We start from the raw sequence: 56731 nt of genomic DNA, 5'->3' as shown, positions 1-56731 counted from the left end.
ATCAAAGATTACGGTGTCTATATTGCTCTAGTTAAGGAATTGCAAGAAGAAAATGCAAAACTTAAGGCTAAAACTTCTTCAGCTCCTGCAAGTCGCCCAGCATACGCAAGCGCGACAAGTGAGCCATCACGTGCGAATGCCAATGTTGCTTCGGCTTCAAACTATGATATCTTAAAACGTATCAGTCGTTTGGAAAAAGAGGTCTTTGGAAAACAAATCGTCGAATAAAACTGGTTTGTGCAATTTTTGGATAATCGCATGGTTGCTAGTCTTCCATGAGGAAAGTCCATGCTAGCACTGGCTGTGATGCCAGTAGTGTTTGTGCTAGGTGAATTAATAAGCCTAGGGACTTGATTTTCAAGTTACGGCGAGTGAACTGGCTAAGTCTTCGGATAGGTTTTAGTAGCTCTGAAAGTGCCACAGTGACGGAGTTTTTAGGGAAACCTAAAAAGTGGAACGCGGTAAACCCCTCAAGCTAGCAACCCAAACTTTGGTAGGGGCATGGGATGGCTGGAAACGAACGGACCATCCTGACTGCTTTGCAGTAGACAGATGATTATCGAAGGAAGTGGTACCTAGTCACTTCTGGAACAAAACATGGCTTATAGAAAATTGCATATAGGTGAGGCTGGGACACATGTCTCAGCCTTCTTTTAGCAAGAATTCTCTCTTTTTTAACTATATAAAGGGACGTTGAGTAATAGGCCATAGGTTAAGAACGTTTGTACTCGTAACAATGAGATAAAAGGATGAAAATGAAAGAAACATTTACATTAGTAGCAACTGCTGCAGCAGGTCTTGAGGCTGTGGTTGGACGTGAATTGCGTGAGTTAGGTTATGACACTCAGGTTGAAAATGGTAAGGTGCGTTTCCAAGGCGATGTTCGTGCAATAGCTGAAACTAACCTTTGGTTGAGAGCAGCAGACCGTATCAAGATTGTAGTGGGAGAATTTCCAGCACGTACCTTTGAGGAACTCTTTCAGGGAGTTTTTGCCTTAGACTGGGAAAATTATCTTCCGCTAGGTGCAAAGTTCCCAATTTCTAAAGCTAAATGTGTGAAATCAAAGCTTCATAATGAGCCATCTGTTCAGGCGATTTCCAAAAAAGCTGTCGTTAAGAAATTGCAGAAGTATTTCCACCGTCCAGAAGGAGTGCCTCTTCAAGAAACAGGTGCAGAATTTAAGATTGAAGTCTCTATTTTAAAGGATAAGGCTACGGTTTTGATTGATACCACTGGTGCTAGTCTCTTTAAGCGTGGCTACCGTACGGATAAAGGTGGGGCACCTATTAAGGAAAATATGGCGGCTGCTATCCTTGAACTTAGTAATTGGTATCCGGATAAACCGTTGATTGACCCGACTTGTGGTTCAGGGACCTTCTGTATTGAGGCTGCAATGATTGGTATGAACATTGCGCCAGGATTTAATCGTGATTTTGCCTTTGAAGCATGGAATTGGGTGGATAAAGATTTAGTACAGTTGGTACGTGATGAAGCAGATAGCAAGGCAAACTATGATGTTGAGTTAGACATTATGGGTTGTGATATTGATGGCCGTATGGTTGAGATTGCAAAAGCCAATGCTCGTGAGGCAGGTCTTGAAGATGTTATTAAATTGAAACAAATGCGTTTACAGGACCTGAAAACAGATAAAATCAATGGTGTCATTATTTCAAACCCTCCTTATGGTGAGCGTTTGTTGGATGACAAGGCTGTGGATATCTTGTATAATGAAATGGGTCAAACTTTTGCGCCACTTAAAACTTGGAGCAAGTTTATCTTGACCAGCGATGAACAATTTGAAAGCAAATACGGTATGAAAGCCGATAAAAAACGTAAGCTTTATAACGGGACCCTCCGTGTTGATTTGTATCAATATTTTGGTGAGCGTGTTCGCCGTTCTGAGGCTAGAAAGGTAAATTAAACGTGTCAGAAGATAAAACACAAAATGGCTATGAAGGTAGCCAAGAGCTAGATTTCCAAGATGCCAAGGAAATGACAGTCGGTGAGGCTGTCCGCAAAGAAGCTGAGATTAATGCTGGTGTAACAGAAACAGATAGCATTTTGGATAAGTATATCAAGCAACACCGCGAAGAAGTTGCCTCACAAAAATTTTCAAAGAAAATTGAAGCTGATGGCGACACATCACCTTTGGATGCTTTTATTCAAAAGCAACGTCAGGAGTTTGCAGATTCAGGTTTGATTGGTCAATCAATGGCTAATGAGTCAATCAACTCAACAGCAGCTACTGAAGAAGTAACACCAGTCACATTTGGTTTTGGTGCTACAGATAACAAGGCTGATGAAACTCAATCTCATATTGACAAGCAGTTGCCAAATGCTCCTGTTGAACCTGAGGTTATTGCAGAACCAGAAAGTCAAAGTTCTGAAGTTATCATTACATCAACGAATGCTGATCGTTTCATCACGTCAGAAACAGAAAAATTTGACCTTGGTGATGCACTTGCAGATTCAGCTACTTCAACTAATCAGCCAACGCCAGCCTATAACGATGCATTGGTAGATAATATTGATGATAACAATCCTTTGATTGCTAACATCGATGATCCAGAACCACAAAATCCTGTTGTTGCCAATGTTGACGATACTGAGCCGCAAGCTTCAAAACCATTGTTGGATGATGTTGCTATCTCAGACACTATCGATTTGGCGGCTATTGCATCAACAGTGGCAGGCGTAACTGGAGCAAAAGCTGACGAAGAAGAGACAACACCAACAGTGTCTATGACAGTTAATCGCCCATCTGCAGAAGACAGAATCTCTTCAGAGTCTATTTCACCATCGCATAAGAGTGCCTTTGATGGTGACATTCCAGTTTACCGTCGTAAAGGTGTTGTTATCGGTGCTCTAGCAGTTCTTGCTTTAGCTATTATTGGTGGTAGCTATGCTCTTTATAAAGGAACACATAGCCAATCGGCAAAAACAACAAGCACAGCTTCTTCAGCAGTGACGTCATCATCAAGCAAGGACACGGCAGCTGCTGATAATAAGGCCTTCGAAGAAATGTATAAGAATTTCTTCACAGATGACGAGCAAACAAAACTCGCTAATGATCAATTTGGTAAGCTATCAGATTTGGAAAAACTGCTCAAGAAATTGGAGAAAACCAAGTATTATGATGCAGCTAAGAAAAAATATGATAACTTGAAGAAACAAATTGAAGCTGTACAAAAGATTAACAGTCAGTTTGAGTCAGATGCTCTTGTAGATGGTAGCTATAATGCCTCTATCGCTGTTAAATCAGATGCTAACTTTAATAATCTTCCAGAAAGCGTAACAACAACTGGGAATGCGAGTCTTGATAGCACTATCCAAGAAGCGATTAAGGGTGGTAAGACTCAGCTTGAAGAAAAAGCTAAGGCTGCGAGCGCAACATCTGCAGCGACAGCTGCTGATAGCGCCAATACTGCTAGTCCTGCTGCACCTTCAGGTGATAACACGTCTGGAGCAGCTTCTACTGGTGGTGGTGCGGCTACGTCAAATACATCTGGAGCGCAAAATGGAGCAGCTAACTCAGCAGGTTCAACAGGTTCAGCTGGTGCGACTGGAGGAACTACTGGTGGCTCAGCTGCAGCTTCAACAGTTGTAACACGCGGAATCACAAATTATAACCCATCAATCCTTCAACGTGACCGCTCACGTGTGCCTTATAATGCAAATGTAGTAGCAGATACAAGTAACCCAGCTTGGACTTGGGCTGATGGTGTTCTTGATAAGATCATAAATGAATCACACTCACGTGGTTACTTCTCAGGAGATAACTTCATCCTTGAGCCAGTTAACATCATCAATGGTAATGGTTACTACAACTTGTACCTTCCAGATGGAACTTACCTCTTCAGTATCAACTGTAAGACAGGTTACTATGTTGGTAATGGTTCAGGTCACTCAGATAAACTTGATTATTAATAATAATCTGCGACACTCCCTAGGGAGTGTTTTTTGTTTTATCTTGGTGAAGGCCTAGTTTATAAGGATTTTGTGCTATAATAGAGGGATAAGATAGGGGTGAATACTATGGCAAAATTGATGCCGGGTAGAGTCCGTAATGAGGGTATTGAACTTTTTGAAAAGGATCTCATTACCATTCATCAGGTCTCAGAAACTCAGTTGGATACAACAGTTGACCAACATCATTTAATTTATGCACTCAATGATTCTGAAATCACGTGTGACTGTGATTATTTCGCTCAAAAAGGCTATTGTCCCCATTTGGCAGCGGTTGAGTATTATCTAAAAAATGATAAAGAAGGCCAGCGCCTCTTGGCAGAACTGGAAGAGGAACAAGAGTCCTCTCAAGGCCAAGAGCGAGGTCACTCTTTTGGTGGTTTATTTTTAGAAGGTCTTTCCCTGAATGAAGATGATACCGTTAGATATAGCTTGACGGTAGAGGGAGAGGAATCTACTTTTGGTTCAGAGATTTGGTGGAGTATACGTTTACGTCGCTTACCAGATGAACGTTCTTATGTTATTCGAGATATTCCTGCCTTTCTCAAACTTGTAGAGGCTGAGGGTTATTATCAGATAGGTAAGAACTACTATGAACCCCTATCGCTTATTCAATTTGACCAGGCTTCACAGGCATTTTTAAACTTCCTAGGACGGATGATTCCAGATGAAGCCAAGACTAATTTAGACTTTATTTTACCGAATAATGCACGACACCTTTGTCTCCCTTACGGTTTTTTTGAGGAAGGTTTGAGACGGATGCAAGATTTGGATGGCTTTAGGTTTGAATGGGAAGGAACCGAATATCGCCAACTTTTGGTCGAGGATTTGACTGCTGATGCTCAGCTCTTCTCGTTTGATATTTGTGTCGAGCCCAAGATGATTGAATTGACTGTCGCTGAGAAGAATAGTCAGGCCTTTTTTAATAATCGTATTCTCTTTTATCAAGGTGTTTTTTATCGTCTGAATCGAAAACAACAAAAACTTTTGGTTGGCTTACGCTCTCTTCCAATCGGAAGTGATTTGAATAAGCACGTCAGCTTTAATCTCGATGAACAAGCCATCTTGGCTGCTAGTCTTTTTGATTTTAGGACTATGGGGCCGGTTAAGGCACCAAAAGCTTTTAATATCAAGGATTTCACACCGAGATTTCGCTTTGATCTGAAAGGTGACAGTGAGATTATTCTTACATTAGCCTTTGATTTTGATGGTTTCTTGGTACATGATCGCCAAGAGTTGAGTCATTTAGGATTTACTAGTAACTATCGTCATGAGCAGGCTGTTTTTCGTTTGATGTCTAAGCATGGATTCACCCCTGATTTTCAGTCATCTAAACGATTAAGTAGCAGTCAAGAGCTCTATGATTTCTTTACAAATACTCTATCAGATTTTGAAAATGCAGGAACGGTTCTGATTGGCCAGGAGTTACGTGACTTACGGGTTGAGCAGAGTCCACAGGTTCAGGTAGAGCGTCAGGGAAATTTATTAGATATTTCCTTTGATTTTTCGAGTCTTGACGACGAAGATGTGGATCATGCTTTAGCAGCCTTGATGGAAAGCTCGCCCTATTTTATCAATCGTAGTGGTCAGTTGATTGTTTTTGACGAAGCGACGCATCGTATTAGTGAGAGTCTCAAAACTCTGAGAGCTCGTTACTCAGGAAAAGGTCACCTAGAACTCAATCAATTAACTGCCTATCAATTGATGGATGCTCTTTCAGAAAGTGATTCTGTTCGTTTTTCAAAAGATTTCCAACTCTTAACGCAACATTTGAGTAAGCCGGAGACCTTTGATTTGCCAATCTATAAGGTAGAAGCTGGCCTTCGTCCCTACCAGGAAAAAGGTGTTCAGTGGTTATCTATGTTGCATCACTATGGTTTTGGCGGTATCTTGGCCGATGATATGGGGTTGGGGAAAACCTTGCAAACTATTGCCTACCTCTCTGCACATTTAGAAGAAGGACAACGAGTTTTGGTTTTGTCACCCTCAAGCCTGATTTACAATTGGCAGGATGAGTTTAAAAAGTTTGCCCCTCAGTTAGATGTAGCGGTTTCTTATGGACTCAAGCCAAAACGTGATGACATCATTGCCGAAGACCACCAGATTATTATTACAAGCTACGCTTCCTTCCGTCAGGATTTTGATGCCTACAAGGCTGGCAAATATGACTATCTCATTCTCGATGAGGCTCAGGTCATGAAGAATACACAGACAAAGATTGCCCAATATCTACGTGATTTTTCTGTTCCACATTGCTTAGCACTATCTGGAACGCCTATTGAAAATCATTTGTTGGAGATTTGGTCTATTTTCCAGATTATTCTACCAGGACTTTTACCAGCTAAGAAAACGTTTCTTAAGTTAACACCTAAGGAAGTGGCTAGGTATATTTCTCCCTTTATTCTAAGACGTAAAAAAGAAGAGGTCCTTCCTGATCTCCCAGATTTGATTGAAATCACTCACCAAAGTGAATTGTCAGATGCTCAAAAGGCTATCTATTTAGCACAATTGCAACAGATGCAACAAGGATTAATTTCAGCAAGTGATCAGGAAATCAACCGTCGTAAGGTGGAAATCTTGTCAGGGATTACCCGCTTACGACAAATCTGTGATACCCCAGCTCTCTTTATGGACTATGCGGGAGATAGTGGCAAATTAGATAGCCTTAGAGAGTTGCTTAGCCAAATTAAGGAATCAGACCATCGTGTCCTTATCTTTTCACAATTTCGTGGGATGTTAGATATTACAGAGGGGCTCTTACAAGAATTAGGGATTTCCTCATATAAGCTAACAGGGTCAACGCCATCTGATAGTCGTCAAGAGATGACCAGAGCCTTCAATCAAGGAAGTCGAGATGCCTTTTTGATTTCTCTGAAAGCAGGAGGAGTGGGACTGAATCTAACTGGTGCTGATACGGTAATTCTGATTGACCTTTGGTGGAATCCAGCGGTAGAAATGCAGGCTATTAGTCGTGCTCACCGTATAGGTCAGGAACAAAATGTCGAAGTTTACCGTTTGATTACAAGAGGGACTATCGAAGAGAAAATTCTTGAGCTTCAAGAAGGCAAGAAAAACCTGGTAACAACCGTCTTGGATGGCAATGAAAGCCGTGCCAGCATGACCGTTGAGGATATTAAAGAAATTCTTGGTATTGCAATATCTTAATTTGTTATATTTGATATTGAAATACTAAGAGGTAAAAATGCTACTAGGCAAATCTTTTGAATTAGGCTATAATAGAATATTGCAAGACGTATCTTCCCATTCCCGATTATTTATATTAAGATACGCATCATCTCGAAAATGAAAGGAAGTCTTTTATGCATCGCCAAAGACGACAATTTCCGCTGATTCCAGACGGGGAACCTTGCTTGCAAGAACCGGTCTCTATGCGCCTATACGAAAATGAAGATTTAATCACAAATATCCGTAGCCCTTACCAAGATAAGGACTACAATGATTTGTTGCCGAACTATGATTTCTTGTCAGCTAAGCCTAGCAATCGTAAGAAGGCTCCAAAACGAGTGGAGACACAAGAAGCTGGCATGACTTATGCTGAGGAAGCCCGTGAAAAGGCTAAGCGTGATGTACGTGAGAAACGCCAAAAATTCCTCCGCCAAGAAGTTCAACAAACCAAACATACTAATAGCCGTCAATTGACTGCTAAGCCTAAGGTGGAAGCCAAACCAAGCTTTGAGGCCACTGTTGAGCCAGCTGCTGTAACAACGGATAAAGGACCAGTGACAGCCTCTATCTTGGGAGCTCCTGTAAGTGCTATCAAGCGAACTTTAGCACCTAATGGGAAGCACTCAAAGATCCATCACTTGGCAAATCGTCTGCAACAAGATTCTTACATCTTGGCAGAAGTGGCTCCAACCTATCAACAGCCTAGTAACCCATCTCGTAAGAACGTCAAGAAAAATAGCTATGACTTCTTGAAACGTAGCCAGGTTTATAATTACCCAGAACGTCAAACTTACCGTGAACACCGAGTTGCTCAAGAATTAAATTTGACGCATTTAGAAGACGCAAACTAATCGCAGTGCGATTGTAAGGAGAAACTATGTCAAAAACTTATCATTTTATTGGAATTAAAGGATCTGGTATGTCAGCTTTGGCTTTGATGCTCCACCAAATGGGACACAAGGTTCAAGGTTCAGATGTGGAAAAATATTACTTCACTCAACGTGGTCTTGAGCAAGCAGGTATCCCTATTCTTCCTTTCGATGAAAAAAACATCACAGAAGATGTTGAATTGATTGCTGGAAATGCCTTTCGTGAAGATAACAACGTTGAAGTTGCTTATGCAATTAAAAATGGCTACAGCTTTAAGCGTTATCACGAGTTCTTGGGTCACTTCATGGATCAATTCACTAGCTTTGGTGTGGCAGGTGCACATGGTAAGACTTCTACAACAGGTCTCTTGTCACATGTTATGAAAAATATCACCGACACGTCATACCTAATCGGTGATGGAACTGGACGAGGTTCTGCTAATGCACAATACTTTGTCTTTGAGTCTGATGAATATGAACGTCATTTCATGCCATACCACCCAGCATACTCAATCATCACTAACATTGACTTTGACCATCCCGATTATTTTACAAGTATCGATGATGTGTTCTCTGCCTTTGATGACTATGCTAAGCAAGTGCAAAAAGGACTCTTTGTTTACGGTGAGGATCCACACCTTCGTAAGATTACAGCCAATGCGCCAATCTATTACTATGGTTTCGAAGAAAATGATGACTTTATAGCAACAGACATTGTGCGTACAACGACAGGATCTAATTTCAAGGTGAAACATGATGGACAAATCCTTGGAGAATTCCATGTGCCAGCCTATGGTCGTCACAATATCTTGAATGCAACTGCGGTTATTGGGAACCTCTATGTAGCTGGTTTCGACATGGATTTGGTTGCGGAACACCTTAAAACTTTCTCAGGTGTTAAACGCCGTTTCACAGAGAAAATTATCAGTGGTACTGTTGTCATCGATGACTTTGCCCACCATCCAACTGAAATTATTGCAACGCTTGATGCAGCACGTCAAAAGTACCCATCTAAAGAGATTGTTGCTATTTTCCAACCACATACCTTCACACGTACCATCGCCCTTCTTGATGAATTTGCTGAAGCTTTGAACGAAGCAGATGCTGTTTATTTGGCACAAATTTACGGTTCAGCGCGTGAGGTTGACCATGGTGATGTTAAGGTTGAAGATCTTGCTGCTAAGATCAATAAACCTGCCAAAGTGGTTACAGTTGAAAATGTCTCACCTCTCCTTGACCATGACAATGCTGTTTATGTCTTTATGGGAGCTGGGGACATCCAACTTTACGAACGCTCGTTTGAAGAGCTCCTAGCAAGCTTGCAAACACATATGTAATAGATTAAGGGCTGTAGCGATTTCGCTCAGCTCTTTCTCTTAATAGAAAGGAATTTGATATGCTTATTCGACATGCTCGAGAGGATGATTGGGCTGATGTTGTTCGTATCGAACAAGAAAATTTTTCGCCTGAAGAGGCTGCAACTCCCGAGGCTATTGCAGAGCGTTTAGAGACGATTTGTGATACCTTTCTAATTGCTGAAATTGATGGCGTTGTAGCAGGTTACATCGAAGGACCTGTGATTGCGGAACGTTATCTCACAGATGACCTGTTCCATAAAGTGGCTCCTAATGCTAGTCAGGGAGGCTTTATTGCAGTGACTAGTTTGTCTATCTCCAAAGACTTTAAAGGGCAAGGTATTGGGACAGCTTTGATTGCTGCGCTTAAAGATCTGGCTATTGCTCAAAAACGCCAAGGTATTAGCTTGACTTGCCATGATTACCTGATTGCCTACTATGAGATGAATGGTTTCACTGATGAGGGAGAATCAGAATCAAATCATGGTGGAAGCTCTTGGTATAATATGGTCTGGGAGAACCCAGAAACCCATTGATTTCAGTGTTACGTTACTGTGACAAAGGACCAATTGATTTGCATTAACTGACTTTTTAAGATATAATGGCGTTTGTTACTATAGAGGAGGTATGCCTTGACGGACAAGTTTAATGAACACTCAGAATCTGCTGAAGATAGCCTAAGCTTCAAAAATCAGATTCTCCGAGACTTACAAGAAGCGACACGGCTCCGTTCTCTTCGTGAGGAGGAGCATAATAAAAGTGCAACTATGCCCGAGACACCACTTTCAACGTCAGCTGAGAGCGCTACAACTCGTAGTGATTCAGCGTCTAATAAAGTAAGTAACCAAGATTTTAGTTCACATTCTGTTTCTCACAGTGTCTTTGCTAAATCTATGACTTCTGAGACAGCCCGAGATTCTCAACAAGATAGTCTTGGCTTGTTTTCAGATTCTCAAGCGGAGTCTTTAGCATCTGATGCTCATTCAAACCTAGCGTCTATTCCTAAAGAGCCAATTGAGGAGGCGAAAAAGGTAAATATTCCTCAGGAGACTGAAACGTCGAAACGCCGTTTTAAACGTCCAGTTTGGGAGACTAGTCTTAACGAAGCATCTGAAGAGGAGTATATTCCTGCAGATGTGGCTAAGGAGCTCATTGAAGCTAAGTCTAACGAAGCTATTTATACAGACCCTAAAGAATTGGAGGCCAAATTGACCTCAGAACGTCAAAAAGAAGCATTCTTGCAGGAACATCATGCAACAAGTGACCAAGCTTCGCAAGAAAAGGTTCAATCAGAGCTAGTAGCTGATGGTAATGAGGATGATGAGAGTATTTCTCTAGAACCCTCTGGAAAACCTAAGAAAAAGAAAGGCAAGAAAGTGAAGAAGAAAAAGTCTTCGCCAAAAGATGTTAAACAGGCTGATATTGTCGACGAAGAGCCGATTTCACGTTCTAACCGAAATCACAAACGCAATAAAAATAACCGTCGTGCTGGTAAAATTGCAAGAAACATTATTATCTTCTTGCTACTTATCTTGTCAGTAGCTACATTCTTTGGTTATCGCTATGTTAGTGATGCTGTTGGCGCAAAAGATGTTAATTCAACTAAGTTTGTTAGTGTTGAAATTCCCGAAAATTCAGGTAGCAGTTATATCGGACAACTCTTGGAATCAGCTGGTGTTATTAAGTCTGGTAAGGTCTTTAATTACTATACCAAGTTTAAGAACATCTCAAATCTGAAAAGTGGTTATTACAACCTTCAGGCTAGCATGACCATGGATGAAATTATTGAGGCACTTCAGAAAAAAGGAAGTGATAAACCTCAGGAGCCATCTCTTGGTACGGTCTTGGTCAAAGAAGGATATACCATCGATCAAATTGCCAAGGCAGTTGAAGTTAATTCTTCAGCTAAAAAAGGCAAAAAATCATCAACTGGACTTAAGGCGAAAGATTTCTTGAAATTAATGAAGGATGATGCTTTCATTACTAAGATGAAAGCGAAGTACCCAACCTTGTTGGCAAACCTTCCGAATTCTACGGATGCTAAGTATGTCCTAGAGGGTTATCTGTTCCCAGCGACTTATAACATTCATGATGATACAACGGTGGAATCTTTGGCAGAGGAAATGTTGTCAACGATGGACACCTACCTATCACCTTACTATGCGACGATTTCATCTAGTGGACATAATGTTAATGAGATTTTGACCCTAGCTTCTCTCGTTGAAAAAGAAGGAGCTACAGATGACGACCGTAAAAATATTGCTAGCGTCTTCTATAATCGTCTAAACTCAGACATGGCTCTACAAAGTAATATCGCAGTTCTTTATGCTCTTGGAAAACTTGGTCAGGAAACGACCTTGAAAGAAGATGCAACTATTGACACAAACATTGACTCCCCTTATAATGATTATGTTCATAAGGGGTTGATGCCAGGTCCTGTGGATAGTCCTAGTCTGTCTGCGATTGAAGCGGTTATCAATCCATCATCTACCAAGTACATGTACTTTGTGGCAGATGTAACCACTGGTAATGTCTATTTTGCTGAAAGCTATGAAGAGCATCAGCATAACGTTGAAACTTACATTAACAGCAAACTAAAAGATAAATAGTCTGATTGGCTCATTAAAATCAAGCAAACGAATAGTGATTTTGATGATACAGCCAACGGCTCAAAAAATAGAAAAGAGAAAAAAATGGCAGAAAAAACATATGTAATGACACAAGCAGAGAAAGAACAACTTGAAGCGGAATTGGAGGAGTACAAACTCGTCCGTCGTCCAGAAGTTGTAGAACGTATTAAGATTGCACGTTCTTATGGTGACCTTTCAGAAAACTCTGAGTATGAAGCAGCCAAAGACGAGCAAGCCTTTGTTGAAGGACAAATTCAGATTCTTGAAACAAAAATTCGTTATGCAGAAATCGTTGATAGTGATGCTGTTGCTAATGACGAGGTTGCAATTGGTAAAACTGTTGTTGTTCAAGAAGTTGGTACAAACGACAAAGATACTTATCATATCGTTGGTGCAGCCGGTGCTGATATCTTCTCAGGTAAGATTTCAAATGAAAGCCCAATTGCTCAAGCTTTGATTGGTAAGAAAGTTGGCGACAAAGTCGCTATCGAATCACCAGCAGGTAGCTACTCTGTAGAAATCCTTAGTGTAGAAAAAACAGCCTAAGTGACTGTTGGCATTAAGGTGTCCAATATTTGAAACTAGTGGGAGTGAGACAAAACAGTTGTTCTGTCGCACTCCCTTTTTGGTTGCCGGCGTTATTAGGAGTTAGGCTAGTCTGAATTAATCTATAAGAAAAGCACTCTTGGTATTTGCCAAGAGTGCTTTGTAGCTTATTTACGATTTTGCTTACCGGCGTTACGGTTTTTCTTTGGTTTACTTGCAATTGCTTGAGTATTTTTTGGTGTTACATCTTTACGCTTGATTGGTGTTGTACGAGGTGCTTTTGGAGGGTTCTTTTTGAACTCTTCAGCCACTTTTTCTTTCAAGCGAGGTTTGATGATGTAGTTGGTAATCAACTGTTGGATAATAGAGAAGATACCACCAACGAACCAGTAGAGGATTACGGCTGCAGGTGAGCTAATACCAAAGAAAATCATCATGATTGGCATACTGTACATCGTCGCTGCCATTTGTTTACGTTGCTCTTCAGGAACTTGTTGAATAGACAACCAAGATTGGAAGTAGTAAAGAGCTGCGATGATGATAATCAATGGGAAGTCACGGTGACCAAGGTTAAACCAGAGGAAGTTATCTTGGAGTACACCAGGAGTGTAACGTGCTGCGTAGTAGAGTGCTGAGAAGAATGGGAACTGAATCAATAGAGGAAGACAGCCGACACCACCCATCAAGCTTAGACCGTTTTCACGCTGAGCTTGCATGAGTTCAGACTGGGCAGCCATTTTTTCTTCTTGAGTTTCAGCGTTACGCAAGCGTTCGTTGATTGGTTCCAAGATAGGCGCAAGGTACTCACGTTTTGCTGATTGGTAGGCTGCGCTACGAGATTGGTGAAGACCAAGTGGCAAGATAATCAAACGAACAATGATGGTAACAAAGATAATACCAAGACCAAAGCCGAGACCAAGATTATCAGCGAAGTAGGTGATGACGTGGCTCATAGGGCGACCAAGGAGGTTCCAGACCCAACCAGTAGGATTACCAGACTTATCAAGACTCACACATCCTGATAGGAAGAAAAGCATGCTGGCAGCAAGCCCCATCAGGGCTAGACGTTTTTGATTTTTATTCACAATATCATTCCTTTTGTTTTTTAGTTATACTTGTCTATTTTACCTTTTTTTAAGGAAGAGAACAAGCTAAAAACGGGGCTTCCTCTTAATTAGCCATCCGAAAATCGCTGTAATTTGAGAAGTTTGCCATGGTCACATCGACATAGGTTACTTTAGACCATTTTGAAGGTCCTTTTCGAACTTCTTGAATAAATTTAGCTAACTTAGCAGGATTTTCTGACTGAGCTAGGATTTCAACAGTTCCGTCGTCATTATTCCAAACCCGACCGTATATTTCTCCAATATCTAGTGCCAGAGCATAGGTTGAATAACGAAAACCAACACCTTGGACTCTTCCTGAGACTAATAATCGTACTTTTTGCATGGTCCATGACCTCCTTTTGAAAGCTCTTTCCTTTAGTATAATCCTTGCTATAAAGTCGGTCAAGTCCAAGATTTATCAAGGAATTTCTGCTATAATGAGTGTATGGAAATCATTCAATCAAAGCAAAATGCTAGCATTAAGTCTGCTAGAAAATTATTGCAGCGCAAGCACCGTAAAACTAGTTATCTTTTAGAAGGATGGCATCTTTTTGAGGAAGCAAAGGCAAGTGGTGCCGATATTCTTCAAGTTTTCGTGCTTGAGGAAATGGCTGATCGTGTGGCTAATATAGCTAAGGTGAAGTTGGTTAGTCCGGAGGTGCTCAAGGAGCTCTGTGAAACTCAGACCCCCCAAGGGATTGTGGCAGAAGTTGCTAAACAATCTAAAGCCTTGCCAGAATCTCTCTCAGGGAAGTACCTTCTCTTGGAGGATGTTCAGGATCCTGGCAATGTTGGAACAATGATTCGCACAGCAGATGCCGCAGGTTATGACGGAGTCTTTTTGTCAGATAAATCAGCTGATATTTATAATCAGAAGACCTTGCGTTCCATGCAGGGAAGTCATTTCCATCTTCCAATCTATCGTGGACCTATTCTTGACATGGTTGAGGCTTGCAAAAAGCAAGGGGTACCCGTTTTGGCAACGACTCTCTCAGATGTTTCCGTTGACTATAAAGCAGTTAAGACAGATGGTAATTTTGCCTTAGTGATGGGAAATGAAGGTCAAGGAATTAGTCAAGATATGGCTGAGTCTGCTGATCAACTCGTACATATTAGCATGCCAGGTCAGGCGGAGAGTCTAAATGTTGCTGTTGCAGCAGGAATTCTCATGTTTAGTCTCTAGGTCTCAAGGATGATTTTAGGAGAAAACAACTGACTTTTAAAGTAATTTTAAGCACTAGTGGTATAATGAAGAAGCATTAGAAACATTAATGAGGTATTATTATGAAACGACCAGAAGATGATAAAGAATTCATGGAAGTTGTGGGACATTTGATTTCACACCCACGTTTTCAAAAATTGGATGGGATTGTACAGCACCATCATTCGACACGTTTAGAACACTCGGTTAATGTTAGTTACACCAGCTATAAGATTGCTAAAAAATTTGGCTGGGATGCCAAGAGTACTGCTCGAGGCGGTCTCTTACATGATTTTTTCTATTATGATTGGCGAGTGACTAAATTTAATAAGAGTCATGCTTGGGTACACCCACGTATTGCTGTTCGTAATGCCAAGAAGCTTGTTAATCTAAACAAAAAAGAAGAGGATATTATCCTCAAGCATATGTGGGGAGCAACGATTGCACCGCCGAAGTATAAGGAATCTTATATTGTTACCATGGTGGATAAGTATTGGGCGGTTAAAGAAGCGGCGACACCCTTACGAAACCGAATTAAAAATCGTAAGTTTTTCCGTCGTAAGACCCTACAAAGCCACCACCAATAATTCATTATTTTTAGGAGATAACTATGGAATCAAATGCAATTTATACGACTAGTGATGCGGGCTTAAGCCGCTTTTTCGGAAAGATTTATGGCCTTGTCGGTATGGGAGTGGGACTTTCAGCAGTCATTTCTTATCTGATGCTCTTTCCTCTCTCTCATGTTTTTGTCAATATTCTCATGAATTATTCTTGGGTTTACATGGCAGCCCTCTTTTTAGAGTTTGGTTTGGTCTTTTTGGCTAGCGGTGCTGCACGAAGAAATACACCTGCGGCCCTACCTTTATTTTTGGTTTATTCTGCTCTGAATGGATTTACACTTAGTTTTATCATCGTTCAATACACGCAAGCCATTGTTTTCCAAGCTTTCCTTAGCACTGCCATCGTTTTCTTTATCATGGCCCTTATCGGAGTTAGTATTAAGCGAGATCTATCAGGCCTGGCTAAGTTCCTTATGGCAGCCTTGATTGGGATTATTGTGGCTAGCTTAATTAATATTTTCTTTGCAAGTAGCATGATGAGTTTTGTGATTAGTATTGTATCAATTCTTATTTTCTCTGGTTTAATTGCCTACGATAACCAGTTGATTAAAAAGGTTTACTACGGTGCCAATGGTCAGGTCACAGATGGATGGGCAGTTTCTATGGCACTTAGTCTTTACTTGGATTTCATTAACTTATTCTTGAATATCTTGCGACTCTTTGCTAGACGTAATTAGTAAAAAAAAATCAGCCACCTGGCTGATTTTTTTATGTCTAATAGTTTCTTGTAAGTGTCCCTTGCTGACCTGTGTAAGCGTAGAAGAGAGGATAGTACTCCCATTTTCCGACATAGCTATCTTTATCTGGGAAGGCCCACTTGTCGTCTTTTTTAGTAAGCTCGACTGAGTAATTATCAAAGATATTGGTTCCTTCTGTCTTTGGTGCTGATGGGCTTACTTCTTTGATTGAATTTGGTAGGTAAGTTTCCATGTAGTATTGTCTTGTTAGTTGGTCGACATTTCCAGCGTTGGCACCATTGCTTTGTAGGTAGTTTTTAAGGTCATCTGTGAGATTTGGGTGATTAGCACCATAGGCATCGTCTGCAGCTTTCATACTGATAGTTGACATGCTGACGTTAAACTCTGCCTTATCTTTAGCGACGATAATGTTATCAACAGTGTAGCTACCGCGTTCACGGTTAGCAGTTTGGACCCAACCAAAAACTTTTGGAATTTCATCACCGGTTGGTTTGATATGATCAGTATCATCATAGCTGTATTGAAGGCTATCTGAGAAATATTGATTAAGTTCACCCTTGGCTTTATCCAAGTCGTTAGAAACAAATTTACTGTAGTCTTTGCTTTCACCACCTAGAAGAACTGCGTTGAAATAAGCGTCAATAGCCTTTTTAACATTGGTAGTTGTTTTACCATCGAAATCTTTTAGGTTAGTAGAAACTGTTTGTCCCTCTGTTTTCTCATCTTTTGATTCAAAATAGAGTTTATAGCTTTCGTCGTTGTTAACTTCGAAAAAGAGTGAGACAGTCTTGTAGTCGTCAGCTTCAAGCTTTCCAAAGTCATCTGTAGCGTCCTCTACGTTCTTATTTTTATTGAAGAGAGTAGGTAGGTCGCCCTTATCGAGCTTGCTTGCTGTGACTTTTTTACCATCTTTATCTTTGAGGTAGAATTGTTTAGCAGATGTTTTGAGCTCATTTTCCATATCTTCCGAAGTATTCTCGAGTTTGAATGAAACTTCGACTAGGGTTTGGTCGTCCTTGAGCTTGAGGTCGCTTCCTGACATATAGACAATATCGTTAACAGAAAGCTTGGCATCAAGTTTTGGCTTGGCACATGCTGAGAGCGTTAAGATGGCTGCTAGAGCAAGAGCCCCAGAGTAAAGATATTTTTTCATAAATAATCCCCCATTATTTTATTTAGGTTATAGGTCTATTGTATCATGAAATATGCCTTGAGATTATTAGAAAATTGGGTTTCAAGCCTTTTCTTATGCTATAATAGGATTACTATTGTAAAAAAATGGAGAATCAAATGACAAAAACACCTTTTATTACGGCTGATAAACTTGAACAAATCACTGCAGAATTTCCAACACCTTTCCATCTTTACGATGAAAAAGGTATTCGTGAAACAGCGCGTGCAGTTAATGCAGCCTTTTCGTGGAATCCAGGTTTTAAAGAATTCTTTGCTGTAAAAGCTACACCTAATCCAGCAATCCTCAAAATCTTGAAGGAAGAAGGGTGTGGTGTCGATTGTGCGACCGATACAGAGCTTGTCATGAGTAAGAAAATTGGTTTTGATAGTAGCGCCATTAGCTTTACGTCTAATGATACACGTGCTGAAGAGTTTGTTTACGCGCGTGATATTAATGCGACAATTAACCTTGATGCTTACGAAGATATCTTTTTCTTGGAAGAGGCTGCAGGACTTCCTGAAACCCTTTCTTTGCGCTTTAACCCAGGGGGCGTCTTCTCTCTTGGTACTGATATCATGGATCATCCTGAAGAATCAAAATTTGGGATGACTAAGGAACAGCTCTTCAAAGGTTATGCCTACCTTAAAGAAAAAGGAGTGAAATCATTCGGTTTGCATGCTTTCTTAGCGTCAAATACAGTAACGAATGAGTATTACCCAACCTTGGCTGCTCAACTGTTTGAATTGGCGGTAGAAATCAAGAATGAACTTGGTGTTAGTCTTGACTTTATCAACTTATCAGGTGGTGTTGGAGTGGACTACACACCAGCCAATAAACAAAATGATATTGCCGTTATCGGTGAAGGGGTTCATGCTAAATTTGATGAAATCCTTGTTCCGAATGGTCTTGGACATATCAGTATTTACACTGAGCTTGGGCGTTTCATGACAGCACCTCATGGCCTTGTCGTTACTAAGGTTCTTCATATTAAGGACACTTATCGTCGCTATGTTGGTGTAGATGCTTCTGCGGTTAACTTGCTCCGTCCAGCTATGTACGATGCCTACCATCACATCACGAATATGACTAATCCAGATGGTAATATTCAAGTAGTTGATGTGACAGGTTCGCTTTGTGAAAATAATGATAAGTTTGCTAAGAACCGTGAATTGCCAGAAGCTCGTATTGGAGATACCCTGGTTATCCACGACACAGGTGCTCATGGTTTCTCAATGGGTTACAACTATAACGGACGTCTTCGTTCTGCAGAAATTCTCTACCAAGAAGATGGCACAGCTCGTATGATTCGTCGTGCAGAGACGATGAATGATTACTTTGCCACTCTTGATGGTTTTGATTTTGATATTTAACAAAAAAATAAGCTAGGCCTTAAAGGCTCTAGCTTATTTTACTTTAATGATGACAGCTTCAAGAATGATATCGGCTAACTCCTCAGGGGATTCGATACAGCCTTCTTTGAGCCATAGTGTTAAAATGGTAACAATAGTGCTAACATAAACTTCCAATGAATATTTGGCAGGGATATGATAGCTTTGTTCCATGAGCTCTGTAACATTTTCAATATCAGAGTTAAGGATAGTCTCGATAATGAATTCACGAATCATCTCATTGATGTTTGGAATGTGTGTCATCAAGGTGAGACAGAGTTTTTGATTTTCCTTAAGATATCGTAGCATTTCAGTGACAACACCTTCTTGGTAGGTCATGTCTTCCTGAAGAATACTTGAGATTTTATCTAAAATCTTTGAGAAGGTTGTTTCAACCAAATCTTCCTTATTTGAATAGTAGTAGTAGAAGGTCGGTCTGCTGAGATTTGCCTTCTTGATGATATCTGTGATGCTGATTTGTTCGAGTGAACTCTCCTCTAAGAGTTCAATAAATGCGTTGACAATTTTTCGTTCGGAAATAGTTGCTTCCTTGAGCATAAATAAACCCCTTTATATAAACATAATAATAATTCCACAACCTATATAATAACCTATTTTTGTTCTAGAAATCTTACAAGTCCTTTACAGTTGTAAGTGAAAAATACTGAAAGTCTCATTTTATCGGTATTTTAAACGAAAAAACTATTTTTCTAGACGTTTTTAAGAATCAACGTCTTATTTGTCAGTAGGGGCCATTTTTGCTATAATATAAGGTAAATCAACGTTATAGGAGAAATGAATTTATGAACACCGTCCTTTGGATTATTCTTGTTTTTGTAGCCCTTTTGGGTGGTTTTTATGGAGGCGCTTACTTTGCCCGCAAACAAATGGAGAAAGAATTGGCTGAAAATCCTCGTTTGAATGTGGACGCTGTTCGTACCATGATGTCAGCTGCGGGTCAAAAACCAAATGAAGCAAAAGTGCGTCAAACATATAACCAAATTATCAAACAACAAAAACAAGCACTTGCAGATAGCAAGAAAAAGAAAAAATAATGGTGGGGAGCTGGGACGTGAATCTCAGCTTTTTACATGTAACCTAGGGGATAAGGAGGCAAGATGGATAATCGACCTATAGGATTTTTAGATTCTGGTGTCGGAGGACTGACGGTGGTACGTGAACTTAAACGTCAGTTGCCTCACGAGTCTATTGTTTATATTGGTGACTCTGCTAGGGCACCGTATGGTCCTAGACCAGCAGAACAAATCAGAGAGTATACCTGGCAGTTGGTTAAATTCCTTCTGACCAAAGATGTAAAGATGATTGTTATTGCCTGTAATACGGCAACAGCAGTAGTTTGGGAGGAAATCAAAGGAGCCTTGGATATCCCAGTGCTAGGTGTGGTTTTGCCTGGTTCTAGTGCGGCTATTAAGTCTAGCCAATCGGGTCATATTGGTGTCATTGGGACTCCAATGACGATTGCCTCTAACATCTATGAACAAAAAATTAAGCATTTGGCACCACAAATGAATGTCTTGAGTTTATCTTGTCCTCGTTTTGCCCCTATTGTTGAATCCAATGAAATTAACTCAAGTGTGGCTAAAAAGATTGTTTATGCAAGCATGGCACCTTTAGTCGGTAAGGTAGATACCTTGGTTTTGGGTTGCACCCATTACCCACTTTTACGTCCTATCATCCAAAATGTTATGGGGCCAAGTGTCAAGCTAATTGATAGCGGAGCTGAAACAGTTCGTGATGTTTCTGTTTTGCTCAATTATTTTGAGATTAATCGTAGCCGTGAAGTCGAAGACAAGACGGAAGAATATTACACCACAGCTAGTGTGCTTGGTTTTAAAGAAATCGCAGAACAATGGCTGGGTGAAGAAGTTGCTGTCCAACATGTCGATTTGGACAAGGAGTTAGAAAATGACTAAATCAATTTTTGAATATAAAGACGAACAAGACTGGTATTTGGCTAGTTTTGGAAGCTACAATCACTTGACTTGTTTTGGTGGTGATGAGGCCTATGAGCAATTTGTTGACTTTTTCCAAGCCTTGACTAACGTTTTGGCTGTTAGTGGCTTTCAGTTACATATTGCGAAACATTCTTCAGACCTTCGCTTGGTATCCTTTATTTTGGATTGCTTGAAAGAGGAAACTGGTCGTGACTTAGCTGTTACGCAACATAAAGGGGCTTTGGTAGTTAGTGAAGGAGATAAGCTTGTCTATGTGCATGTGCCTAGAGAGGGTGTCGCCTTGAGTGATTTCTTTGGTTCTGATAACAAATCAGACTTTGGTGATGTCCTATTGATTGCGACACGCAATGAAGGAAAAACCAAGGAATTTCGTAAACTATTTGGAAAACTAGGCATTAAGGTGGAGAATCTTAATGATTATCCAGACCTTCCTGAAGTTGCTGAAACGGGTATGACCTTTGAAGAAAATGCACGCTTGAAGGCGGAAACCATTTCTGAATTAACTGGTAAAATGGTCCTTTCAGATGACTCTGGTTTGCAGGTAGATGTTCTTGGAGGCTTACCAGGAGTTTGGTCTGCACGCTTTGCAGGTCCTGATGCTACGGATGCTGAAAATAATGCTAAATTATTGCACGAGCTGGCTATGGTGCTTGATGATAGCAAACGTACTGCGAACTTCCATACAACCCTAGTTGTTGCGGCCCCTGGACGTGATAGTTTGGTTGTTGATGCCGACTGGAAGGGTTATATTGGCCGAGAACCTAAAGGTGACAATGGTTTTGGTTATGATCCACTCTTTTTAGTTGGTAATACGGGTAAAACGGCAGCAGAGCTTTCTGCAGAAGAGAAAAATGAACAATCTCACCGTGGACAAGCTGTTAAGAAACTTATGGAGGTCTTCCCAGCATGGCAGAACAAACAATAATCGTAATGAGCGACTCCCATGGAGAACGTGATATTGTAGTAGATATAAAAAATCGTTATCAAGGGAAGGTAGATGCTATTTTCCACAACGGAGATTCTGAGTTAGAATCAAGTGATCCTGTTTGGGACGGTATCCATGTGGTTCGTGGTAACTGTGATTATGATTCAGGTTATCCAGAACGTTTGGTCGTTAAACTTGGTGATGTGATTATTGCACAAACACATGGTCATCTTTATGGCATTAATTTTACCTGGGACAAGTTAGATCTTTGGGCGCAACAAGAGGATGCAGATATTTGTCTCTATGGACACTTGCATGCGGCAGCAGCTTGGCGAAATGGTAAGACAGTGTTTATCAACCCAGGTTCTGTTTCGCAGCCACGTGGTCCTATTCATGAGAAACTTTACGCTAAGGTGATTATAAACAGTGCAAAAATTCGTGTGGAATATTACACACGTGACCATGAACTTTATTCAGAACTTACACAGGAATTTGAACGATGATTGCTAAAGAATTTGAAGATTTTTTGTTGGCTCATTTAGATAATTATTTAATTCCATCAGATCAGGTTGCTATTTTTATTGATAGTCACAACGCTGATCATGTGGTCTTGCTTTTGACAAGCAATGGTTATTCGCGCGTTCCCGTTTTGACTAAGGATAAGCATTATCTTGGGACCATATCTTTGACAGATATTAAGCGTTATCAAGATGAACATAACTTGCAAGAGTGGGAGATGGTTAACCGTGATATCGGACCGATGACATCGGATGTCGTGGAAACAGTGGAAGATAATGCCAATCTAAATGAGGTAATGCATAAGCTAGTTAATAATCCTTTCCTTCCTGTGGTTGACAGCCAAGGTGTTTTCAAAGGAATTATCACACGAAAATCGATTCTAAAGGCGGTTAATAGCCTCTTACATGACTTTACACATGACTATATCATCATTCCAAAAACAACTGACAACTCAGATCACTGATTTTCTGGCTACTAAGGTCATTTCGGAGAATTCAAAGCAAGCTTATGCTTATGATCTTAAGCAGTTTGCAACGTCGATTTCAGGACAAATTGATCAAACCAGTCTTAAGCTCTATGAAAACCAACTGAAGGAATGGAAGCCATCTGTACAAAAGCGTAAGCGCTCTGCGGTCAATCAATTTTTGCTATACCTCTATCAAAAGGGTGAATTAGAGAAATTTTTCAAACTATCAGAGACGGTTACAATACCTTCTCAGGAGGATAAGTTGCAAATACTGGATCTTTCATCGCTTTATGAGGGGCGTGAAGGGGTTGGTAAGCTGGCTTGTCTGCTGATTCTAGAGTTGGGGCTCTTACCTTCAGAGATTTTGGAGTTGGACTGGGCCGATATTGACTTGGATTTTGGTGTTGTAACTGTGGCCAAGGGAAGCACTAAGCGTGTTCTCAGACTTGAAGCAGATGTGAAACAGTATTTGTTGGCTATTAAAGATGTGAACAGTCAGGGCTTGCTTTTGGGTAAGGTCTATACTCGACAATGGCTGTATAAGCAAATCCAGACTTATGTTAGTGACTGTGGCTTATCAAATGTAACCGCTCAAGTCTTGCGTCAGCAATTCATTCTTAGACAGATTGAAAAGGGAACGGGCGCCTTTGAACTTGCTCGTTTACTGGGACTAAAAAGTCCAGTGACCTTGGAGAAATACTATAAAACCTAATGGATATTAAGTTAAAAGATTTTGAGGGGCCACTGGATTTGTTGCTCCATCTAGTTTCTAAGTATGAGGTAGACATTTACGATGTTCCCATTGTTGAGGTTATCGAGCAATACTTGGCTTATTTGGCAACCTTGCAAGCCATGAAGCTTGAAGTTGCCGGGGAATATATGCTTATGGCTAGTCAGCTCATGCTGATTAAGAGTCGTAAGCTTCTGCCCACAGTGGTGGAAGCTGAGCCTGAAGCAGATGATCCAGAACTAGAGCTCTTGAGTCAATTGGAAGAATATGCACGCTTCAAAGCAGCTAGTCAAGAGTTGGCTAAGCAGCATGAGGTACGAGCTCAGTATTTTTCAAAACCAAAAGTTGAATTGGTTTATGAAGATGTGACGTTGAATCAGGATAAGACCATTCAAGACATTTTCTTGGCTTTTTCAAAAATCATGGCTGAAAAGCAGGAAGAAATTCGCCGAAATCACACGACCATTGCGCGTGACGATTATAAAATTGAAGACATGATGTTGATTATTGAGGAAGCATTTGGCCCCAAAAATGAGCTACATTTAGATGAACTTTTCACAGATGCTAAAGATATGAATCAAGTAATCACCCTCTTTTTGGCAACTCTTGAATTGATTAAGGTACATCGCATATCAGTACAGCAGGAAACAATTTTTGGTACAATCACACTAAGAAAGGAATGGACGAATGAGTAGTCACTTAGCACGATTAGAAGCTTTACTTTTTGTGGCTGGTGAAGATGGTCTTAGTCTACGTACTATGGCACAGCTTTTGGAAATGCCAGTGACGGGTCTGACTCAGTCCTTGGAGAAATTGCAAGCCAAGTACGCGGCAGATGAGGATTCAGCTCTTTGTTTATTGGAATCGTCAAATACCTATAAGCTGGTGACTAAGCCAGATTTTGCAAGTCTCCTTCGTGATTATTCCAAAACGCCTATTAACCAAAGTCTGTCTCGGGCGAGTCTCGAGGTACTTTCCATAATTGCTTATAAACAGCCTATTACTCGTGCTGAGGTAGATGACATTCGAGGCGTTAATTCTAGTGGCGCTATTGCTAAACTTCAGGCCTTCAATCTGATTCAAGAGGCTGGAAAGAAAGATGCTGTCGGTCGTCCCAACCTATATGCGACTACTGATTATTTCCTGGACTATATGGGCATTAACAGTTTAGATGAGCTTGTGGCTATTGATCAACTAGAACTTGAAGAGCAAGAAACGAGTCTCTTTAGGGAAGATACTTCAGAGAAGCTTGAGGATATGGACAATCAAGATTGAATCTTGTTGAAACTAATGATAAAAATAAAGAAACATAGCAGAGATGCTAGGTAGAAAGGATACAGTTCAAACTGTAGAAAAAGAATGCGAATTAATAAATATATTGCCCACGCTGGTGTGGCTAGCCGTCGTAAGGCTGAGGAACTTATTAAAGAAGGTCGTGTGACCCTAAATGGTAAGACTGTTACGGAATTGGCAACTATTGTCAAAAACGGTGATGTCGTTGAGGTAAATGGTAGCCCAATTTATAATGAAGAGAAGGTATATTATCTTCTTAATAAACCACGTGGAGTTATCTCTTCGGTATCCGATGAGAAAAATCGTAAAACTGTAATTGATCTTATGCCCCACGTTAAAGAACGTATCTATCCAGTTGGTCGTCTTGACTGGGATACGACGGGACTTCTTATTTTAACAAATGACGGTGATTTTACTGATAGGATGATTCACCCACGTAATGAGATTGACAAGGTTTATTTGGCGCGTGTTAAAGGTATTGCGACCAAGGAGAATCTTCGTCCTTTGACTCGTGGTGTAGTCATTGATGGCAAGAAAACCAAGCCAGCACGTTACAATATTATCAAAGTTGACCATGAAAAGAATCGTTCAGTCGTTGAATTGACAATTCATGAAGGGCGTAACCACCAGGTTAAGAAAATGTTTGAATCAGTGGGCTTGCTCGTTGATAAGTTGTCTCGTACACGTTTTGGGACCCTTGATTTGACAGGGCTTCGTCCAGGTGAATCACGCCGTCTAAATAAGAAAGAAATCAGCCAGCTTCATAACGCTGCTGTCAATAAGGTCAAATAATGAAAAGATTTCTGATTGCCTTGGTCAGGGCTTATCAGAGATGGATTTCTCCCCTATTTCCACCGTCTTGTCGTTTTCGTCCAACTTGTTCGGTTTATATGATCCAAGCAATAGAAAAGCACGGTTTAAAGGGGGTTCTTATGGGAATTGCCCGTATCTTAAGATGTCACCCTTTATCAGAGACTGGAGATGATCCAGTGCCAGATTATTTTAGTCTAAAACGTAATAAAACTCCTTTGGATAAATGAATCCAAAGGAGTTTTTCTATACTTAAGTTTTTGACCAAGTTTTTGGCAGGAAGAGGAGTAATAAAGGATAGATTTCCAAGCGTCCTGCAATCATAGCAAATCCCATGATAAGCTTAGATAAAGGACTGAAAATAGCAAAGCTATCAGTCGTTCCAAGTAATGGTCCAATGTTGTTAAAGGTTGAAGCAGCAGCACTTGTCACAATCAAGAGGTCTTGATTATCCAGTGACAAAACAGTGACTAAACTTAGTATAATGAGTACATATACAGCTAGGTATTTGAGAACACTGTGCTGCGTTTCTTTATCGAGAACACTTCCATTAATATGAAGTGACAGGATACGATTAGGATAGAGGCTAGCCAGGGTCTGATTTCGTGCAATCTTAGCAATAATCATAGCACGGATAACCTTGAAACCACCAGCTGTAGAACCTGCTGACCCTCCGATAAACATCAGGAGGAGTAGGATATACTGAGAAAAGAGTGGCCATTTGGTAATATCTGTCAGACCAAAACCGGTTGTTGTGATGATAGTTGACACTTCGAAAAATGAGTATTTGAAAGAGTCAGCCAAATTGTGGTAGATTCCAAAAATATTGAGGATAATTAAACCAGTTGAAATAGCCACAATCGCAAAGTAGGTACGTAGTTCTTCATCTTGGAAGAAAAACTTGATTTTGCGAAGGAGGATATAGAAATAAAGGTTGAAGTTAACCCCAAAGAGTAGGGTACCAACAGTAACCACATAGGTAATCAGATCGCTGTGGTAGTGGGCGATAGAGTCATTATAGACAGCAAATCCCCCAGTACCTGCGCCCCCCATAGCAGTGATGATACTATCAAAGATTGGCATACCGCAAAGCCAGAGAATAACAGCAAAAATAACGAACATGGTTAAATAGATGATGTAAAGAATTTGAGCTGTATTTTTGAGCTTGGCCACGACCTTACCAAAAACTGGACCAGGCACCTCTGCACGCATAACCTCATGGTGACCATTTTTACTGTTGTTCATGATGGCTAGGGCAAAGACCAATACCCCCATCCCTCCAATCAAGTGGGCGAAGCTTCGCCAGAAGAGGAGGGAGTGGGTAAGTACACCAGTATCTGTGAGAATAGTAGCCCCCGTGGTTGTAAAACCAGAGCTCATCTCGAAGAAGGCATCAATGACACTTGGAATCTGACCAGCAAAGACGAAGGGCAATCCTCCAAAGAAGGACCAGAGCACCCAACAGAGGGCTACAATAAGCATCCCTTCTTTGGTGTAAATATGGTAGTTCTTCGGTTTAAAGAGAGTACCAAGTACTCCGAGAAAGAGGAGAATCCCCATCGTACCCAAGATGCTGGCAAATACTTTGGCATTTTCTTGATAAATGAGGGCAACGATAAGTGGTACAACCAAGAGTGCCGCCTCAATAAGCAGGAGCTTGGCAATAAGAAAACGGACAATAGATCGATTCATGGCAGCTTACCTCTTCAACAAGTCGTAAATATGAGTTACATTTTGTAAGAGTGTAACGATCACGATTTTATCCCCAATAGCGAGTCTGTCTTCTCCCGTTGGGAAAATAGATTTTCCATTGCGAATAATAGCAGCGATAAGGACACCATTAGCAAATTCAAGATCAGAAAGCTTCTTCCCAGCAATTTTGTTATTCTCTTTGATTTGGAACTGCAGTGTTTCAATACGACCATTAGCCACGTGGTGAAGGGCATCAAGACTAGAATCCTTGGCATTATAACGCCCACGGACAAAGTGCATAACTGTATCAACAGCAATACTCTTTGGTGTGACAATTGTTGTTGTCTCACGTGTATCGATAATCTCTAAAAGACTGGTACGGTTGACTTTAGTAATATTCTTGTGAATACCAAGGCTTTCGAGGAACATAGAGGTGATGATATTTTCTTCATCTACTCCAGTTAGGGTAGCTACGGCATCATAACTGGCTGCACTTTCCTCGAGAAGAAGGTCTTTAGCAGTACCGTCACCTAAGATAACAGAAACTTCAGGGAAGACTTGACTAAAGGTTTGTGCACGGTCCATTTTTTGCTCAATCAATTTGACCTTAATACGATTGTTTTTCAAGATATTGAGCAAGTAGTAGGAGATACGTCCAGCACCAATCAACAAAAGTTTTTTGATACTTTTTGGCTTGATGTAACTGTGGAAAAGTGCCATATCAACACGTTTACCAGTGACATAAATTTTATCCCCAATTTGCATGGTAGCATTCCCATCTGGAATGATGAGTTCACCTTGACGGTCAATCGTACAAACGAGAATATTGCCGAATTTCTTACGGAATTGCTCCATTGTCATACCAGACAATTGGCTATTTTCAGTGACTTTAAATGCCATAAGAATAACGCGTCCGTTAGCAAAAGTTTCTACTGATAGGGCGTTTGGAAATTCAACTGTATTGGCAATATAGCGAGCTGTTAAAAGTTCAGGATTAACTACTAATGAGAATCCAAGAAAGTTCTTGTCTTTGAAATAAGCATTTGAGTATTCTGGGTTACGCACACGAACAATGGTTTCTTTGGCACCCATTTGTTTAGCCAGAACGGCTGAAATCATGTTTACTTCATCTTTATCAGTCATCGCGATAAAGACATCGCAGTTGTTAACCTCAGCTTGTTCCAGAATTTTAAAATTAGCCCCATTTCCAGCAAAGCCCATAACATCATAACGTTTGCTGAGGCGTTTGAGGACCTCTTCCTTTTCTTCAATTAAAATAACATCGTGCTTCTCTTCAACAAGAGAACGGCAGAGTGCGGTACCGACTTTACCGGCACCTACGACAATAATACGCATGAGTTACCTCCAAATAATCATTACTATGATACTCTATTTTAGCGGAAAAATCATCCTTTTCAGCTAGCTTTATCAACTATTCCTATTTAAGTGAATAAAGGTAAAATTTTTCTTTAAATAGTCTTGACTTTTAGACTAGAAGTGCTAAAATATATTCAAAGATTCGTTATTTTAAATCTAACCTGTCATGATTTAAGCTAATGAACGTCCACAACCATGTCGTCTGCTGAGCTTGACTCCGGGCGACATGGTATTTTTTATGTCTAGGAGAATTGAGATGTCACGTAATCATATTGTCTTGTTTGAACCTCGTATTCCACAAAACACCGGAAATATTGCACGTACCTGTGCAGCGACTAATAGCCCTCTTCATATCATCCGTCCTATGGGCTTTCCAATTGATGACAAGAAAATGAAGCGTGCAGGCCTTGACTACTGGGATAAACTTGACATCACCTACTATGACAATTTGGCTGATTTTATGTCTAAAAATCAAGATGGCCGTTTGCATTTAGTCACAAAGTTTGCAGATAAGACCTATTCAGACGAGAATTATGCTGATGGCGGGGACCACTATTTTATGTTTGGTCGTGAAGATACGGGTCTGCCTGAAGATTTTATGCGTGAGCATCCTGAAAAAGCTATTCGTATTCCGATGAATGACGAACATGTGCGTAGTCTAAATGTGTCTAATACTGTTTGTATGATTGTTTACGAAGCACTTCGTCAGCAACAGTTCGAGGGCTTGGAGCTGAGTCATCGTTATCAGCATGACAAGTTAAAATAGAGCGCTATTTTCTCTTTTAAGAATATCTATAGTCATTGACTATCAAGAGATTAGAAATCCATAATTTGAGAACCTTGTCACCAAGGTTTTTTTATGTTATTCTTAAAAGGTCTTCAGGGCAGGGTGAAACTCCCGACCGGCGGTGATTCTATAGATAAGTCCGCGAGCGCAAGCTGATGAGGTGTGATTCCTCAACCGACAGTATAGTCTGGATGGAAGAAGACCAGTCTTTTTGCGTAGGCTTTTTTGGCATAGGCAAATCCATTGGGAACTTCTTTCAAATTGTTAAAATTTGGAGGAATTTTTTTATGACAAACACACGTAAATTGGCTTACATTGCCATTTTATCCGCAGTTTCATTCTTGTTGCTTTATTTTTCATTTCCATTGATTCCAGCAGCAGACTTTTTGAAGGTTGATTTTTCAATCCTTCCTGTTCTTATTGCCTTGGTTATCTTTGATTTTAAGAGTGCCATTGGTGTTCTCTTGCTTCGTTCATTGTTGAAGCTTTTGCTAAACAATGGTGGTCCAGGATCAATGATTGGACTTCCTATGAATTTCGTTGCTCTAGGAGTCTTTGTTTGGAGCCTAAGCTATTTTTGGAAGAAAAATCAAACAAGCAAGAATTATATTCTTGGTTCTGTTGTAGGAACTGTCTTGCTTACAGTTGTTATGGTTATTCTTAACTATATTTATGCAGTACCACTCTATGCTAAATTTGCCAACTTCGATATTGCGCAATTCATAGGTCTCTATAAATACCTTTTCGCTATGGTAGTACCTTTCAATTTACTTGAAGGATTGATTTTTGCGGTAGCCTTTGCTCTGATTTATGCTCCACTTAAGTCTATTCTAGTAAAATTATAAATATGAAACACAAACACACACATTATATTTATGCTTCTTTTGCCTTATTGTTATTTGTTGCTCTCGGTTACATGGTTAAGTTCTACCCTGAAGCCTTGACAGGATTTGATAGCAACATTCAAACTTGGGTTCGAGGAGACTTACCAGCAGGATTAACACGCTTTTTTAAAACGATTACCATACTTGGGAATACGCCCGTACAGGCTATTATTGCAATCGTAGCAGTAATCTGGCTTTATCTACGTCAGTATAAAGCAGAAGCTATCTTTGTAGGTGCCAGTGGGCTTCTCGCTAGTATCTTGATTGTAAGTTTGAAGTATATTTACCAGCGTCAACGCCCATCAATTACGCATTTAGTGCATGCTAGTGGTTATTCTTTCCCTAGTGGTCACTCTTTGGGAACTTTTATGATTCTTGGAGCAATTGCCATTGTTCTTGCTCAGCGTTTGGTGAAAAAAGAATCTAAAATAGCAGTTTATGGTATTACTGGGCTTCTGATTTTCCTTGTTGGACTTTCGCGTATTTATGTGGGTGTTCATTATCCAACAGATGTTTTAGCTGGTTTTACCCTAGCCTTTGGTTTGCTCAATGCTATCTACCCAACTTATGACCGCATTCGCTTTGAATGGCGATTCCAAAGTAAACAGAAATAAAACAAACATGTAGTTTTTGAACTGCATGTTTTTTTGATGCAAAGGAAGGCCCTTCTTATATAAAATGTATAAAAATAGCTTTTTTTGACTATTATTCTGTTAAAATCATATTAACTGTATATTAATTATATTACAGTTATGATATAATATTTTTAAATTTTTGAAATAAAGGAGAGTCTCTTGAACATAAAAGACAGCATTGGACTAAGAATCAAAACTGAGCGTGAACGTCAGCAGATGTCACGTGAAGTGCTATGTTTAGATGGTGCGGAATTAACTGTGCGTCAGTTAATTCGTATTGAAAAAGGGGAGTCACTCCCGTCTTTGGATAAATTATCTTATATTGCAAAACGTCTAGGAAAAAATATGGCTGATTTATTGGATCATGACAATATTACCATTCCTGACGAATATTATGAGATGAAGAATCGTTTGATTAAGTTTCCAACGTACAGAAATCCAGAAAGAATAAAGGCTAAACTTGCCTTAATTGAGGAAGTCTATGAGAAATTTTTTGAACTTCTTCCAGAAGAAGAGTTGTTAACTCTAGATATTTTGGAAAATATTTTGAGTTTTACTAGTTGGGAGGAGAGCCCAAAGGTTGAAGAAATATATGAAGACTTGTTTGAACAAGTCAAAAGGAAGAAGAAATTCTCAACTAACGATTTATTAGTTATTGACTATTATTTCTTCCATCTCTATGGAAGAAAACAGTTTGACAAAAAACTTTTTGAAAGGATTGTAAAGAGAGTATTAAATCAGGAAATTTGGACAGACGATGTCTATAATATTGTTTTATTTAATGATTTGATGGCTATCGCTGCTTTGAAGATTTTTCACAATTCCTTTTCAGACTTCTTAACAGTTGTGGATAAAGCATTAGCCGTTATAGAAAAATCACAATTCTATAGCTATAAACCTAGTGTTTTTGTTCTCAAAGCTAAATATGAACTTCTGCATAAGGGAAATAAGAAAAAGGCTGCAGAAAATTACGATAAGGCCATAATGTTTGCTTCCGTTTTAGAAGACTCGGTTTTAGAAGAAAGTATAAGAGCAGGGAAAGCGGCAGATGGTTTATAGAAATGGTGGTGACATAAATGTCACTACTTTTTTAATGGTTAAATGTTTACTATAGAAACATAAATAACAGTTAAAAGGAGTTTTATTTTGAAAAAACTAAAATTATTTACACTATTCTCACTACTTATCACTATCTTGCCTTATTTCACAGGTTGTCTTTAATAAGGAGTCACCATGTCAAAATATCCATATATTTCACAGGTTGATCAGCGTGATTGTGGTGTCGCTGCCTTGGCCATGATTCTTAAACACTATGGTTCATCTTATAGTTTAGCTTATTTGCGGGAGTTGGCTCAGACTTCTCGTGAAGGCACTTCTGCGCTTGGTTTGGTTGAAGCGGCCAAGCAGTTGGGCCTTGAAACTCAGGCCATTCGTGCGGATTTAGACCTGTTTAAACAAGAAAACCTATCTTATCCTTTTATTGCACATGTGGTTAAAGAAGGTGGATTGCAACATTATTATACGGTGTTTGGTCAAATCAAGGGGAAGCTTGTTATTGGTGATCCAGATCCTAGCAAGAAGGTCATTAAAATCCCCTTAGAGGAGTTTGCCAAAGAGTGGACGGGAGTTGCTCTCTTTTTTGTTCCAGGAGAAACCTACACTAAATACAAAGAAGATGTGCCTGGGCTTCTTTCATTTTTACCGATTTTGTTTCGTCGTAAGGGTTTGATTGCAGTTATTGTCTTGTTAAGTTTTCTAGTGACCCTTGTTAATATTATTGGTTCTTATTATTTGCAATCTATTATTGACCGCTTGATTCCTCAGGAGGCCTATACTCTTCTGATCATGATTTCGCTAGGCCTATGTATCTCTTATCTAGCTCAACAAGTATTTACTTTTTTCAAAGATTATCTTCTACATCGATTGGGGAATTACTTGTCCATTGCTGTCATTCTTCCTTATATTAAGCATGTCCTTTCCTTGCCTATTAGTTTCTTTAGTTCACGTCGCACTGGTGAAATCACGTCACGTTTTGGAGATGCCAACACTATTATCGATGCTCTAGCTTCAACGATTTTATCGATTTTCCTAGATGTGACCATTGTGATGACTTTAGCTGTGGCCCTTATTTTACAAAATCAGTCACTTTTTGTGATGACTCTCACGGTAGTTCCTCTTTATGTGTTAATCATTTTGGCATTCTATAAGCTTTTTGAAAAGGAAAATTATCAATTGATGGAGGCAAATAGTCAGGTTAATACCGCTGTTATTGATGATTTGCGAGGCATTGAAACCTTAAAATCCTTGAGAGTTGAAGAAAGACGCTATCAGGAAATTGAGGTGAAATTCCATGACTATTTGAAGAAGTCTTTGTCTAAGGCCAAGTGGCAATTAACACAGGATGGTTTAAAGACAGGGGTTCAGTTAGTTTCCAATGTCTTTATCCTCTGGTATGGGGCACAATTGGTCATGGAAGGACAGCTATCTGCAGGTCAGTTGATTACCTATAATATGTTGCTGAATTATTTTACAACTCCTTTAATTAATATTATCAATCTCCAATCCAAAATCCAGCAAGCCAAAGTAGCCAATAATCGTCTTCAAGAAGTTTATGTTGTGGATAAGGAAGAAAAAGGAAAACTTAAAGAGTTATCCTTTAAACAACTTGCTCTTAAGGGTGTCAGTCACCGTTTTAGTTATCAGCAAGAGACGCTTAGTAAGATTGATTTAACGATTCATAAGGGTGAGAAAATCGCCCTCATGGGTAAAAGTGGATCTGGGAAAACGACCTTAGCGAAAATGTTGTCAGGTTATTACACAAAATCTAGTGGTCATGTAACCCTAGATAAAGATGCTATTAGCCATGCGGAGCTGCGTCAAATGGTGACTTACGTTCCCCAGCAGACCTATGTGTTTACAGGAACCATTTTAGAAAATCTGCTATTAGGATATGAAGGAGAAGTTGACGAGAAAAAGCTTCTTAAAGTTTGCCAACAAGCTGATATCTTAGAGGATATTCAAAAAATGCCACTAGGTTTTCAGACCCAAGTATCTGAGGATGGTGGTCTATCTGGTGGTCAAAAACAACGCTTAGCGATAGCGAGGGCCCTCTTATCCAAGCAGCCTATCTTGATTTTTGACGAAGCTACCAGTGGTCTCGATAGTGATACTGAAAGCAGGGTTATGGCTAATCTTGCTAAGATTAAACGAACAATGATTTTTATTGCTCACCGCAATAGTGTCCGTCAACATGTCAGTCGTGTGGTGACTATGGTGAGTGGCCAGATTGAGTCGGACAGTCCTAATTTCAATCCATTCCAGTTTATTTAAAATAATCTTCCTATTATATATGTAGAATTATATATGTAGAAAACTTAAGTAGTCTAAATATTCACATCTTGCACCTATCTCCTTAATATAGTATACTGGTAGCATACTATTAAGAGGTGTAAACATGTTAGAGGCATATAAAAATTTTTGGTTAGGCTATCTCGATTTTTATGGTCGTACAAAACGACCAGACTATTGGTGGGTTGTCTTGATTAATGGAATTATCGGTAGTTTGATTTTCCTACTGATGGACTTACTTGGGGAAACAAGAGCTGCTGGCTTTACATTGACAGCTTTCATTCTATTTATAGCAGCAACGGCGCTTCCTACAATTTCTATTCAGATTCGTCGTCTGCGTGATGCCAATTTCAATGTTGCTTGGATTGTATTAAAAGCAACTCCATTAACAGTAGCTCTTTGGGTGATGTATGCCTTTCCCACAAGAGATTCAAAATAACTCCAATATAAAAAGGGTGAAACTAGTTAATCTAGTTCCACTCTTTTTTCTTATAAAATAAAGCTACCTAAGAGGCTAACCAAGGTGAAGCTGATAGTTGCATAAAATACAGCGAGACGGGTTGCCTGGATAGGCTTATAAAGTCTAATAAGTGTTAGGACACACCAAATAAAGAGTACTGTGACAAACCAACCTGATAGTAAGCGGCGTGGCGTCACACCATAGAGTGCCATATAAACGCCAAGGAGTTTCCAGCCAGCGATAAGGGCAAAGAGACTAGCAAAAGTAAAGAGTAGGGTACTTAACAAACGAAGCCCTTTGTGAGTGAAGAAGTTTTCTTTAGAAAAAATGTAAAGTCCAGCTAGGATTCCTAAGTTGAGGGTAGAAACTCGAACCAATTGCCAGAAGCCTTGAACCGCAATATGTGAGGCCTGATGAGCTGGAATGCTGGCTTGGTTGAGAGAAAGGAGTTCTCCCATTTGACTAGTGGCAGTTAATATGAATAGGGCGTAAGTGAAACAGAGGCTTCCGAGTACGATATAAGCTGCTACTTTTGGAAATTGACGGGTTGTTTTAAGATGGCCTTCAAATTGTTTTTGACTAAGTGGCTTTTCTTTTGCCAAATAGGTTGCAATGAGTTGAGCAAAAAGTCCTAGAGCCAGAGGGATACTGCTTATTAAACGAGAGAACAATAATCCGTTGTCCTTGAAGGTGAGGGTGAAATCAAGTAGAGAAGTTAGTGTCTGGAAGAACTGTCGCCAAAGTTGTCCGAAAGCAGGTAAGACCTGACTAAGCTGACTAGCAGCGAATACAGTTAGTACCAAGGCAATCATGATACTAATGAGAATCATCCATTTGTGGTTCTTGATTACGTGTTTTTCTTCTTCGGAGAGTTCTTGTTTAGGTGCTGTTTTATATAGGAGTGTCCAGGCTCCGATAAAGAAATATTTTAGCGGGAAGATGCAGCTGGTGTATATGAGGTCTAGCCAAACCATAATTCCCAAACGGTCTTGACTACTTTGTCCAGTGCGTGCCATTAAGTAAAGGAGGATACTCGCATGAAGGCAAAGAATCTGAGCGCTCCCCCAGTTGTCGTGCAGGCCCCAGAGACTAATTTGCAAGCCTTGGAGGAGACTAGTGACCATAAATATTCCCGATTCAAGTCTCATTCCCTTCGCTTTTCCACCTAATAGGCGACAGCCCAGTTCAATCGTACTGATCAAGACAAGGGTTGCTGGAAAGGCAAAGGAAAAATGGGTCAAGTAAGTGACATACAGGAAGCAGGCCACGAGACAGGCGACAAACATTCCCTTAATTTTCCAAATGTCTTTTGGTGAAAAATGTTCCAAGAGTTTCTTGGTTTTGGTTTGAAGACTAGTCTTTTCGTCGGAATATTCCTGGGAGACTAGCTGTAAATCAGTAGTGTAGTTATTTGTTTCCATCATAATTCTCCTTTTGGATTTTAGTCCAAAAAAGACTTTATCATAAAAAACGTTTGACTTTGTTACCAAACTGTAAAATTACTAAAAATAGGTCTATGGACTTAGGTCTGGAGAATGAGTTGGAAAAATAGGCGAGAAAAAAATATTATGCTCACATTGAATGATAGATTGTACGGGCTATATTGTCAGAAACTGTCAAATACTAAAGATAGCTTTTTATAGATTAACTGTTTATTTATCTGGGATTAAACAGAGGACTCCTATTGAGAATTACCAAATGTAATGTCATTTTTTGACACCACATGTTAGCTTGACTAACATGTAAATGTTGCAAAATTTCTGAAAATTCGTTGACATGTGTTGTCAAAGTAGTATGATATTAACATAAAAGAAACTTAGGAGGTTCTTATGTTAGGTGTCATCCTACTCTATGTTGGTATGGTTTTGATGAGTAATGGACTCCATCGTTTAGAGGGTATTCCTGATAAATCAAATGTTGTCATGAATATCTTTACGGGTGGTTTGGGGTTGATTCTCAACATTATTGTCATTGCTTATGGAGCTTGTACAGGGCAAGGCGCTGAATGGTTTTATGGTAGCGCCACTGGTCTTTTATTTGCCTTCACCTACCTTTACTCAGCTATCAATACGATTTTCGATTTTGATCAACGTTTGTATGGGTGGTTTAGTTTATTTGTGGCGATTAATACGCTACCAGCAGGGATTCTTTGCTTAACATCTGGATACGGTGGTAATGCTTGGTATGGTATTATTTGGTTCTTGTGGGGTATCCTATGGCTAACTGCCTTTATTGAAATTAACCTTAAGAAGAACCTAGGAAAATTTGTCCCTTACCTAGCTATTTTTGAAGGAATTGTAACAGCTTGGATTCCAGGGCTTTTGATGCTTTGGGGCAAGTGGTAAGCATTGATTTAAGGAGGAAAAACGATGCAATTGACAATGCGTGAGCAGGAAAAAATGATGATTAGCCTTGCGGCTATGATTGCTCAACGACGTAAAGATAAAGGAATCAAATTGAATCATCCAGAAGCGGTTGCTTTGATTACAGACTATGTGCTTGAAGGTGCAAGAGAAGGTAAAACGGTTGCCCAATTGATGGATGAAGCTCGCAATCTTTTAACACGTGAAGATGTTATGGAAGGTATTGCGGAAATGATTCCAATGATTCAAGTTGAAGCTACTTTTACGGACAGTACAAAACTGGTTACTGTTCATGATCCTATTCAGTAAGGAGAAATGTAATGATTCCAGGTGAATACCATGTGGCGAGTGAGCCAATTGATTATAACGGTGGTTACGAAGCCATTAGTCTTGAAGTGAAAAATGTGGGTGACCGGGCTGCTCAAGTGGGCTCTCACTACCATTTTTATGAAGCAAACGAAGCTGGTCTTCAATTTGATCGTGAAAAGGCGCGAGGCAAACGTCTAGATATTCCAGCAGGTACAGCCATTCGTTTTGAGCCAGGTGAAACGAAAACAGTACAACTTATTGACTTTGGAGGGAAACGTCGTATTTTTGGTTTCAATAACAAGGTCAATGGTTTCTTAGACTAGAAAGAGGACAAATCGATGAGTTTTAAAATGGATCGTGAAGAGTATGCTCAACACTACGGACCAACTGTAGGTGATAGCGTACGTCTTGGAGATACCAATCTTTTTGCAGCCATTGAAAAAGACTTTACTGTTTATGGACAGGAATCTAAGTTCGGTGGCGGTAAAGTTTTGCGTGATGGTATGGGTGTTAGTGCTACGGAAACACGTGACAATCCATCAGTTGTTGATACCATTATTACAGGTGCAACCATCATTGACTATACAGGTATTATTAAAGCAGATATCGGTATTCGTGATGGTAAGATTGTTGCTATCGGTCGCGGTGGTAACCCAGATACAATGGACAATGTGGACTTTGTTGTGGGTGCTAGTACAGAAGCCATTGCTGCTGAAGGTTTGATTGTGACTGCTGGTGGTATTGACCTTCACGTGCACTATATTTCTGCCGACCTTCCTGAATTTGGTTTGGATAACGGGATTACTACCCTCTTTGGTGGTGGTACTGGTCCTGCTGACGGAAGTAATGCAACAACATGTACACCAGGTAAATTCCATATTACTCGTATGTTGCAAGCTGTTGATGATATGCCTGCTAACTTTGGTTTCCTTGCCAAAGGTGTTGGTTCTGAGACTGAAGTGGTTGAAGAGCAAATTAAGGCCGGTGCAGCAGGAATTAAGACACACGAGGACTGGGGTGCGACTTACGCAGGAATTGATAATTCCCTTAAAGTTGCGGATAAATACGATGTTTCCTTTGCGGTCCACACTGACTCTTTGAATGAGGGTGGATTTATGGAAAATACTTTGGAATCCTTCCAAGGTCGTACCGTTCATACCTTCCACACCGAAGGTTCAGGTGGTGGACATGCTCCAGATATTATGGTCTTTGCTGGTAAGGAAAATATTTTGCCATCATCAACTAACCCAACTAACCCATACACTACAAATGCTATTGGTGAGTTGTTAGATATGGTTATGGTTTGCCACCACTTGGATCCAAAAATTCCAGAAGACGTCTCTTTTGCTGAATCACGTGTACGTAAACAAACTGTAGCTGCAGAAGACGTTCTTCACGATATGGGTGCCCTTAGTATCATGACTTCAGATGCCATGGCAATGGGACGTGTCGGTGAAGTAGCCATGCGTTGTTGGCAACTAGCTGATAAGATGAAGGCTCAGCGTGGTCCACTTGAAGGGGATTCAGAATTTAACGATAATAACCGTATCAAACGTTACGTGGCTAAATATACAATTAACCCTGCTATCACTAACGGTATTGCAGACTATATCGGATCTGTAGAAGTTGGTAAATTTGCAGATTTGGTTATCTGGGAACCAGCACAATTTGGTGCAAAACCTAAGTTGGTGCTCAAGGGTGGTATGTTAACTTATGGTGTCATGGGTGACGCTGGTTCAAGTCTTCCAACGCCTCAACCACGTATCATGCGTAAATTATATGGTGCTTACGGTCAAGCGGTTCATGAAACAAATCTTACATTTGTCTCTCAATACGCTTATGATCACGGTATCAAAGAAGAAATTGGTTTGAATAAGATTGTTCTTCCTGTTAAGAATACGCGTAACTTGACTAAGCGTGATATGAAACTTAATGACTACGCTCCAAAAACAATCCGTATCGATCCACAGACCTTTGATGTCTTTATTGATGATGAGTTGGTTACTTGTGAGCCAATCCATACGACATCATTGTCTCAACGTTATTTCTTGTTCTAAGGAAGACGCTATATAAATGAGGCTGGAATTTTTCCTCCAACCTCTTTTGTATTTTATAGCCATAACGTTTTTAGCGCTTTATTAAGTTGCTATATGAGTTTGATGCTAGATTTTTAAAATGTAATAGAAAAGGAAAAAGTATGATTTTTACAAAAGTAGATGCTCTTGTTAAAGATATCGATGTGGACAAATACCATATTGAAACAGTCATTCTTTCGAGCGATGACCTTAACAAAAAAATTATTCGTGTGAAGAGTGATCACGGGAATGAATTTGGTATTCGTCTTGATAAGGGACAAAAATTGCAAAATGGCTCTGCCTTTTTTATCGATGATCACCATGTCCTAGCTATTGGTGTTGAGTCACAGGATTTGATTGTCATTTCACCTAAAGATATGGATGAAATGGGAATCACAGCTCATATTCTTGGGAATACTCATAAACCGATTGAGGTGAAAGATGCCAAGATTTATTTAGAGGTTGACCCAGTTGTAGAGCAAGTCTTGACTCAAAAAGAGATTGCCTACACGATTGAAGAAGTGGTCCTTGATAAGCCCCTACGCCATGTGAATTTAACTGCCCATGAACATTAATCCTTTTGCTAATGTGTCTTTGCAAGATTATCTTGAAATTGTGCAAATTGTCGATTCAACCTTTCCAATTGGATCGTTTAACCACTCTTTTGGGATGGAAAATTATCTGCGCGAAGACACTGTAACAGATGATAAAGGTTACGAAGAGTGGCAAGAAGCCTATTTAGCTAGTCAGTTTAAATATGGTGAAGGTCTTGTAATCAAACTGGTTTATGATGCTATGGCTACAGACAACTTAGAGCAGGTTTGGCATTATGATAAGGTCTTGACAGTTTCGACGCAAGCGCGTGAAACAAGACAGGGGACTAAAATGATTGCTAAGCAAATGCTTCGACTCATTCAAAGGCTTCATGCTATTCCGGTATTGGATGACTATCAGTCCAAAATACGTAAGGGTGAGGTCTTCGGCAATCCAGCTATTGTCTTTGCGCTCTATGTGTTTAACAAGGGCTTGGGATGTAGTGAAGCCATTGCACTTTATGGCTATAGCGTGATTTCGACGATGGTTCAAAATGCTGTTCGTGCCATTCCACTTGGACAGTTTGCTGGACAAGAGATTGTTTTACGTAGCTTTTCGCAATTAGAAAAAATGACACAGGAAATTCAAGAACTGGACGCGTCCTACCTTGGGGCCAATACGCCTGGTCTTGAATTAGCTCAGATGAAACATGAAACACAGGTATTCCGCCTATTCATGTCCTAAAATATCAACAAGGTTGAGAGGAAAAAACAATGACAAAACGTACTGTAATTATTGGAGTTGGTGGACCTGTTGGTTCAGGTAAAACTCTTTTACTTGAGCGTCTTACACGACGTATGTCCGACTTAAATTTAGCAGTTATTACTAACGATATCTATACAAAAGAAGATGCTCTTTTCTTGGCTAAAAATTCAAGCTTAGATGAAGACCGTATCATTGGTGTAGAAACTGGTGGATGTCCTCATACTGCGATTCGTGAGGATGCTTCTATGAACTTTGAAGCGATTGAAACTCTTCAAGAGCGCTTTGACCATGATTTGGATGTTATTTTCCTTGAAAGTGGTGGGGATAACTTAGCTGCGACCTTCAGTCCTGATTTGGTTGATTTTACGATTTATATTATTGACGTTGCTCAGGGTGAAAAAATCCCACGTAAGGCTGGTCAAGGGATGATTAAGAGTGATTTGTTCTTGATCAATAAGACTGACCTTGCACCTTATGTTGGAGCTAACCTAGATCGTATGCGTGAAGATACCCTTCATTTCCGTAACGAAGATTCTTTCATTTTCACAAATTTGAATAATGATGACAATGTTAAGGAAGTGGAAGAATGGATTCGTAAGAATTTCCTACTAGAGGACTTGTAAGATGACACAAGTATACGATGGCTTTGTCCATCTTGGATTTTCAAACCGAAATGGTCGTACAATTTCCCACAAGAAATACCAAGAAGGTAACTCTCGAGTGTCAGCGGATAATTCAGATGCCAATGGTGTTCCTTACTATTTCCTAATTAATATGGGTGGGGGTTTTGTCGAGGGTGAGCAGTATCAAGTGACTATTGATGTTAATAAAGATGCTCATGCCTTGGTAACAACCCAAACACCTACCTATGTTTACAAGTGTGAAAGAGGGCAGTTGACGCAACAACATACGTCCATCACACTTGAAGAAAATAGCTATTTGGAGTACATGGCTGATGAAGTTATTCCCTATTTGAAATCACGCTATTTCCAAACAAGTCGTATTGATATGGACAAGTCTGCCCACTTGATTTATTCAGATGGTGTGACGGCAGGTTGGTCTCATGAGGATTTGCCGTTTCAATACCATTATTTTCGTAATTTGACACAAATCTACCAAGATAATGAGCTTGTTTATAGCGATCAGACCCTCTTAGAGCCTCAGAAACAAGATATGTTTAAACTTGGTTATTTTGAAGGCTGGCGTAATTATAATAGTTTGGTAATGGTGTCACCAAATATTGACGAGGCTTTTGTTAAGGCTTTGCAGAAGCACTTAGAAGATCTGAATTTAGAGTCTGATTTTGCTATTTCATCCTTAGATATCCCAGGTCTGGTGTTACGTATCTTAGGAAAAACTGCTGAGGATAATCGTCGCGTCATTTATGCCTGTGCAGACTATTTTAGACAAGAAATACATGGATTAACCCCTTTGAATTTGAGAAAAAATGATATGAGGAGATAAAAAATGCATATTCCTGAAAATTACCTAAGCCCTACGACTTGTGCGGCAATGGGGGCAGTTATGTTGCCTATTTGGTATAAGGCTGTCAAGGAAGTAAAGGTTAAAGTTGATACGGATAAAAAAACGATTCCTATGTTGGGAATCGGGACTTCCTTGTCCTTCCTTATCATGATGTTTAATCTTCCAGCCCCAGGTGGAACTAGTGCCCATGCTGTTGGAGCAGTGCTAATTGCTATATTGTTAGGGCCTTGGGCCTCCTGTTTAGCAGTTAGTGTGGCCCTGGCTATGCAGGCCTTGCTCTTTGGTGATGGTGGAATCTTGGCCTTTGGTGCTAACGCCTTTTGTATGGCCGTTGTTATGCCATTTGTAGGTTATGCTGTTTATAAACTCTTGAATAAGTGGACAAAGAACAGGATAATTGCCAGCTTTTTTGGAGGTTATATTGGGATTGTAGCTGCGGCTCTGACTGTTGCAGTTTTATTAGGAATTCAGCCTATTCTCTTTAAAGATAGCAGTGGTAATCCGCTTTACAATCCATACCCTTTGAGAGTGACACTTCCAGTAATGGGCTTGACTCACCTCCTCATCGGTTTGGTAGAAGGATTCTTCACAGCTGGTGTTCAAGAATTCATTGAACGTTTGAATATTGATAATACTCAGGAACTAACGACTAAAAAACTACGTCCGTTATTGCTCTTTATCCTAGCCTTGATTATCCTAACACCACTTGGTTTATTGGCGACGGGAACAGCTTTTGCGGAATGGGATGTCAAAGAGTTGGTGGAAAAATTGGCTCATTATCATGTGGAAGCCCAAGCGCCAAAAGGAATGTTGAATGGTTTCTCATTCAATGCTCTCTTCCCAGATTATAGTATTGCAGGTATTCCAGAAGTCTTGGGTTATGTCTTGAGCGCTGCTTCTGCTGTTTTGATTTTCTTCATCCTCTATCGCTTGATTTTCGGTAGAAAGGTTGAAAAATGATTCTGCCAGATTGGATGTCGGAAGAGCGCCCGGTAGTCACTAAAGTCGGTAGAAATAACTTTCTTATCCGGAATCGTCACCATCTGGAAGCTCTTCTTCAAAAGTTTGAAACGCCTCCTTTAAAAGTAGCATCAGTCTTTCATCCAACTGCTAAGGTTTTACTTCTCTTTTTCTTACTTATTTCAGTAGGAATTAGCCGAAATCTCACAGTTTTGTGGATTCTAGCCTTGTTTTTAGGAGCTGGAGTGGCTTTTCTGCCACATTCTATTTTAGTAAGAACCTTGAAAAAGACCGTAGTGTTGTTGATTTTTCCTTTAGTTCTTTATCTACCACATCTCTTACTTAGCGGAGGTCAATCGCTCTTTCTCTTTAGACTTCCTTTGATTGCTGTAGCCATTGCTTATTATTCAGAGACGAGTACAATAAGTGAGATGTTAGCGGCATTAAAAGGATTGCATTTTCCTGATCTTGTTCTGCTCCAGTTAGATATCACCATAAAATATATCGATGTCTTTGGAAAACAATTAATGGATTTGCTCAAAGGGATTGAAGCACGAAGCTTTGGTGGCAATCATCGTTTCCGGATTGGAAGTAATATCTGGGGGATTTTATACCTTAAAGCTATTCGCTATGGTGAGGAACTGACTCAAGCCATGGAAGCACGTTGCTTTGTTGGTGAGTATGTCAAGTCATCACAGTCATTCACATGGAAGGATTGGCTGGCCTTGATAAGTCTAGTAGCAGTGATTTTAGGACAGATTCTGTTAGGAGGATGAGATGTTTCAATTGAATCAAGTGGCCTGTGCCTATGAACAAAAAAAGGTCTTTACTGGTCTTGATTTGGAGATTAGACAAGGACAATATGTGATGTTGATGGGAGAAAACGGGACTGGGAAATCAAGTCTTATCAGTTTATTAACCGGCTTCAAGCAGGAAGAATCTGGACGCATTCTTTTCTTAGGTAAGGACCTCAAAGAATGGCTGAAGGACAAACGTCAAAAACGAGATTTTTATAGCCGCCTCGGAATCCTCTTTCAGGATGTGGATAGTCAGTTATTTAATAGTACTGTCTATGATGAGATTGCTTTTGGTCCTCGTCAGCTAGGTCTGACCGAAGAAGAAGTCTCACAGCGGGTCCAAGACACACTATCCCTGCTGAAAATTGAAGATTTAAGGGATCGCGTTCCCTATCAACTGTCTGGTGGAGAAAAGAAGAAAGTGGCCTTTGCCAGTATCATGGTAACGAATCCAGATGTCTATATTCTTGATGAACCCTTCAATAATCTTTCTAAAGAATATGAAGAATTTTTTAGGGAACTTCTACATGAGCTTCATTCATCTGGGAAAACCATTATCATGTCTGCTCATCACTTTAAGCACCTTCATCATGAAAAGGCTGATGTTCTTCTTTTTGAAGATGGCAAAGCTGATTTCTTTCCTGCCCAGGAAGTGCTCAATAACCAGCAAGTGATTGAGCGTTTGTCACATTATTAATTAGGAATAAGGTAGAAAATCGTTATTGGTTTTCTACTTTTTTCTTGTCAAACAATTGATATTTTTAGGTGATAGTATTTTCTTATCACCTTGATTATGTTTAAGTATTAGTTAAGCTTAGTGAATTCTGTTACAATAAAAACAATCAATCTCAAAGGAGAATATTATGAAACTTAAAAAAATTCTTGGAATTACAGGTGTAGCCATTGCTTCAGTAGCATTGCTTGCTGCATGTTCATCTAAATCATCAAAAGAAGCATCTAAATCTTCAGGTGCTAAAGAAACAATTAACTTTGCCACAGTTGGGACAACAGCACCGTTCTCATATGAAGAAAACGGTGAATTGACTGGTTACGATGTGGAAGTGGCTAAAGCAGTCTTCAAGGACTCTGACAAATATGAAGTGAAATTCCAAAAAACAGAATGGTCTTCAGTCTTCACAGGTCTTGACTCAGCTAAATACCAAATGGCTGGGAACAATATCTCTTATTCAGAAGAACGTGACCAAAAATACCTCTTCTCATATCCAATTGGTACCACACCAGCTGTTTTGACTGTTCCAAAAGATAGTAATATTAAGAAATATGATGATATTGCTGGACACTCAACGCAGGTTGTTCAAGGGACATCGACAGCGACACAATTAACTGAATTTAACGATAAACATTCAGACAAGCCAGTTGAACTTAACTACACAAATGAAAATATTACACAAATGTTGACAAGTTTGAATGAAGGCAAGTACGACTTCAAGATCTTTGATGCACCAACTGTTAATGCAATCATCAAAAACAATAAATTGAGCAACTTGAAGACGATTGAACTTAAATCTGATCAACAACCATACATCTACTTCTTGTTCGCAGATAACCAAAAAGATCTTCAAACATTTGTAAACAAACGTTTGGAAGAACTCCAAAAAGATGGTACTTTGGCTAAGTTGGCTGAAAAATTCCTTGGAAATAAAGATTATATTCCAACTAAAGATGCTTTGAAAGTTCCTAGTAAAAAATAATAAGGAAGGCTGGGAGTGATTCTCAGCTTTTTCATATAATTAAAATCTAGGGCGAGTTATAGTTAAAAACTATAGATATATACAATTATAAACAATTTGATACAATTCTCATCCTATGGGATAATAATTTTATACTTAAAACAATTAAAGGGAGTTCGTTATGAAACTTAAAAAAATTCTCGGAATTACAGGATTGGCAGTCGCTTCAACAGTAGCTTTGGCTGCTTGTGGTGCTGGTGGTAATAAATCAGCTAAAGATGATAAAACTTTGACAGTTGGTATCATGACTTTGGATGATACAACTGAGCCATTGTGGGATAAAGTCAAAGAATTGGCTAAAGACAAGGGTGTTACTATCGAGTTGAAAGAGTTCACAGACTACAACCAACCAAATGAAGCCCTTAAAAACGGTGAAATCGATGTTAATGCTTTCCAACACATTTATTTCTTGAACAACTGGAACAAAGAAAATAAAGGTGATGTTGTTGCGGCAGCTGACACACTTCTTAGCCCAATCCACCTTTTCTCAGGTACTGAAAACGGAAAAGCTAAGTATAAAGATGTTAAAGAGCTTCCAGAAGGAGCTACAATCTCAGTACCTAACGATGGTACAAACGAAAGCCGTGCTTTGACACTTCTTCAAACAGCTGGTTTGATTAAGTTGGATGTTAAAGATGGTGAATTGGCAACTATCAAGAACATTTCTGAGAATCCAAAGAAATTGGACATCAAAGAAATCTCAGCTGAACAAGCTGCCCAAACGCTTTCATCAGTAGATGCAGCGGTTGTTAATAACTCATACGCACAACAACAAAACGTTAACTATGATACAACTCTCTTCCAAGAAGAACCAAGTCAAGATTTGAAAGATTGGGTTAACGTCATTGCAGCTAATAAAGATTGGGAAAAATCAAATAAAGCTGATGCTATCAAGACTTTGATTAAAGCATACCAAAACGATGAAGTAGCACAAATCATCTATGATGCATCTAACAAGGTTGACCTTCCAGCATGGAAAGGTGCCCCAACACAAGATCAATTGAAAGCTAATTCAAAGAAATAAGCTAAGGACAGAGGGCGTGTGAGAGCACGCCATTTTGTCGTGTATGAAGGAGACGATTTGATGGCATTTTCAAGTGAAGAAGAGCAGTTACGAAAATTTCGTAACGATGAAATTGCTCAGCACTATTTTGAAGTTTTGCGGACTTTGATTTCTAAAAAATCTATTTTTGCTCAAAATATTGGTCTCTATGATGTGGCTGCTTACCTTGGTGAGATTTTCTCTGGTGTTGGCGCAGAGGTGACAATTGACGAGACCTATACGGCACCTTTTGTCTTGGCAAAATTTAAGAGTCCAAATCCAGATGCGAAAACAATTATTTTCTACCAACACTATGATACGGTTCCTGCGGATAATGATCAGCCATGGACAGATGAGCCTTTCCGTCTGACAGTTCGTAAGGGCTACATGTATGGTCGTGGTGTTGATGATGATAAGGGGCATATTACAGCTCGTCTGACAGCCCTTCGGAAATATATTCGAGAAGTTGGCGACCTTCCTGTAAATATTACGTTTATGATGGAAGGGGCTGAAGAATCTGCATCAACCGATCTTGAAAAGTATTTGGAAAAATACAGAGATGACCTTCTTCCTGCAGACCTATTGGTTTGGGAGCAAGGAAATCGAAATAGCAAAGGTCAGTTGGAAATCACAGGGGGCAACAAGGGGATTATTACCTTTGATTTGTCTGTCGAGAGTGCTGATGTTGATATTCATTCTAAATTTGGTGCCGTGATTGAATCGGCTTCATGGTACTTGCTCAATGCTATTTCAAGCATGAGAGATGATCAGGGACGTATCCTTATCGACGGTATCTATGAAAAGATTGTCCAACCAAACGAACGAGAGATGGATCTTATCGAAACTTATGCCATTGAAAATGCAGATAGTCTTCGTAAGATTTACGGCTTAAAACTACCCATTTTAGAAAGTGACCGCCGAGCTTTCTTAAAAACTTACTATTTTGAACCTGCCCTTTCCATTGAAGGTATTTCAACAGGTTATCAGGGGCAAGGGGTTAAGACTATCTTACCAGCTCAAGCCAGAGCTAAGATGGAGATGCGTTTGGTCCCTGGCTTGACGCCTGAGTACGTTTTGGAGTGTATCAAGGCTCACCTCAAAAAAGAAGGATTTGACCGTATCAAGGTGACCTTCACTCTTGGTGAAGAAAGTTATCGTAGTGATATGTCTGATCCAGCTATTGTCAATGTTATTGAGTTAGCAAAAGGCTTTTATGAAGAGGGCGTTGCTGTGCTTCCAACGGCAGCAGGTACAGGGCCTATGCATATGATTCATCAAGCTTTGGGTGTACCAATGGCAGCCTTTGGTATAGGGAATGCTAACAGTCGTGACCATGGTGGGGATGAAAATGTTAGCTTAGCAGATTACTACACCCACATTGAACTAATTAAGGAGTTAATTGCAAGTTATGAGTAATGTCATTATTGATTTGAAAAATATTGATATCACCTTTACGCAGAAACGCCGCACTATTCAAGCGGTTAAGGATGTGTCTATCCAGATTGAAAAAGGTGATATTTACGGAATTGTTGGTTATTCAGGGGCTGGTAAATCTACCCTTGTGCGCGCAATCAATCTTTTGCAAGTGCCTACAGCTGGTAAAATCACTATCGGCAAAGATGTGACTTTTGCAGATGGTAAGGTCCAATTGTCGACAAAAGAATTGCGTCAGAAACGTCAAACGATTGGGATGATTTTCCAACACTTTAACCTTATGGCTCAAAAGACGGCTTATGAAAATGTAGCCTTTGCCCTTCGTCATTCTAAACTAAGCAATGAAGAGAAAGACAAAAAAATTCGTGGTCTTTTGGAATTGGTTGATTTGGCTGATCGTGCGGAAAACTATCCTGCACAATTGTCAGGTGGTCAAAAACAACGTGTAGCGATTGCGCGTGCCTTGGCTAATGATCCTGAAATCTTGATTTCAGATGAGTCTACATCAGCCCTTGACCCTAAAACAACTAAGCAAATTCTTTCGCTTTTGCAGGATTTGAATAAAAAGCTTGGTTTGACAGTTGTTATGATCACCCACGAAATGCAAATTGTTAAAGATATTTGTAACCGTGTTGCCGTTATGCAAAATGGTCAACTTTTGGAAGAGGGTAGTGTCCTTGATATCTTCTCAAATCCTCAAGAAGATTTGACACAAGAATTTATTGAAACTGCAGCAGGGATTGAAGATGCCTTGGCTAAGATTAATGCACAACCTTTGGTGAAAAACTTACCAAGCTCAGCCCTTCTCGTTCAACTTAAATATGCTGGTTCTTCAACAGATGAGCCACTCTTGACCGAACTTTTCAAAGAGTACGGAGTTTCAAGTAACATCCTTTATGGTAACGTTGAGATTCTAGGTGATACTCCTGTTGGTGAATTGGTCGTTGTCTTGGATGGTGAGGCAGATAAGGTTCTTGCTGCTCAAAAAGCGATTGAAAATGCAGGTGTCAGCTTGCAAGTACTTAAGAAAGGAGCCCAATAATGGCAGATTGGATTCAACAAAACTTTCCAGATATTTATCGTATCGGTATGCAGGGGGTTAATTCTTGGCCAGACGCCATCTATGCGACTCTCTACATGACGGTTATTTCCTTCATCATTGGGGGACTTCTTGGTCTTGTTATGGGGCTCTTCTTGGTATTGACAGGTCCTCGTGGCGTTATTGAAAATAAATTTGTTTTCCAAATCTTGGATAAAATCACTTCAATCTTCCGTGCCATTCCTTTCATCATCCTCTTGGCGATTTTGAAAGGCTTCACTTACTTTATCGTGGGGACTAACCTTGGTATGACAGCTGCCTTGGTTCCATTGTCAGCTGCAACCTTCCCATTCTTTGCACGTCAAGTACAGGTGGTACTTGCAGATCTTGACCGAGGCGTTATTGAAGCAGCACAAGCTAGTGGTGCAACACTTTGGGATACGATTAAGGTTTACCTTAGTGAAGGGCTACCTGAGTTGGTTCGTGTATCAACCGTAACTCTGATTTCCCTAGTCGGTGAAACTGCCATGGCCGGTGCTATCGGTGCAGGTGGTCTAGGTTACATCGCCATCTACTATGGATATAACCGTTCAAGTACATCAGTTACCATTTTGGCAACTTTCTTGATTTTGATTTTGATTTTCCTTATCCAATTCTTGGGTGATTTCTTGACCCGTAAATTGAGTCATAAATAGGATTTGAGAGCCTGTTTGCCACAGGCTTTTCTCATGTCTTGACGATTTCAGATATTTATCATAGTATGGAAGCTATCGAATGCTTTATGGTTGGCTAACCATAAAAAAGGAGTTAATGAGTTATGAAACGTTTTATTTCAACTTGGAATAGAACCAGTCTAATTAAGCGCATTGCCATTGGTGTGGTAGTGGGTGCTGTGCTTGGTTTGCTTGTTCCTAAGTTTACGGTTATTGGTCTCTTAGGAGACATGTTTGTTGGTGGTTTGAAGGCAATTGCTCCACTTTTGGTCTTTGCCTTGGTTGCCAATGCCCTTTCCCAAACGCGAGAAGGTCAACAAAGCAACATGAAGACAGTTATTGTTCTTTATCTCTTTGGAACCTTTGCGGCTGCTTTGACGGCTGTTATCTCTCACTATATTTTTCCAATTTCTCTGAAGTTGGGAGCAGCGGCGGCGACTAAAGCGACAGCACCTCAAGGTGTGGGAGAAGTCTTTAAAGATTTATTGCTTAAGATGGTGGATAACCCTGTCAATGCCTTGGCTCAAGCCAATTATATTGGTGTTTTGGTATGGGCAGTTGTCTTTGGTTTTGCCATGCGAACAGCTAGCAATCACACGAAGGATTTGCTTAATACCTTGGCAGAAGTGACTTCGCAAATCGTTCGTTGGATTATCAACTTGGCCCCATTTGGTATCCTTGGTCTTGTCTTTAATACTATTTCTGAGAATGGTGTCGGTGTTTTGGCAGATTATGGTGTCCTAATCCTTGTTTTAGTGGGAACAATGGCCTTTGTTGCCTTGGTTGTTAATCCAATCATTGCTTTTGTGATGATGGGCAAAAATCCTTTCCCACTGGTTTTCCGTTGTTTGAAAGACTCTGGGATTACAGCCTTCTTTACTCGCTCGTCAGCAGCCAATATTCCAGTTAACCTTCAACTTTGTAAGGATCTTGGTTTGAATCCTGATACCTATTCGGTTTCTATCCCTTTGGGGTCAACTATTAATATGGCTGGAGCAGCCGTGACAATCAATGTCCTAACTCTTGCTGCAGTAACGACTTTGGGAATTCAGGTCGATTTTGCGACAGCACTCATTCTTAGTGTGGTTTCAGCTATTTCTGCTTGTGGTGCCTCAGGTATTGCTGGAGGATCCCTCCTATTAGTGCCAGTAGCATGTAGCCTCTTTGGTATCTCAAATGATTTTGCCATGCAGGTTGTAGGTGTCGGCTTTATCGTAGGTGTCATCCAAGACTCTTGTGAAACAGCCCTTAACTCTTCAACAGATGTTCTCTTTACAGCAGTAGCAGAAAAGAGCCGTTGGAAGAAAGCATAGCTAATTGTATAAGGTCGGCCTATTTGGCTGGCTTTTTGATTTTAGAGAAAACATAGTCAAAGACTATAGCTAGCTCAAGAATCTATCATCTTTAAAAAGCCCTTAAAATATGGTAAAATAAACCGTTCAAAGAGAAAAGGTAAAACATTTATGACTAATAATTTATTGGTGCTTCAATCAGACTTTGGTTTGGTTGACGGTGCTGTTTCGGCCATGATTGGTGTGGCCCTTCAGGAAGAACCAAGTTTGGGAGTTCATCACCTGACACATGATATTACTCCCTACAACACTTTTGAGGCTTCCTATCGTCTGTTTCAGACCATTGAATACTGGCCAGAGGGCACAACCTTTGTTTCGGTAGTTGATCCGGGTGTAGGCTCCTCACGTAAAAGTGTGGTTGCCTTAACAAAGACGGGGCAATATATCGTCACACCAGATAACGGGACACTTTCTTATATCAAGAAGGTTGTTGGTATCGAGGCTGTTCGTGAGATTTCCGAGGTCGAGAATCGTCGTAGTAATACAGAGCTTTCTTATACCTTCCATGGTCGTGATGTTTATGCCTATACAGGTGCCAAATTAGCTTCTGGTCATATCAGTTTTGAAGAAGTTGGTCCTGAGTTACCTGTGGACAAAATTCTAGAACTTCCAGTGGTTGAAACCATCATAGAGGATAATTTGGTTCGTGGGGCGATTGACATTTTGGACGTCCGTTTCGGCTCTCTGTGGACCTCTATCACACGTGATGACTTTTACGCGTTGGAACCAAACTTTGGTGATCGATTCGAAGTAACCATCTTTAACAATGATATGTTGGTCTACCAAAACCAAGTTACCTATGGGAAATCTTTTGCGGATGTTCGTATCGGTCAGCCAATTATTTATATCAATTCCCTCTATCGTGTTGGCTTAGCCATTAACCAAGGGTCTTTTGCCAAGGCCTATAATGTTGGCGTAGGGTCTAACTGGCACATTGAAATTAAACGTTTAGGAGATTAAAGTAAGATTATGAAAAATAATTCAATTCGTACAGTAGTTGCGACAGGTATTGGTGCAGCACTCTTTATTATCATTGGTATGTTTGTTAATATCCCTATTTTTGGGAATACTAGCATCCAACTTCAGTATGCTGTTCAAGCCCTATTCTCAGTGATTTTTGGGCCTATTACAGGTTTCTTTATGGGCTTCATTGGCCATGCGCTTAAAGATGGCATCCAATACGGAAATATCTCATGGGCTTGGGTACTTGCAAGTGCTATTACAGGTCTTGTAATTGGTCTATTCAACAAAAAATATGATGTGACAACTGGCAAGTTCTCTTTGATGAGCATGATTTGGTTTAACCTAGCGCAAGCATTGGCTCTTCTTATTGCCTATGGTATCGTTACCCCTATTGGTGACAGACTCCAATTTGCACAAGCTTGGTCATACCTTTATGCACAAAGTTTTGTAGCTGGCGTAGCTAACTTTATTACGATTGCGATTGGGGGTACCCTCCTTCTTGCTATCTATGCTAGCTCACGTACACAATCTGGTAGTCTTACAAAAGACTAGCATGAATCATAGGAGAGTGGGACTGTCAGTTTGTTTTGATACCTCCTCTCTTTTTTAGTAGAAACATGGATAAATACATTAGTTTTAATCAGTTTACATTTCAATATGATGCGCAAGCAGAAGCGACGCTTAAAGATATCAGCTTTGATATTGCCAAGGGCGAGAAAGTCCTCATCTTAGGTCCTTCTGGTAGTGGAAAGTCGACTCTAGCTCAGTGTCTTAATGGTATCATACCTAATATTCATAAAGGACAGGCACAAGGCCAGGTAAGGATAGATGGTCAGGATATTTTCAAGCAATCTATCTATGATAAGTCACAGTTGGTATCGACGGTATTGCAGGATCCAGATGGTCAGTTTATTGGCCTAACAGTAGCCGAGGATTTGGCTTTTGCCTTGGAGAATGATTGTGCTGATCAAAGTGAGATGAAAGATAAGGTAGCTCTTTGGGCTGAGCGTCTAGACTTGACCTCTCTTTTGAATCACCGCCCTCAAGATTTATCAGGTGGCCAAAAGCAACGAGTCAGTTTGGCTGGTGTCTTGATTGATGAAAGTCCTATTCTTTTATTTGATGAGCCTCTGGCAAATTTAGATCCTAAATCAGGACAGGAAACCATTGACCTCATTGATAAGATCCACAAGGAGGTGGGAGCTACGACGATTATTATTGAACATCGCCTAGAAGATGTTCTTTATCGTCCCGTTGACCGCATTTTACTGGTCAATGAAGGAGAGCTCCTCTTTAATGGTAGCCCAGATGAGCTTTTATCGAGCAAACTCTTGCTAGAAAATGGGATTCGCGAACCTCTATATGTGACGGTTTTACGTCAGTTTGGATTTGACACAAGGAGTGCACAAAATCTTAGTCAATTAGATGCTTTAGACTTATCTGACCTTGCTCTGCCAGCCAGAGTTTTGAAAGATAAAAAAGACAGTTCGAGTGATTCTATTTTGAAAGTTGAGGGGCTTAGTGTTTCCTATGGAGATAATCCAGCAATCATAGAGGATATGTCCTTTAGCTTGAAAAAAGGTGAGCGACTAGCGATTGTCGGTAAAAATGGGGCTGGAAAGTCGACGCTTGCCAAGGCTCTATGCGGTTTTGTCCCAAGTCAAGGAAAATTGACTTACAAAGGGCAGGATATTAGCCAGGATAGCATCGCCGGGCGTTCAGAACGTATAGGCTTTGTTCTGCAAAACCCAAATCAGATGATTAGCCAAACTATGATTTTTGATGAGGTCGCTCTTGGTTTGCGTTTGCGAGGGATTGAAGAAGCTGAGGTTGAAGAGCGTGTTCATGAGGTCTTGAAGACTTGTGGTCTCTATAGTTTTCGTAAATGGCCCATTTCTGCGCTTTCCTTTGGTCAGAAAAAGCGCGTGACCATTGCATCTATCTTGGTTTTGAAACCTGAAATCATTATCTTGGATGAGCCAACAGCTGGTCAAGATTACAAGACTTACACAGATATCATGAATTTCTTGGACAGTCTTCAGAAGCAAGGTCATACGATTGTGATGATTACCCATGACATGCAGCTCATGTTGGAATATAGCGACCGTTGTCTCGTTGTGGTTGAGGGGAAAGTCATTGCAGACGACAAGCCTGTTACAATTCTTAATCAGAAGGATTTACTAGAGTCAGCTAATCTCAAGCAGACCTCTCTTTATACTTTGGGTCAGAAATTGTCAAGTGATCCAGTAGAAGTAACCCAGTATTATATCGAAAAAGGAGGCCCTAATGTCTAATCGTTTAATTGGTTATCAGTCAGGTCAAGGTTTCCTCTATGATTTGTCTGGGGCAAGTAAGATGCTTTTCTTTATCTTGGTTTCAGTTGCCTGTATGGCAACCTATGACCCCCGCTTTATCCTAGCAGTAGGCTTACTTTCCATTTATCTCTTTTATTTGGCTAAGATTCGTTGGCGAGATATTTCTTTTGTTGTTAAGATTATTGGATCCATTGCCCTCTTTAATTTACTTATGGTCTACCTTTTCGCACCTGGTTATGGTGAAGAAATTTACGGGGCAAAGACAGTTCTTATTGAAGGCTGGGGACGTTTCTATCTGACCAGTCAGGAGCTTTTTTACCTTGCAAATCTATTGCTTAAATATTTTTCAACGGTCCCTCTTGCCATCCTATTTCTCATGACTACCCATCCGAGTCAGTTTGCGGCTAGTCTTAATCAGATTGGGATTCCTTATAAATTTGCCTATTCCGTGAGTTTAACCTTGCGTTATATTCCAGATGTTCAAGAAGAATTCTTTACGATTCGTAAGGCTCAGGAGGCTCGTGGTTTGGATTTGTCGCAAAAGGTGGGATTGGTCAAACGCATTCGCGGGAATCTCCAAATTGTTCTTCCACTAATTTTTTCATCTCTCGAACGAATTGATACCATATCGACAGCCATGGAGTTACGACGATTTGGTCGCTACAAAAAACGTACATGGTATGTGCATAAATCTTTGATGAAACAAGATTACCTTGTCATCCTATCAGCTATCCTTATATTGGGGATTAGTATTGGATTAATTTTCTTCAATCATGGTCGTTTTTATAATCCATGGAGATAATGCTCTTAGCATAGAGAGAATCTGCCATTAAGCATAATAAAAAAACGTTCCCGTCTTGTCCAGATGAACGAGATTGGAACGTTTTTTGTTATTTCAAATAGCCTAAATAATCAAATTTTTCTAGTGTCCGATTGTCGGCGACAACTAGGATGATTCCTTCGTCAGGTAGTTTCTTAATTGGGTCAAAGTGAGTGTTTAACTTGCCATTTTGCTCATCTCTAAAACCAATAACGTTGACGTTATAATTTTGTCTTAGATTTAATGTATGCAAAGACTTTCCAGCCCATTCCTTTGGAATTTTAAGTTCAATTAAAGCCACGTCGTCCTCTAAATGAAAAACATTTGAAATGTTATAACGGAGGATGTTTGAAGCCAATTCTTTTGCTGTGCTACGCTCAGGAGTGATGACCCAGTTGGCCCCCATTCCGTAAAGGACTTCCTCATAATTGTTATTCATAGCTTTAGCAATAATATTTGTAATGCCAAGTTTTTTACATTGCAGGAGCGCCAGTGCAGAAGATTCTAAGTGTTCTCCAGTTGCAATAATGACCGTATCGCAAGTATCAATACCAGCAGAACGTAGAAAGTCAATGTCAGTAATGTCACCAACAGCGGCCTTAGTCACCTGATCAGCAAGGGAATCAATTGTTGTAGAGTTATTATCTAAGGCAATAACATCTTGTCCAAAAGAAGAGAGTTCGGTTGCAATAGTTTGTCCAAAGATTCCCAAACCAAGGACCCCAATAATTTGTGTTTTCATATACAATCCTTTCAGAATATTGTCAATTAATAAAATAGTTTAGCCGACTGAAATGTCAGTTGGGGCATAAGAGATATGTTTTTCTTTTTTGGTCATCAAGCTCAAGAGAACAGTGATAGGTCCGACACGGCCAATGAACATCAGAGCCATGATAACGAGGCGTCCTAGGGTATTTAGATTAGGGGTCAAATCCATTGAAACACCAACGGTAGCAATGGCTGATACGCTCTCAAAAAGCAGGCCTAGTGGTGAGAGAGTAGGATTAGTTTCCAGCAAAATAACATAGCCGACAAAGAGCATCGTTAGGAAAAAGAGTATAACTGTGAATGCTTGCAAAATGGTTTTGTTAGATATAATACGGTTTCGAAAAACCACGCTCGAGTTACCAGATAGCTCTGACTTAAAAAGTAGGAACATGATAGAGGCAGTTGTCACCTTGATACCACCCGCAGTTCCTCCAGGACCACCCCCAATAATCATTTGAATCATAAAAAGAAGATTTGTGGAGAAATCTGCATTGGTATAGGAAATAGTTGCAAAGCCAGCGGTACGCATGGTTACAGTCTGAAAGAAACTCACTAGAAGTTGTTGCCAGACATTGAGAGTACCGATTGTCTTAGAGTTATC

59 protein-coding genes, 1 other RNA gene and 1 riboswitch (2 of these 61 only partly in view) are annotated in these 56731 nt (G+C 40.0%); of the genes, 51 read left to right on the top strand and 9 right to left on the bottom strand.

Translation table 11 applies throughout. The annotated features are described in order from the left end of the window. The 10 genes from gpsB to greA form a co-directional block, all read left to right on the top strand. A protein-coding gene (gene gpsB / locus HMPREF2979_RS06015; RefSeq protein WP_002883687.1) for a cell division regulator GpsB crosses the window boundary here: on the top strand, nucleotides 1-228 show its 3' portion. It extends 105 nt beyond the left edge of the window; 228 of the gene's 333 nt are visible here — the last part of the coding sequence; its start codon lies off the left edge, out of view; it ends in the stop codon at nucleotides 226-228. A gap of 14 nt (nucleotides 229-242) precedes the next feature. Then, nucleotides 243-610: RNase P RNA component class B (gene rnpB, locus HMPREF2979_RS06010), an RNA gene on the top strand. Between the two features lie 145 nt (nucleotides 611-755). Then, nucleotides 756-1922 (top strand): THUMP domain-containing class I SAM-dependent RNA methyltransferase, encoded by a 1167-nt coding sequence (locus HMPREF2979_RS06005; RefSeq protein ID WP_070655701.1) that lies wholly within the window; start codon nucleotides 756-758, stop codon nucleotides 1920-1922. Between the two features lie 2 nt (nucleotides 1923-1924). Next, nucleotides 1925-3928, top strand: coding sequence for a cell division site-positioning protein MapZ family protein (locus HMPREF2979_RS06000; RefSeq protein WP_070655649.1), 2004 nt, complete (start codon nucleotides 1925-1927; stop codon nucleotides 3926-3928). Between the two features lie 108 nt (nucleotides 3929-4036). After that, nucleotides 4037-7132 (top strand): pilus expression-regulating Snf2 family helicase, encoded by a 3096-nt coding sequence (locus HMPREF2979_RS05995; protein ID WP_070655647.1) that lies wholly within the window; start codon nucleotides 4037-4039, stop codon nucleotides 7130-7132. 155 nt (nucleotides 7133-7287) lie between these two features. Continuing rightward, complete coding sequence (locus tag HMPREF2979_RS05990; RefSeq protein WP_049545700.1) at nucleotides 7288-8004, top strand: divisome accessory protein ZapJ; 717 nt, start codon at nucleotides 7288-7290, stop codon at nucleotides 8002-8004. Between the two features lie 26 nt (nucleotides 8005-8030). After that, a complete protein-coding gene (gene murC, locus HMPREF2979_RS05985) occupies nucleotides 8031-9359 on the top strand; it encodes a UDP-N-acetylmuramate--L-alanine ligase (protein WP_070655645.1) in 1329 nt (442 codons plus the stop codon). Between the two features lie 59 nt (nucleotides 9360-9418). Then, on the top strand, nucleotides 9419-9913 hold the full coding sequence (locus HMPREF2979_RS05980) for a GNAT family N-acetyltransferase (RefSeq protein WP_014633862.1): 495 nt from the start codon (nucleotides 9419-9421) through the stop codon (nucleotides 9911-9913). 96 nt (nucleotides 9914-10009) lie between these two features. Further along, nucleotides 10010-11986, top strand: coding sequence for an endolytic transglycosylase MltG (gene mltG / locus HMPREF2979_RS05975; RefSeq protein WP_070655643.1), 1977 nt, complete (start codon nucleotides 10010-10012; stop codon nucleotides 11984-11986). A gap of 84 nt (nucleotides 11987-12070) precedes the next feature. Beyond that, nucleotides 12071-12553, top strand: a complete 483-nt coding sequence (greA, locus tag HMPREF2979_RS05970; protein WP_002883697.1) for a transcription elongation factor GreA — start codon at nucleotides 12071-12073, stop codon at nucleotides 12551-12553. Between the two features lie 167 nt (nucleotides 12554-12720). Here the strand turns inward: greA and yidC are convergent, their stop codons facing one another. Together yidC and HMPREF2979_RS05960 are read right to left on the bottom strand one after the other, a co-directional pair. Then, nucleotides 12721-13638, bottom strand: a complete 918-nt coding sequence (gene yidC, locus HMPREF2979_RS05965; protein ID WP_002883649.1) for a membrane protein insertase YidC — start codon at nucleotides 13636-13638, stop codon at nucleotides 12721-12723. An 85-nt stretch (nucleotides 13639-13723) separates the two neighbouring features. Further along, complete coding sequence (locus HMPREF2979_RS05960; RefSeq protein ID WP_070655641.1) at nucleotides 13724-14002, bottom strand: acylphosphatase; 279 nt, start codon at nucleotides 14000-14002, stop codon at nucleotides 13724-13726. 102 nt (nucleotides 14003-14104) lie between these two features. On the opposite strand from HMPREF2979_RS05960, the gene HMPREF2979_RS05955 reads away from it, so the two are divergent. From HMPREF2979_RS05955 to HMPREF2979_RS05945, 3 genes are all read left to right on the top strand, one after another. Next, nucleotides 14105-14842, top strand: a complete 738-nt coding sequence (locus HMPREF2979_RS05955; RefSeq protein WP_070655639.1) for a TrmH family RNA methyltransferase — start codon at nucleotides 14105-14107, stop codon at nucleotides 14840-14842. Nucleotides 14843-14943: 101 nt separating this feature from the next. After that, complete coding sequence (locus HMPREF2979_RS05950; protein ID WP_070655637.1) at nucleotides 14944-15447, top strand: HD domain-containing protein; 504 nt, start codon at nucleotides 14944-14946, stop codon at nucleotides 15445-15447. Between the two features lie 23 nt (nucleotides 15448-15470). Beyond that, nucleotides 15471-16160, top strand: coding sequence for a Bax inhibitor-1/YccA family protein (locus tag HMPREF2979_RS05945; protein ID WP_070655635.1), 690 nt, complete (start codon nucleotides 15471-15473; stop codon nucleotides 16158-16160). Between the two features lie 37 nt (nucleotides 16161-16197). On the opposite strand, the gene HMPREF2979_RS05940 is transcribed toward HMPREF2979_RS05945, so the two are convergent. After that, entirely contained in the window at nucleotides 16198-17334 is a 1137-nt protein-coding gene (locus HMPREF2979_RS05940; RefSeq protein WP_070655633.1) for a DUF5105 domain-containing protein, read from the bottom strand. 137 nt (nucleotides 17335-17471) lie between these two features. Between HMPREF2979_RS05940 and HMPREF2979_RS05935 the strand changes: the two genes are divergently transcribed. Then, on the top strand, nucleotides 17472-18725 hold the full coding sequence (locus HMPREF2979_RS05935) for a diaminopimelate decarboxylase (RefSeq protein ID WP_070655631.1): 1254 nt from the start codon (nucleotides 17472-17474) through the stop codon (nucleotides 18723-18725). Between the two features lie 33 nt (nucleotides 18726-18758). On the opposite strand, the gene HMPREF2979_RS05930 is transcribed toward HMPREF2979_RS05935, so the two are convergent. After that, nucleotides 18759-19301, bottom strand: a complete 543-nt coding sequence (locus tag HMPREF2979_RS05930) for a TetR/AcrR family transcriptional regulator (protein WP_002883702.1) — start codon at nucleotides 19299-19301, stop codon at nucleotides 18759-18761. A 245-nt stretch (nucleotides 19302-19546) separates the two neighbouring features. Here HMPREF2979_RS05930 and HMPREF2979_RS05925 point away from each other — a divergent pair, with 245 nt between their 5' ends. The 10 genes from HMPREF2979_RS05925 to yidD all read left to right on the top strand — a co-directional run bounded on the left by HMPREF2979_RS05925 (nucleotide 19547) and on the right by yidD (nucleotide 25692). Beyond that, entirely contained in the window at nucleotides 19547-19798 is a 252-nt protein-coding gene (locus HMPREF2979_RS05925; protein ID WP_002883695.1) for a YneF family protein, read from the top strand. Nucleotides 19799-19861: 63 nt separating this feature from the next. Next, nucleotides 19862-20677: a glutamate racemase gene (gene racE / locus HMPREF2979_RS05920; RefSeq protein WP_070655629.1), complete on the top strand. Its 816-nt coding sequence runs from the start codon at nucleotides 19862-19864 to the stop codon at nucleotides 20675-20677. Then, on the top strand, nucleotides 20670-21644 hold the full coding sequence (locus HMPREF2979_RS05915; RefSeq protein WP_070655628.1) for a nucleoside-triphosphate diphosphatase: 975 nt from the start codon (nucleotides 20670-20672) through the stop codon (nucleotides 21642-21644). The genes racE and HMPREF2979_RS05915 overlap by 8 nt, the downstream gene beginning before the upstream one ends. Continuing rightward, on the top strand, nucleotides 21626-22147 hold the full coding sequence (locus HMPREF2979_RS05910; RefSeq protein WP_014633871.1) for a metallophosphoesterase: 522 nt from the start codon (nucleotides 21626-21628) through the stop codon (nucleotides 22145-22147). Before HMPREF2979_RS05915 ends, HMPREF2979_RS05910 begins: the two co-directional genes overlap by 19 nt. After that, the gene (gene cbpB, locus HMPREF2979_RS05905; protein WP_070655626.1) at nucleotides 22144-22626 is read left to right on the top strand and encodes a cyclic-di-AMP-binding protein CbpB; all 483 of its coding nucleotides are present in this window, start codon (nucleotides 22144-22146) and stop codon (nucleotides 22624-22626) included. The genes HMPREF2979_RS05910 and cbpB overlap by 4 nt, the downstream gene beginning before the upstream one ends. Beyond that, nucleotides 22580-23341 carry a site-specific tyrosine recombinase XerD gene (gene xerD, locus HMPREF2979_RS05900; protein ID WP_070655624.1) on the top strand — a complete coding sequence of 254 codons (762 nt, stop codon included), beginning with the start codon at nucleotides 22580-22582 and terminating at the stop codon, nucleotides 23339-23341. The genes cbpB and xerD overlap by 47 nt, the downstream gene beginning before the upstream one ends. After that, nucleotides 23341-24054: a segregation/condensation protein A gene (locus HMPREF2979_RS05895; RefSeq protein ID WP_070655622.1), complete on the top strand. Its 714-nt coding sequence runs from the start codon at nucleotides 23341-23343 to the stop codon at nucleotides 24052-24054. Before xerD ends, HMPREF2979_RS05895 begins: the two co-directional genes overlap by 1 nt. Beyond that, entirely contained in the window at nucleotides 24047-24634 is a 588-nt protein-coding gene (gene scpB, locus HMPREF2979_RS05890; protein ID WP_070655620.1) for an SMC-Scp complex subunit ScpB, read from the top strand. The genes HMPREF2979_RS05895 and scpB overlap by 8 nt, the downstream gene beginning before the upstream one ends. 84 nt (nucleotides 24635-24718) lie before the next feature. Continuing rightward, the gene (locus HMPREF2979_RS05885; protein WP_070655618.1) at nucleotides 24719-25444 is read left to right on the top strand and encodes a pseudouridine synthase; all 726 of its coding nucleotides are present in this window, start codon (nucleotides 24719-24721) and stop codon (nucleotides 25442-25444) included. After that, entirely contained in the window at nucleotides 25444-25692 is a 249-nt protein-coding gene (gene yidD / locus HMPREF2979_RS05880; RefSeq protein WP_013990033.1) for a membrane protein insertion efficiency factor YidD, read from the top strand. The genes HMPREF2979_RS05885 and yidD overlap by 1 nt, the downstream gene beginning before the upstream one ends. Before the next feature lie 22 nt (nucleotides 25693-25714). Here the strand turns inward: yidD and HMPREF2979_RS05875 are convergent, their stop codons facing one another. Both HMPREF2979_RS05875 and trkA read right to left on the bottom strand, forming a co-directional pair. Continuing rightward, on the bottom strand, nucleotides 25715-27154 hold the full coding sequence (locus HMPREF2979_RS05875) for a TrkH family potassium uptake protein (RefSeq protein ID WP_070655616.1): 1440 nt from the start codon (nucleotides 27152-27154) through the stop codon (nucleotides 25715-25717). A 6-nt stretch (nucleotides 27155-27160) separates the two neighbouring features. Then, complete coding sequence (gene trkA / locus HMPREF2979_RS05870) at nucleotides 27161-28510, bottom strand: Trk system potassium transporter TrkA (protein WP_070655614.1); 1350 nt, start codon at nucleotides 28508-28510, stop codon at nucleotides 27161-27163. A gap of 277 nt (nucleotides 28511-28787) precedes the next feature. Here trkA and HMPREF2979_RS05865 point away from each other — a divergent pair, with 277 nt between their 5' ends. From HMPREF2979_RS05865 to HMPREF2979_RS05840, 6 genes are all read left to right on the top strand, one after another. Next, nucleotides 28788-29297, top strand: a complete 510-nt coding sequence (locus HMPREF2979_RS05865; RefSeq protein ID WP_070655612.1) for a tRNA (cytidine(34)-2'-O)-methyltransferase — start codon at nucleotides 28788-28790, stop codon at nucleotides 29295-29297. Nucleotides 29298-29402: 105 nt separating this feature from the next. Further along, nucleotides 29403-29525: riboswitch (FMN riboswitch) on the top strand. 80 nt (nucleotides 29526-29605) lie between these two features. After that, entirely contained in the window at nucleotides 29606-30163 is a 558-nt protein-coding gene (locus HMPREF2979_RS05860; protein ID WP_070655610.1) for an ECF transporter S component, read from the top strand. Nucleotides 30164-30165: 2 nt separating this feature from the next. After that, nucleotides 30166-30816: a phosphatase PAP2 family protein gene (locus tag HMPREF2979_RS05855; RefSeq protein ID WP_070655608.1), complete on the top strand. Its 651-nt coding sequence runs from the start codon at nucleotides 30166-30168 to the stop codon at nucleotides 30814-30816. 180 nt (nucleotides 30817-30996) lie between these two features. Then, nucleotides 30997-31896 carry a helix-turn-helix transcriptional regulator gene (locus HMPREF2979_RS05850; protein WP_070655607.1) on the top strand — a complete coding sequence of 300 codons (900 nt, stop codon included), beginning with the start codon at nucleotides 30997-30999 and terminating at the stop codon, nucleotides 31894-31896. Between the two features lie 174 nt (nucleotides 31897-32070). Continuing rightward, nucleotides 32071-34167, top strand: a complete 2097-nt coding sequence (locus HMPREF2979_RS05845; protein ID WP_070655605.1) for a peptide cleavage/export ABC transporter — start codon at nucleotides 32071-32073, stop codon at nucleotides 34165-34167. Nucleotides 34168-34291: 124 nt separating this feature from the next. Continuing rightward, nucleotides 34292-34624, top strand: coding sequence for a DUF805 domain-containing protein (locus HMPREF2979_RS05840; RefSeq protein ID WP_060972183.1), 333 nt, complete (start codon nucleotides 34292-34294; stop codon nucleotides 34622-34624). Between the two features lie 50 nt (nucleotides 34625-34674). Here the strand turns inward: HMPREF2979_RS05840 and HMPREF2979_RS05835 are convergent, their stop codons facing one another. After that, nucleotides 34675-36069, bottom strand: a complete 1395-nt coding sequence (locus HMPREF2979_RS05835) for a DUF4153 domain-containing protein (protein ID WP_261787296.1) — start codon at nucleotides 36067-36069, stop codon at nucleotides 34675-34677. A gap of 405 nt (nucleotides 36070-36474) precedes the next feature. Between HMPREF2979_RS05835 and HMPREF2979_RS05830 the strand changes: the two genes are divergently transcribed. The 21 genes from HMPREF2979_RS05830 to HMPREF2979_RS05730 all read left to right on the top strand — a co-directional run bounded on the left by HMPREF2979_RS05830 (nucleotide 36475) and on the right by HMPREF2979_RS05730 (nucleotide 55344). After that, nucleotides 36475-36990 (top strand): AmiS/UreI family transporter, encoded by a 516-nt coding sequence (locus HMPREF2979_RS05830; RefSeq protein ID WP_002886548.1) that lies wholly within the window; start codon nucleotides 36475-36477, stop codon nucleotides 36988-36990. A 24-nt stretch (nucleotides 36991-37014) separates the two neighbouring features. Then, on the top strand, nucleotides 37015-37317 hold the full coding sequence (locus HMPREF2979_RS05825; protein WP_002886558.1) for an urease subunit gamma: 303 nt from the start codon (nucleotides 37015-37017) through the stop codon (nucleotides 37315-37317). Nucleotides 37318-37328: 11 nt separating this feature from the next. Beyond that, nucleotides 37329-37640 carry an urease subunit beta gene (locus tag HMPREF2979_RS05820; protein ID WP_002886559.1) on the top strand — a complete coding sequence of 104 codons (312 nt, stop codon included), beginning with the start codon at nucleotides 37329-37331 and terminating at the stop codon, nucleotides 37638-37640. A 15-nt stretch (nucleotides 37641-37655) separates the two neighbouring features. Then, complete coding sequence (gene ureC / locus HMPREF2979_RS05815; protein WP_002886560.1) at nucleotides 37656-39374, top strand: urease subunit alpha; 1719 nt, start codon at nucleotides 37656-37658, stop codon at nucleotides 39372-39374. Between the two features lie 140 nt (nucleotides 39375-39514). Continuing rightward, nucleotides 39515-39967 (top strand): urease accessory protein UreE, encoded by a 453-nt coding sequence (gene ureE, locus HMPREF2979_RS05810; protein WP_002949549.1) that lies wholly within the window; start codon nucleotides 39515-39517, stop codon nucleotides 39965-39967. After that, the gene (locus HMPREF2979_RS05805; RefSeq protein ID WP_002886562.1) at nucleotides 39957-40670 is read left to right on the top strand and encodes an urease accessory protein UreF; all 714 of its coding nucleotides are present in this window, start codon (nucleotides 39957-39959) and stop codon (nucleotides 40668-40670) included. Before ureE ends, HMPREF2979_RS05805 begins: the two co-directional genes overlap by 11 nt. A gap of 29 nt (nucleotides 40671-40699) precedes the next feature. Further along, entirely contained in the window at nucleotides 40700-41314 is a 615-nt protein-coding gene (gene ureG, locus HMPREF2979_RS05800) for an urease accessory protein UreG (RefSeq protein ID WP_048790675.1), read from the top strand. Between the two features lies 1 nt (nucleotide 41315). Beyond that, entirely contained in the window at nucleotides 41316-42155 is an 840-nt protein-coding gene (locus tag HMPREF2979_RS05795) for an urease accessory protein UreD (RefSeq protein ID WP_070655601.1), read from the top strand. A gap of 3 nt (nucleotides 42156-42158) precedes the next feature. Then, complete coding sequence (gene cbiM, locus HMPREF2979_RS05790) at nucleotides 42159-43136, top strand: cobalt transporter CbiM (protein WP_048790677.1); 978 nt, start codon at nucleotides 42159-42161, stop codon at nucleotides 43134-43136. Then, nucleotides 43133-43912, top strand: coding sequence for an energy-coupling factor transporter transmembrane component T (locus HMPREF2979_RS05785; RefSeq protein ID WP_048790678.1), 780 nt, complete (start codon nucleotides 43133-43135; stop codon nucleotides 43910-43912). Before cbiM ends, HMPREF2979_RS05785 begins: the two co-directional genes overlap by 4 nt. A gap of 1 nt (nucleotide 43913) precedes the next feature. Further along, nucleotides 43914-44630 carry an energy-coupling factor ABC transporter ATP-binding protein gene (locus tag HMPREF2979_RS05780; RefSeq protein ID WP_002886569.1) on the top strand — a complete coding sequence of 239 codons (717 nt, stop codon included), beginning with the start codon at nucleotides 43914-43916 and terminating at the stop codon, nucleotides 44628-44630. 166 nt (nucleotides 44631-44796) lie between these two features. Then, nucleotides 44797-45645 (top strand): amino acid ABC transporter substrate-binding protein, encoded by an 849-nt coding sequence (locus HMPREF2979_RS05775; RefSeq protein WP_002886570.1) that lies wholly within the window; start codon nucleotides 44797-44799, stop codon nucleotides 45643-45645. Between the two features lie 160 nt (nucleotides 45646-45805). Further along, nucleotides 45806-46708 carry a MetQ/NlpA family ABC transporter substrate-binding protein gene (locus HMPREF2979_RS05770; RefSeq protein ID WP_002886572.1) on the top strand — a complete coding sequence of 301 codons (903 nt, stop codon included), beginning with the start codon at nucleotides 45806-45808 and terminating at the stop codon, nucleotides 46706-46708. A gap of 60 nt (nucleotides 46709-46768) precedes the next feature. Continuing rightward, nucleotides 46769-48142 (top strand): M20/M25/M40 family metallo-hydrolase, encoded by a 1374-nt coding sequence (locus HMPREF2979_RS05765; RefSeq protein WP_002883790.1) that lies wholly within the window; start codon nucleotides 46769-46771, stop codon nucleotides 48140-48142. Next, nucleotides 48135-49202 carry a methionine ABC transporter ATP-binding protein gene (locus HMPREF2979_RS05760; RefSeq protein WP_014633888.1) on the top strand — a complete coding sequence of 356 codons (1068 nt, stop codon included), beginning with the start codon at nucleotides 48135-48137 and terminating at the stop codon, nucleotides 49200-49202. Before HMPREF2979_RS05765 ends, HMPREF2979_RS05760 begins: the two co-directional genes overlap by 8 nt. Further along, nucleotides 49202-49894 (top strand): methionine ABC transporter permease, encoded by a 693-nt coding sequence (locus HMPREF2979_RS05755; RefSeq protein WP_013990052.1) that lies wholly within the window; start codon nucleotides 49202-49204, stop codon nucleotides 49892-49894. Before HMPREF2979_RS05760 ends, HMPREF2979_RS05755 begins: the two co-directional genes overlap by 1 nt. Before the next feature lie 122 nt (nucleotides 49895-50016). Next, on the top strand, nucleotides 50017-51225 hold the full coding sequence (sstT, locus tag HMPREF2979_RS05750; RefSeq protein WP_070655600.1) for a serine/threonine transporter SstT: 1209 nt from the start codon (nucleotides 50017-50019) through the stop codon (nucleotides 51223-51225). Between the two features lie 150 nt (nucleotides 51226-51375). After that, a complete protein-coding gene (locus HMPREF2979_RS05745; protein WP_070655598.1) occupies nucleotides 51376-52224 on the top strand; it encodes an SAM hydrolase/SAM-dependent halogenase family protein in 849 nt (282 codons plus the stop codon). A 9-nt stretch (nucleotides 52225-52233) separates the two neighbouring features. Then, nucleotides 52234-52779, top strand: coding sequence for an ECF-type riboflavin transporter substrate-binding protein (locus tag HMPREF2979_RS05740; RefSeq protein ID WP_002883774.1), 546 nt, complete (start codon nucleotides 52234-52236; stop codon nucleotides 52777-52779). A gap of 65 nt (nucleotides 52780-52844) precedes the next feature. Next, a complete protein-coding gene (locus HMPREF2979_RS05735; protein ID WP_070655596.1) occupies nucleotides 52845-54521 on the top strand; it encodes an ABC transporter ATP-binding protein in 1677 nt (558 codons plus the stop codon). Beyond that, complete coding sequence (locus tag HMPREF2979_RS05730) at nucleotides 54514-55344, top strand: energy-coupling factor transporter transmembrane component T family protein (RefSeq protein WP_070655595.1); 831 nt, start codon at nucleotides 54514-54516, stop codon at nucleotides 55342-55344. The genes HMPREF2979_RS05735 and HMPREF2979_RS05730 overlap by 8 nt, the downstream gene beginning before the upstream one ends. An 88-nt stretch (nucleotides 55345-55432) precedes the next feature. On the opposite strand, the gene HMPREF2979_RS05725 is transcribed toward HMPREF2979_RS05730, so the two are convergent. After that, entirely contained in the window at nucleotides 55433-56104 is a 672-nt protein-coding gene (locus HMPREF2979_RS05725; protein ID WP_002889958.1) for a potassium channel family protein, read from the bottom strand. A gap of 39 nt (nucleotides 56105-56143) precedes the next feature. Further along, nucleotides 56144-56731, bottom strand: the 3' end of a protein-coding gene (locus tag HMPREF2979_RS05720; protein ID WP_083312371.1) for a TrkH family potassium uptake protein. It continues 777 nt past the right edge of the window; only the last 588 of its 1365 coding nucleotides appear in the window; the start codon falls outside the window, past its right edge; the stop codon is at nucleotides 56144-56146.

It is taken from the genome of Streptococcus sp. HMSC078H12, assembly GCF_001814615.1.
In the GTDB taxonomy this organism is placed as follows: domain Bacteria; phylum Bacillota; class Bacilli; order Lactobacillales; family Streptococcaceae; genus Streptococcus; species Streptococcus salivarius_F.
The sequence above is the reverse complement of the archived record's forward strand: the minus strand, read 5'-3'. Positions and strand labels throughout refer to the sequence as shown.

What these genes read in the sequence shown, in the direction of transcription:
- HMPREF2979_RS06005 (WP_070655701.1), top strand. Translation starts at nt 756, where the DNA reads ATGAAAGAAACATTTACATTAGTAGCAACTGCTGCAGCAGGTCTTGAG.
- HMPREF2979_RS05995 (WP_070655647.1), top strand. Translation starts at nt 4,037, where the DNA reads ATGGCAAAATTGATGCCGGGTAGAGTCCGTAATGAGGGTATTGAACTT.
- HMPREF2979_RS05990 (WP_049545700.1), top strand. Translation starts at nt 7,288, where the DNA reads ATGCATCGCCAAAGACGACAATTTCCGCTGATTCCAGACGGGGAACCT.
- murC (WP_070655645.1), top strand. Translation starts at nt 8,031, where the DNA reads ATGTCAAAAACTTATCATTTTATTGGAATTAAAGGATCTGGTATGTCA.
- HMPREF2979_RS05980 (WP_014633862.1), top strand. Translation starts at nt 9,419, where the DNA reads ATGCTTATTCGACATGCTCGAGAGGATGATTGGGCTGATGTTGTTCGT.
- greA (WP_002883697.1), top strand. Translation starts at nt 12,071, where the DNA reads ATGGCAGAAAAAACATATGTAATGACACAAGCAGAGAAAGAACAACTT.
- HMPREF2979_RS05960 (WP_070655641.1), bottom strand. Translation starts at nt 14,002, where the DNA reads ATGCAAAAAGTACGATTATTAGTCTCAGGAAGAGTCCAAGGTGTTGGT.
- HMPREF2979_RS05955 (WP_070655639.1), top strand. Translation starts at nt 14,105, where the DNA reads ATGGAAATCATTCAATCAAAGCAAAATGCTAGCATTAAGTCTGCTAGA.
- HMPREF2979_RS05950 (WP_070655637.1), top strand. Translation starts at nt 14,944, where the DNA reads ATGAAACGACCAGAAGATGATAAAGAATTCATGGAAGTTGTGGGACAT.
- HMPREF2979_RS05945 (WP_070655635.1), top strand. Translation starts at nt 15,471, where the DNA reads ATGGAATCAAATGCAATTTATACGACTAGTGATGCGGGCTTAAGCCGC.
- HMPREF2979_RS05940 (WP_070655633.1), bottom strand. Translation starts at nt 17,334, where the DNA reads ATGAAAAAATATCTTTACTCTGGGGCTCTTGCTCTAGCAGCCATCTTA.
- HMPREF2979_RS05935 (WP_070655631.1), top strand. Translation starts at nt 17,472, where the DNA reads ATGACAAAAACACCTTTTATTACGGCTGATAAACTTGAACAAATCACT.
- HMPREF2979_RS05930 (WP_002883702.1), bottom strand. Translation starts at nt 19,301, where the DNA reads ATGCTCAAGGAAGCAACTATTTCCGAACGAAAAATTGTCAACGCATTT.
- HMPREF2979_RS05925 (WP_002883695.1), top strand. Translation starts at nt 19,547, where the DNA reads ATGAACACCGTCCTTTGGATTATTCTTGTTTTTGTAGCCCTTTTGGGT.
- racE (WP_070655629.1), top strand. Translation starts at nt 19,862, where the DNA reads ATGGATAATCGACCTATAGGATTTTTAGATTCTGGTGTCGGAGGACTG.
- HMPREF2979_RS05915 (WP_070655628.1), top strand. Translation starts at nt 20,670, where the DNA reads ATGACTAAATCAATTTTTGAATATAAAGACGAACAAGACTGGTATTTG.
- HMPREF2979_RS05910 (WP_014633871.1), top strand. Translation starts at nt 21,626, where the DNA reads ATGGCAGAACAAACAATAATCGTAATGAGCGACTCCCATGGAGAACGT.
- cbpB (WP_070655626.1), top strand. Translation starts at nt 22,144, where the DNA reads ATGATTGCTAAAGAATTTGAAGATTTTTTGTTGGCTCATTTAGATAAT.
- xerD (WP_070655624.1), top strand. Translation starts at nt 22,580, where the DNA reads ATGACTATATCATCATTCCAAAAACAACTGACAACTCAGATCACTGAT.
- HMPREF2979_RS05895 (WP_070655622.1), top strand. Translation starts at nt 23,341, where the DNA reads ATGGATATTAAGTTAAAAGATTTTGAGGGGCCACTGGATTTGTTGCTC.
- scpB (WP_070655620.1), top strand. Translation starts at nt 24,047, where the DNA reads ATGAGTAGTCACTTAGCACGATTAGAAGCTTTACTTTTTGTGGCTGGT.
- HMPREF2979_RS05885 (WP_070655618.1), top strand. Translation starts at nt 24,719, where the DNA reads ATGCGAATTAATAAATATATTGCCCACGCTGGTGTGGCTAGCCGTCGT.
- yidD (WP_013990033.1), top strand. Translation starts at nt 25,444, where the DNA reads ATGAAAAGATTTCTGATTGCCTTGGTCAGGGCTTATCAGAGATGGATT.
- HMPREF2979_RS05875 (WP_070655616.1), bottom strand. Translation starts at nt 27,154, where the DNA reads ATGAATCGATCTATTGTCCGTTTTCTTATTGCCAAGCTCCTGCTTATT.
- trkA (WP_070655614.1), bottom strand. Translation starts at nt 28,510, where the DNA reads ATGCGTATTATTGTCGTAGGTGCCGGTAAAGTCGGTACCGCACTCTGC.
- HMPREF2979_RS05865 (WP_070655612.1), top strand. Translation starts at nt 28,788, where the DNA reads ATGTCACGTAATCATATTGTCTTGTTTGAACCTCGTATTCCACAAAAC.
- HMPREF2979_RS05860 (WP_070655610.1), top strand. Translation starts at nt 29,606, where the DNA reads ATGACAAACACACGTAAATTGGCTTACATTGCCATTTTATCCGCAGTT.
- HMPREF2979_RS05855 (WP_070655608.1), top strand. Translation starts at nt 30,166, where the DNA reads ATGAAACACAAACACACACATTATATTTATGCTTCTTTTGCCTTATTG.
- HMPREF2979_RS05845 (WP_070655605.1), top strand. Translation starts at nt 32,071, where the DNA reads ATGTCAAAATATCCATATATTTCACAGGTTGATCAGCGTGATTGTGGT.
- HMPREF2979_RS05840 (WP_060972183.1), top strand. Translation starts at nt 34,292, where the DNA reads ATGTTAGAGGCATATAAAAATTTTTGGTTAGGCTATCTCGATTTTTAT.
- HMPREF2979_RS05835 (WP_261787296.1), bottom strand. Translation starts at nt 36,069, where the DNA reads ATGATGGAAACAAATAACTACACTACTGATTTACAGCTAGTCTCCCAG.
- HMPREF2979_RS05830 (WP_002886548.1), top strand. Translation starts at nt 36,475, where the DNA reads ATGTTAGGTGTCATCCTACTCTATGTTGGTATGGTTTTGATGAGTAAT.
- HMPREF2979_RS05825 (WP_002886558.1), top strand. Translation starts at nt 37,015, where the DNA reads ATGCAATTGACAATGCGTGAGCAGGAAAAAATGATGATTAGCCTTGCG.
- HMPREF2979_RS05820 (WP_002886559.1), top strand. Translation starts at nt 37,329, where the DNA reads ATGATTCCAGGTGAATACCATGTGGCGAGTGAGCCAATTGATTATAAC.
- ureC (WP_002886560.1), top strand. Translation starts at nt 37,656, where the DNA reads ATGAGTTTTAAAATGGATCGTGAAGAGTATGCTCAACACTACGGACCA.
- ureE (WP_002949549.1), top strand. Translation starts at nt 39,515, where the DNA reads ATGATTTTTACAAAAGTAGATGCTCTTGTTAAAGATATCGATGTGGAC.
- HMPREF2979_RS05805 (WP_002886562.1), top strand. Translation starts at nt 39,957, where the DNA reads ATGAACATTAATCCTTTTGCTAATGTGTCTTTGCAAGATTATCTTGAA.
- ureG (WP_048790675.1), top strand. Translation starts at nt 40,700, where the DNA reads ATGACAAAACGTACTGTAATTATTGGAGTTGGTGGACCTGTTGGTTCA.
- HMPREF2979_RS05795 (WP_070655601.1), top strand. Translation starts at nt 41,316, where the DNA reads ATGACACAAGTATACGATGGCTTTGTCCATCTTGGATTTTCAAACCGA.
- cbiM (WP_048790677.1), top strand. Translation starts at nt 42,159, where the DNA reads ATGCATATTCCTGAAAATTACCTAAGCCCTACGACTTGTGCGGCAATG.
- HMPREF2979_RS05785 (WP_048790678.1), top strand. Translation starts at nt 43,133, where the DNA reads ATGATTCTGCCAGATTGGATGTCGGAAGAGCGCCCGGTAGTCACTAAA.
- HMPREF2979_RS05780 (WP_002886569.1), top strand. Translation starts at nt 43,914, where the DNA reads ATGTTTCAATTGAATCAAGTGGCCTGTGCCTATGAACAAAAAAAGGTC.
- HMPREF2979_RS05775 (WP_002886570.1), top strand. Translation starts at nt 44,797, where the DNA reads ATGAAACTTAAAAAAATTCTTGGAATTACAGGTGTAGCCATTGCTTCA.
- HMPREF2979_RS05770 (WP_002886572.1), top strand. Translation starts at nt 45,806, where the DNA reads ATGAAACTTAAAAAAATTCTCGGAATTACAGGATTGGCAGTCGCTTCA.
- HMPREF2979_RS05765 (WP_002883790.1), top strand. Translation starts at nt 46,769, where the DNA reads ATGGCATTTTCAAGTGAAGAAGAGCAGTTACGAAAATTTCGTAACGAT.
- HMPREF2979_RS05760 (WP_014633888.1), top strand. Translation starts at nt 48,135, where the DNA reads ATGAGTAATGTCATTATTGATTTGAAAAATATTGATATCACCTTTACG.
- HMPREF2979_RS05755 (WP_013990052.1), top strand. Translation starts at nt 49,202, where the DNA reads ATGGCAGATTGGATTCAACAAAACTTTCCAGATATTTATCGTATCGGT.
- sstT (WP_070655600.1), top strand. Translation starts at nt 50,017, where the DNA reads ATGAAACGTTTTATTTCAACTTGGAATAGAACCAGTCTAATTAAGCGC.
- HMPREF2979_RS05745 (WP_070655598.1), top strand. Translation starts at nt 51,376, where the DNA reads ATGACTAATAATTTATTGGTGCTTCAATCAGACTTTGGTTTGGTTGAC.
- HMPREF2979_RS05740 (WP_002883774.1), top strand. Translation starts at nt 52,234, where the DNA reads ATGAAAAATAATTCAATTCGTACAGTAGTTGCGACAGGTATTGGTGCA.
- HMPREF2979_RS05735 (WP_070655596.1), top strand. Translation starts at nt 52,845, where the DNA reads ATGGATAAATACATTAGTTTTAATCAGTTTACATTTCAATATGATGCG.
- HMPREF2979_RS05730 (WP_070655595.1), top strand. Translation starts at nt 54,514, where the DNA reads ATGTCTAATCGTTTAATTGGTTATCAGTCAGGTCAAGGTTTCCTCTAT.
- HMPREF2979_RS05725 (WP_002889958.1), bottom strand. Translation starts at nt 56,104, where the DNA reads ATGAAAACACAAATTATTGGGGTCCTTGGTTTGGGAATCTTTGGACAA.